Origin of the sequence: Nostoc sp. (assembly GCF_036919815.1) — a bacterium.
In the GTDB taxonomy this organism is placed as follows: Bacteria; Cyanobacteriota; Cyanobacteriia; order Cyanobacteriales; family Nostocaceae; genus Nostoc.
This window is the reverse complement of the sequence record NZ_JBALCE010000058.1, coordinates 1-57406: the sequence shown is the minus strand read 5'-3', so window position 1 is coordinate 57406 and position 57406 is coordinate 1. Positions and strand designations below refer to the sequence as shown.

The window sequence follows — 57406 nt, the reverse complement described above, 5'->3', positions numbered from 1 at the left end:
CTGGGTTAAGTTCGCCATACTTCCGCCCAATGAAGCGTTTCACTGCGAAAAAGGTATTTTGGGGATTGAGGACGGTTTGGCGCCGTGCCATTTGCCCAACCACCCTTTCACCTTCTTTGCTAAAGCCAACTACGGAGGGGGTTGTTCGCATTCCTTCTGCATTGGCAATCACCACCGGCTTGCCACCCTCCATAACGGCGACTACTGAGTTGGTTGTACCCAAGTCGATGCCGACTACCTTGCCCATGCGTTACTCTTCTCCTAAAGTGTCTTATATATTTATTATGATTGGGTGGAACTACCTCTAGCTTTGTGCCACAGGATAAAAACACCCCAATTGTATAATAGTCATCATTAAGGCAGTAAGCTCAGAAGTGCAGTTAGAGGAGATAGTTGCAAGACTAGGATAGCATTGAGATGGTTGGTGTGCCTAAGCTGCCTCAATTCTTGTTATGCTGCTACTTCTATTTATGGTATCTACAAGTTGGTAAATGCACCTTAATAATACTTGTTCTGCTTTTTTGAGTGCCTGAAAACTCTAACTCTCATATTCTCACTATTTTAAAAATTTGAATTTAACAGAGCGATTACAAACTTCCCTGAGTCAGGTAGCGCGAGAACGTGATCCTTACATGGCAACGGCTGGACATTTTTTTGTCCAAGAATACATCCGCCAGCAATTTTCCCAATGGGGGAGTGTGGAAATCCACACCTTTGAAGTCAGAGGTAAAGCTTGTAAGAACTTGATATTAAATTTACCCTCGCAAGCTAGAGGGAAAAAAAATGATTTGCCACCTATTTTAATTGGCGCTCATTATGATACCGTTCCGGGAACACCAGGAGCTGATGATAATGCTACAGGTGTGGCGGTGTTGCTGGAATTAGCCAGAAAGTTTGCTGCCCAAGCTGTAAGATATCCCTTAAGGCTGGTTGCTTTCGATATGGAAGAATACGGCTTACTGGGTAGTGCTGACTATGCAGCTTTGTTGCATCAACAAAAGCAACAGCTGCGCTTAATGATTTCGCTAGAAATGCTGGGCTATAAGGATTCTACAGCCGGCTCTCAAAGTTACCCCTCTCCTCTGGAACGCTTCTACCCAGACAGAGGTGATTTTATTGCTTTAATTGGGAATTTGCGGACATTGCCTGACTTAATTGGCATGAGCCGTAATATTCGGAAAGCTGGCGTATCTAGTCAATGGCTACCCGTACCAAATCGAGGCTTAATAGTTCCCCAAACCAGACGTAGTGATCATGCACCTTTTTGGGATTTGGGTTATCCGGCAATGATGGTTACAGATACGGCATTCTTGCGAAATCCACATTATCACAAATCTAGTGACACTGTTGCTACTTTGGATTTAGATTTTCTGAGCGGTGTATGTGAAGGGTTAGAAATTGCGATTCGGGGGTTGTGAAAAGTTAAGATAAATTAATAAGTTTATTTTTTGTCTTCTAAAGCATCATTCAACCTGTCGTTTCTTCCAATAATCTGGTCTGCGCTTTCCATGACCTCGCTTTCCATGACCTATTGCAACTACCCAAATAAACTCCTTGAATAGATAGCTGAGATAGTTCAAGCCTAAGTTTCTGTACTGTCTGGGTCATAGTCTGCGATCCTCTTGCGATTAATCAGCATAGAGTTAGTGTTGAATGTGGCAGATTAAGATCAAGGGTTTGCCATGAATTGAAGCGCCACATAATTTCAATATAAAGGTTTATAGTTCAATACGGTTCAGTTAGCGCCTGCCTTCCCAAGAATGACGCTAGGTGCTTCGACCTAGGAGTACAAGTCGGCGCAGCCGCCCAATGCCCAATTCAATTGTTACCGTTTACCACTTTATAACTCTGAAGATTGTACTAATTTACACGAAATAATCAGGCTAATGAATGCCAAGATCAAAAAAAGGATGCCCCAAGGATATTCAAAGTACTATGCCAGAATTACACGAATCAATTGCCCAGCATTATCACGAACGGACTAAATACAACCCTGATACTCTCGCCTCCAAAAATCAAGGGTTAGATTGGGCTAAACAGCCCATTCCCTTTAAAGAGTACAAAATTGGCTCTACTTTTGATCTCAAACCCTATATCCAAGAAAAACCAGAGGCTTATGCTAATAACCCAGATGCTCAATGGTGGCAAAGACTTTCACGGCTGCTGTTTCGCAGCTATGGATTGACAGCGAAAATACCTTCTATGGGTAGTGCGGGGTATTTACGTGCTGCTCCCAGTGCAGGCGGATTATACCCTGCCGAGGTGTATGTGGTTTCCCGTGGTACGTCGTTATTGCCACCTGGTCTGTATAACTACCAGTGTCGGGATCATTCCCTGATGCATTATTGGGAAAGTGATGTTTGGCAAACTCTCCAAGCTGCTTGTTTCTGGCATCCTTCCCTAGATAATACCCAACTAGCAATTATTGTGACTGCGGTATTTTATCGTTCTGCGTGGCGCTATGAAGATCGGGCTTACCGCCGGATTTTTCTAGATACGGGACACCTGTTGGGCAATATCGAATTGGCTGGTGCGATTACTGACTATCGCCCCCATTTAATCGGTGGTTTTGTGGATGAATCGGTAAACGATCTGCTTTATATCGATCCGCAACAAGAAGGTGCGATCGCTGTCTTACCTCTGGCAGACTTATTAGATGTCAATCAAAATTTACCATTGGGATGTACTGCTTTACCTTCGGCCACCGAAACCAGTTATCCTCAAATCCCCGATGGTGAACTGCTGGCATATTTCCATCGACACACCCAGATTCAATTAGGTATAACTGGCAATCTCAATCTCCCAACTATTAAACAAGAAAAATCTTTGGAGGATAAATACAACTTTCCTTTCTGTTTGAAAATTCCTACCACCACCGCGCCTATAGACTGGGGGCAAAATCTTTCAAAACTGGAAATCACAATGTACAAGCGACGCTCTACCCGCGCTTACAATGGTGATGATTTAACTTTCGATGAGTTGAAAAGTTTACTCGATTTCACTTACCAACCGCAAAATTACATCGACCAAAATTTAGATATTTCTCCAGACTACTTTGATTTGAATTTAATCGAAACATTCATTGCTGTTTCCGGAGTCCAAGGATTGGAGGCGGGTTGTTATTATTACGCACCTAAAGCCCAAGAATTGCGCCAAATTCGGTTTAAAAACTTTCGGCGAGAGTTACACTTTCTCTGTTTAGGACAAGAATTAGGGCGGGATGCAGGAGCGGTGTTATTTCATACAGCCGATTTGAAAGCTGCGATCGCACAATATGGCGATCGCGTTTACCGTTACTTACATCTGGATGCTGGTCATTTAGGACAACGCCTGAATTTAGCCGCAATCCACCTAAATCTCGGCGTCAGTGGCATCGCTGGATTTTTTGATGACCAAGTAAATGACGTTTTGGGTATTCCTGCTGATGAAGCTGTTCTATATATCACTACATTGGGACGCCCAAGATAAAACTAGGACTTACGCATTGACAGAAAACACAAAATATGTGTGATGGAAAAAACCGGATCTGTCGTCGGGGTTTAGCAATGCAAAATAAACCCTTAGATCCGATTTTTGTTAGCAACTTGGGTTTGGTAGTGACGCCATTTTTGCTGCTGACGCGCTCTTTTCTCCTCGGTGAGGCTATCAAAACAATACGGACAAGAGATACCTAGCTCATACTTTGGAGACAGCTTATCTTCTTCAGAAATCGGACGTCCACAACAGAAGCACCGCTCACAACTCCCTTCATCCAACCCATGACTGACAGTTACCCGCTCATCAAAGACAAAACATTCGCCTTCCCATAAACTTTCCTGTGCTGGAACTTCCTGCAAATACTTGAGAATGCCGCCTTTGAGATGATAAACTTCTGCAAAGCCTTGGGCAAGCATGAAAGATGAGGCTTTTTCACAGCGAATGCCGCCTGTACAAAACAGAGCAACCTTTTTGTGTTTAGTTGGGTCGAGGTGGTGTAGCACATAATTGGGAAATTCCCGGAATGAGCCAGTTTGGGGATTTTCCGCCCCTTGGAAAGTACCGATACTTACCTCATAATCATTGCGGGTGTCAATTACGGTTACTTCTGGATCACAAATCAAATCATTCCATTCCTGAGGATTGACATAAGTGCCAACTTGCTCACTTGGGTCAATTTCAGGCAACCCCAAAGTCACAATTTCCGGCTTTAATCGCACCTTCATCCGCTCAAAGGGCGGGGTTTCGGTATAGGATTCTTTGGATTCTAGGTCAGCTAAACGGGGGTCAGAACGCAGAAACCAGAGAACAGAGTCAATCGCCTGACGCGAACCCGCAATTGTACCGTTAATGCCTTCTTCTGCCAGCAAAATTGTCCCCTTGACACCTTGCGCTTGACAGTAAGACAGCAGAGGATCTCGTTTTTCGCCAAAATCTGGCAGCTTCACAAATTTATACAGTGCTGCAACAACTTGGATATTTTCTAGCTTCATCCTTTTGGTAATGGAACAATATCAGTTACAATAACAAGAGCAACCAAAGTTACCTACTATTTTAATTTTATGGGGGTTTGGCTCAGTTGGTAGAGCGCCTGCTTTGCAAGCAGGATGTCAGCGGTTCGAGTCCGCTAACCTCCATTGGATATGATTTATTTCAATGCGCGATGCCCTTGGCGGGCTATGCTTAAGCACATCCAATATCAATCAAAACCCCAGAATTGAGCAAAGTTGCAAGTTTCATCGGGTTATCCTTAACTAGAGCATCGATTCAGTAATCAAAAACCTAACCCCACAGCCCCGAAGCCTTGTAGGAGCGGGGGTAAAGTCCATTGGTGTCAACTGAAGCTAAAACCCTTTTAAAACCTCCCTCGTTTCTAGCCTCTGGCTGGAAATGCTCCTCATTGCGGTGCCGCAAGTCTTGAGGCCGAGCTTCCAATAAGCATTAAGAGTCAGAGACTGGGAACGAGAAATTGATAATTAATAATTCATAATTTAAATGAGTGTTAGCTTTGAACTCTCCACTTATCCAGAGCCAGTTAATCAGAGTTTCACTTATATATATTGAGGGGGTTGTTTGAAAAAGCGTCCATTGGGATTAGTGGCAATTGTTTTCTACAAAGCATTTACCGCCATGCTGCTTATGGTTACTTCGATCGCTTTATTATTGACATTAAAAAATTATCAAAGTCTAGAGGTGTTTTCAGACAATTATGTTTTAGAAGGTAAATCGATAATTATTGATTGGCTTTTAGATAAAGTTCTCAACTTAAATCCGCGAACCTTAGCATTTAGCGGCATTGGAGCAGGAGTCTATGCTATTGTTACTACTATTGAAGCCGTTGGTTTATGGTACGAAAAGCGTTGGGCACACGTCTTAGTGTTGGTACTTGTTGGTATCAGTATTGCCCCAGAAATTTATGAATTGATTCGGGGGTTCTCGGCGATAAAAATATTTGTTCTTGTGTTGAACTTAGCAGTGTTTGCCTATTTATTCCGAACTTTTCCTAAACATTCAAAATAATTTTTGATTTGATACTTAGGAATAAAAATTAAATAAGATACAGTATGTCCCTGGCTTACCTCACCCTCAATCCTTCTGCTGATAAAAGAGAGGGAAGCTAGAGACAGGATGAACTTTTGCATTTTATTTAATCCACGTTCCTGACGTTGTACAATCGCTAGAAATACAATCTGGAGAGCGACTTGCCTAGATCGATTCAGTCTACTCAACCACCACTAAAATTTATTACTCAACGGTTTAACCGGCTGGTACTCCAGATTGTTTGGTGGTTACTGCCGATCGCACTACGATTTCGCACTCGACCTTGGTTAACAGCTGGTATTGTTCGGATTGAAGCCAAAAATGTTGAGGTATTAGCTGAACTTTATCAACAATTTCAGGCTGGAAAAATTCGCTTTTTGTTGGCATTTCGACACCCAGAGGTAGAAGATCCTCTCTGTATGCTGTATTTGCTTTCCCGGATTGTGCCAAAGGTTGCGCGTCAGCAAGGTATTACACTACAATCTCTTGTTCACAGCTATTTTCTCTATGACCGGGGTATGACGGTTTGGGCTGGAGATTGGCTGGCTTGGTTGTTCTCTAGAATCGGAGGTGTGCCGGTTCATCGCGGTAGGCGACTAGATCGCCAAGCTATTCAAACTGCACGGGAGTTGTTTGCTAATGGCGAACTCCCGATCGCAGTCGCACCCGAAGGCGGTACGAATGGTCATAGTGGTATTGTTAGCCCACTGGAACCCGGTGTTGCTCAAATGGGCTTCTGGTGTGTAGAAGACTTGCAAAAAGCTAACCGTTCTGAGACTGTGATCATTGTGCCGATCGCTATCCAGTATCGCTACGTTGAGCCACCTTGGTCTAAACTGGATTTGCTGTTGAGTAAGTTGGAAGCTGATAGCGGCTTGCCGGTAATAGAAATTGATTCGGGCGATGGCGAAGAGTTTTACTATCAACGCCTCTGTCGGTTGGCTGAATATCTCATTACCGAGATGGAAGAGTTTTATCGTCGCTTTTATCATCAAGATATCCCAAAAAACATCTCAACTGATGAATCTGCTAGTCGGAATCAGGTGTTAATTGCCCGACTCCATCGCTTGTTGGATAAGGCTTTACAAGTTGCCGAACAATATTTTGGAGTTCAAGCGCAGGGTAATTTTATTGATCGTTGTCGCCGTTTGGAAGAGGCTGGCTGGAATTACATTTATCGGGAAGATTTATCAGATATCAATACTTTACCACCCTTTAAACGCGGTTTGGCAGACTGGATTGCCCAGGAAGCAGACTTGCGAATGCGACATATGCGGATAGTGGAAAGTTTTGTTGCCGTCACAGCTACTTATATTCAGGAACAACCGACGGCGGAACGGTTTGCAGAAACAGCTTTGCTTGTATTCGATATGTTTTCTCGAATACAGAATACCACACTTCCGGGACGACCTCGGTTAGGTTTGCGACAGGTACAAATCACCGTGGGAGAGCCAATTTCAGTTACCGAACGCTGGGGAAATTGTCAGGGCGATCGCCAGGCGGCTAGACAGGCTGTGAGCGATTTGACAAAAGATTTGCAAATCGCTTTAGAGAAGATGATTAGACCTCTTGCATAAATCAAAAATAAAGAACCCCACACCCCGCATTTGCTCACGCAAAGGCTCCAGGGGTTGGGGGTGGGGTGTTAGGGACTTTTGCAAGAGGTCTATTGTAGAATGAAAATTCTAAGATTTTTTCGCTCGAATTTTGTCAAATATTGCACCTTCATCAAAGAATTTCTTTTGAATTTCGTCCCATCCTCCTAAATCTTCAGCTTTGAAGATAGTTTTAATTTTGGGAAATTTGCCTTCCACTTCTTTAGTAATAGTCAGATCAACGGGACGAAATCCTAATTTGGTAAACTCTCGTTGCGAGTCTGGGGTGTAAAGAAATTTGATAAATGCTTCCGCAACAGAACGAGTGCCGTGTTTATCGACATTTTTATCTACAACAGCAACAGGATTATCGATGGAGATATTAATATCAGGCACAACATATGAGATTTTTTTGCCATTTTGTACTGATAAAATCATCTCGTTTTCATAGTTGAGCAGAACATCACCTTTATTATCGTTGAAGAACAGTTCAGTGGCATTTCGAGCCGTTTTAGGCAACAAAGGTGCATTATTATAGACTTTGGAGGTAAAGTCTATTGCTTGATTTTCATTTTTGCCAGTTTTTGTCACAGAACCCCACAGAGTAAGGAAGTTCCAGCGAGCGCCGCCAGAGGTTCTAGGATCAGGTGTCACCACATTTACGCCATCTCGTGCCAAATCTGCCCAAGTTTTGATATTTTTGGGATTACCTTCACGAATAGCGATCGCATTTACAGATTTGGTAACAATTGCATTATTAGGCGCTTCTTTTTCCCAACCCGGTTGAATAAAACCTGCCTGAACAAGTTTATTAATATCAAGGGCAAGTGACAGGTGTACCACATCAGCTTCTTTACCGTCAATCACGGCCAGAGTCTGGGAACCTGATCCATCATAGCTTTGATTGAAAGTGACGTTTTGGTTGTGTTCTTTCTTCCACTGTTCGATAAATTTGGGAATGATCTGCTGGTATGCTGCACTAGTAACCGAGTACGAAACAAACGTTAGGGTTACATTACTCTGGGAAGCTGCGCCAGGATTACTAGTATTATCGATATTACGTGGAGAGCAGGCAGCCATCACGATACTCAAGCTAACTCCGACTAAGAATAGGGACGCAACACCCCACGAAGAATACTTGTACAACCAATTTCGTATTAGTTGGACGCGCCACTGTCTTGCAGCGTGTAAAGCTTTAACAATATAAGTCTGAACTAATTCAGTCAAATATATCCTTGATTTAAGAGTACGTTGCCCCTGGTTCATCAAATTTTTCCCCTGAATCTGCGGTAACTTGAGCAAGATGCTGTAGTTAAGGGGCATTATAAAACAGTGGTTAAGGATAAATAACTTTTTATTAACCTAAATTTAAACAAGTTATTGAATTACAAATCAGGAGAACTAGTTTTGGAAACTTCTGGACTGCGAATGATGATATGTCCCTTCTCACTTTCTTGAATAGCTAACACCGATGGTAGCTCGTCAGGTTTTGCATTTGGGGGCAATGCTCGAAACAAATAAATCCAGCCGCCACGTTCTAGGAGTAAGCGCCAGACTCTTGGCTGCTTTGGATTGCTGATATCATTATCTTCCCTGCCTCGCAAGTCGTCGAATAGACCTCGATGCCTCCGGCGGGCTACGCCAACGCCAATAATGCGGTAGCCTTTCAAAGACGGATCAGCAAATATATCATCAAGTTTGCGTCCCACAGCAAACTTTTCTTCCGGTGTAATTAACGCTACAACGGGCAAGGTGGAGTTTTGACCAGCGTCTCGTTGTGCATCTGCAATACCTTGCCAACGCGCTAACCAAAATATCACAATTAATACCCAGGATACTATTACTATTTCATTGACTAGCGATCGCAGAAATTCCACTGAACGGAAATTTCCCAATAGTTTCTAGCCCTACGCCAATCATTGTTTGATTCTGCTAGGGTTGCGGCTTTTTCAGCTAAAGCAGCGTATTTCGTCGGATTACCGAGTTTATATTCTTGCAAAAGCTCCATAAGCTTTGCTGATAACCACATCGGATCTTCTCCATTGCAGCGATCAAGAACTGTCTCTATATGTGAAACAACATCTTCAAATTTATGATTAATTTTGCGTGCTAGCCAAATTGCCCTTTCAATCCTTTTGAAACACCAACTCCACTTCTCAGGATCTTCTAATTCTGTGGCAGATTGTAAGTAGGCTGCGCATTGCGGCAATGGAGAGCATTCCCCGGCAGAGCCAGGGAACGAGAAAATATTAACTTGCGGCTAAATTGCCCCAACTCACATAAGGTAATTTGGCAGCCGTTGCCCGAACTTGATCAGCATTCGCCACCAACTGACCGCAAGCGTCCCAAGTTCCAGAAATAAATGTGCTTCTTGTACCTTCACCGATCGCAACTGAAGCGGTGTAATCACCAATTTGCACTTGCAAAGTTTCCAAATTCACTGTCACGACAGCTTGGGGATTGGCAGCGATTAACTCTTGCAGTTGTTTAACACTAACAGCATCGGCTGTCACACAAGGTATGCCCATTGCCACACAGTTACCAAAAAAGATTTCGGCGAAGCTTTCACCGATTAAAGCTTGGATTCCCCATTTTGCGATCGCTTGGGGTGCGTGTTCCCGTGATGAACCACAGCCAAAGTTACGGTTAACTATTAAAACCTTCGCGCCTTGATATTGGGATTGGTCAAAGGGATGTTCACCTTTAAGTGCTGTCCGGTCATCGATAAACGCCCCTTCGCCTAACCCATCAAAGGTAATGGCTTTCAAATATCGCGCGGGAATGATGCGATCGGTATCGATATCATTGCCTACTAAGGGTATACCATGCCCTGAAACTGTTTTAACTTCACTTACCATATATTTTGAAAACGAACCGCAAAGGACGCAAAGGACGCAAAGGAAAGAAAGAAAAGTTTAAGAGACAAGTCTCTGCCATCAGATGGGGTTACAGCAACTCGCGTACATCAGAGACTTCACCTTTAATTGCAGCAGTGGCGACCATTGCTGGACTCATTAGCAATGTGCGCCCGGAAGAGGAACCTTGTCTTCCTTTAAAGTTGCGGTTGGAGGAGGAGGCGCTGATTTGTCTTCCTTCTAGCTTATCGGGGTTCATGGCCAAGCACATGGAACATCCCGGTTCCCGCCACTCAAATCCAGCTTCCTGAAAGATTTTATCCAATCCTTCAGCTTCCGCCTCTTGCTTCACCCTTTCAGAACCAGGGACAACGAAAGCTTTGATTCCTTCTGCAACGTGGCGACCTTTAGCGATTTTCGCCGCTTCCCGTAAATCAGTAATCCTGCCGTTGGTGCAACTACCAATAAAGCAGACATCTATTTTGGTGCCCTTGATCGGTTGACCAGGATATAAATCCATGTAGCGGTAAGCTTCTTCAGCAATGAATCGGTCTTCTTCTAACAGTTCTTCTGGCTGAGGTACTGACTGGTTGACACCGATACCTTGACCGGGAGTAATTCCCCAGGTAACGGTAGGAGAAATTTCCGCAGCGTCGAAAACCACTAGATCATCGTAGTGGGCATCAGCATCACTCTTGATGGATTCCCACCAAACTACTGCTTGATCCCAATCTGCATCTTTGGGAGCAAAATCTCTACCTTTGAGGTAATCGTAGGTGACTTGATCGGGATTGACGTAGCCGCATCTAGCACCGCCTTCGATCGCCATATTGCAGACAGTCATCCTTTCTTCCATGTTCATTTGCTCAAATGTCGTACCTGCAAATTCGTAGCCATAGCCCACACCACCTTTCACGCCAAGGGTGCGGATGATATGTAAAATTACATCTTTGGCGTAAACTCCGGGGTTGAGAGTACCGTTAACTTCAATTTTGCGGACTTTCAACTTAGAAAGGGCGAGGGTTTGAGAAGCGAGAATATCCCGGACTTGACTAGTACCAATCCCAAATGCGATCGCACCAAATGCCCCATGACTTGATGTGTGACTATCTCCACAAGCGATCGTCATTCCTGGTTGAGTCAGCCCAAGTTCTGGAGCGATGACATGAACTATACCTTGACTGCCAGAACCGATGTTGTAAAAAGTTATGTTATTTTCTTGACAGTTATGTTCGAGTGCCTGGATCATTTCTTCTGCCAAGCGATCGGCAAAGGGACGCGCCTGGTTTTCTGTCGGTACAATATGATCGACTGTGGCAACAGTACGCTCTGGAAACAGTACTTTTAAACCCCTCTCGCGTAACATCGCAAAGGCTTGGGGACTGGTGACTTCATGAATTAGGTGAAGCCCGATAAATAGTTGCGTCAGCCCTGAGGGAAGTGTACCAACGGTGTGTAAGTCCCAAACTTTATCAAACAGGGTACCTTTGCTCATACGTCAATCAATATTTAAAGAATCCGGCCTTAAATAGTATCAAAAAAGAGTCGAAGTTTTTGCAGATACTTAATATTAGTTACATCTTATTTCTCTGTGCCCTCTGCGTCTCTGTGGTTTTATTCTTTCTTAAGGAACCGCAGAGACCCAAAGAGAAGAGAGGTAATTCTGTAGTGGGAAGGGAGTAAAAAAGTTTATCCTTTTAATCAAGGATATCTAGGACAATACGAGCCTCGTGTAGACGCGGTTTCTAACCGCCCTTTTAACCATAGATTTACGTCACTTATGACAGACTCGCAACCACCAGAAAATGACTATGTAAACAGCGAGCGCTACGACGGGCTACGCCGGAACTCTGTGACACAATTAGCTTGGGCGATTGAGTCCTCTGTGGGACAGTTTAAGCTGATTTTGGCACGGTGTAATTATGCTAGAGAGCGCGATCGCTTAATCTCCAAATTGCAGGAAATTTGTCAAGTCGAAATTCGTGTTTTGGCGGTGCAGCAATCTCACAGGACTCTTTATACTGCGATTCAGTCAGAATTTGGCGAAGAAAAACCAGCCTGTGTGATGGTTGTGGGTTTGGAATCAGTGCAGAATTTGTCTGTGATGTTAACTTCTGCTAATCAGGTGCGGGAAGAGTTTCGCAAGAATTTTCCTTTTCCATTGGTGTTGTGGATTAACGATGAAATCTATAAGCAACTAATACAGTTTGCGCCTGATTTAGAGAGTTGGGCGACGACAAGGAATTTTGCGATCGCAACTGTTGAATTAATTGATTTTCTCCAACAAACAGCAGCGCACTTCTTTAATAATCATTTAAATATTAATTTAGAAATTTGTCCTGAAATCAAATCAGCATGGCAAGATTTACAATCCTCTGGACAAATTTTAGAAGGGGAATTAAAAGCAAATTGCCTGTTTTTGTTAGGATTAGTTGAAAATTTTCATAAAAACTTAGATTCGGCAATTGAATATTATCATCAAAGCTTAGTTTTTTGGCGGTCAACTAATAATTTAGAGCGACAAGGTGAAAGACTGAGACATATTACGATCAGTTATTACGACAAAGCTAGAAAATCTCAATTTTTCTTTGTTTACACCGAACCTGCACAAAGGAAGCAATTCTTTGAGTTTTTGGGAGAGTGTCTGAATGTTCTATCGGTGAAAGTTATCTTATCGCTGCGGGTGGATTACATTCATTACTTGCTAGAGTGCAATGATTTGCCCAGCCTGAAGATTATTGGCAATGACATTCTCAGTAATAATGTGCTTTACAAGTTGGGGAATTTCTCGCCTGCTGATGCCAAGTTAATTATTCAGCGTTTAACAGAGAATGCTAATTTCCACTTAGAACCTGCTTTAGTTGAAGAAATGGTGCTGGATTTAGCCGGAGAATTGGGTGAAGTTCGTCCCATTGAGTTGCAGGTTGTGGGGGCGCAACTGCAAACAGAGAATATTACAACTCTGGCAGAATATCAGCAGCGTGGCACTAAAGACGAATTGGTTAAGCGTTATTTGGATGAAGTTGTTAATGATTGCGGTGAAGAAAATCACCAAGCAGCAGATATATTACTGTATTTGCTGACCGATGACAAAGGAACTCGCCCGTTAAAAACTCGCGCTGAGTTGGAACGCGATTTGATCCCGTACTTGTCGCAGATCCCGCCAACCCCCCTTAAAAAGGGGGGCTTAGTTTCTTTAACCCCCTTTTTAAGGGGGTCGCCGCAGGCGGGGGGATCAAAAACCCCCTTTTTAAGGCGATCGCCGCAGGCGGGGGGATCAGAAGCTAGGGCGGAATAAGCTTCTGAAATCAGTAAATTAGATTTAGTGTTAGAAATTGTTGTCCAATCGGGCTTGGTGGTTTTGCTACCAGAAAACCCGGCTGACCGTTATCAACTGGTACATGACTACATCGCCGCTTTTATCCGTCAGCAACAGGAACCGAAGTTAAAACAGGTAATGGCGGAACTGGAAAAAGAACGAGAACAAAGAAAACTGAGTGACGCGAAACTAAATAACTTTCTCAAACGCGCCCTTTTTGGTTCAGTTGCAGCCGGATTAGTATTAGCTGGACTCACATTTACAGCCTGGGATTTAATAGATTACATTCCTTTAGCAACTGCAATTTCAACCGAAAAAGCAAGATCAGAGTTTTTAATTGCCCCAATCCTCGCAGAGGTCAGACGATTATTAAATAATCAAATCTCCCTGTTTTCTGGGAATGAGTTTAATGTTGATGCAACTCAAGGCTTGCAAGGTTTTTGCGATTACATTATCAGCAATTCTCAAGAGCAATTATTTCTTTCTGCTCCGGTAATGTTTATTTTTGAGGCGAAAAAAGAAGATATTATCGGCGGTCTTGGTCAATGTGTAGCGGCAATGATTGCAGCGCAGTTGTTCAATCAAAATCAAGGCAATGAAGTTGGGCGGATTTATGGCTCAGTTACTAGTGGAACTAACTGGAAGTTTTTATTTTTATAAGAAACGACTGTTTATATAGATTCGACTGAGTACTATATTAAAGAAGTTGATAAAATTTTGGGTATTTTATTGCAACCTTTTCAGCCTATTTTAACTGCTGTTTGAATATATAGCGGGCGATCGCCTGTAACCTCCGATAATCTTTTTCCCAAGTGGACTATCTTACTGGTGCGTTGGCGCAGCCCGCCGTAGGTCTTACCCTGAGCCTGTCGTTGGCGTAGCCTCTCGTAGAGAAGGGCATCGCTCATAATGGATCAAGCCCGATAAATATAATAGAGGTTAAAGATGCTAAATGCGGTTGAGTTTCAAGCAAAGATTCAAAATGGTATAATTCAGATTCCTGATGAGTACAAACAAGAACTTGGTGAAGGAGATGATATTAAAGTAATCGTTTTGGTGACGAAAAAATCATCTAAAAAAAGAGACATAATTGATGAATTAACAGAAAATCCTGTTCAAGTGGATGGTGTATTCAGCCGTGAGGAAATTTATAACCGATAATTATGAGTTCTGGTACATCTTTTATTGATACGAATGTTTGGCTTTATCGTTTATTTGACGATAACAAGATGGAGGTTACAGAAAGAACAAGAAAGCGTAATATTGCTATTGCAATTACAGAACCTGAAGGAATCATCATTAGTACACAGGTTGTGAATGAGGTTGTTGCCAATTTGCTGAAGAAAGCAGCCTTTAACGAAGGTCAATTAGAGATTATGAATCCATTTAAAAAAGGCTAGAAACAGCATCTAAGCTGTCTCTAGCCTTAATTTACTTAATGGGCAGTACCAGACTCGAACTGATGACGTCCTGCTTGTAAGGCAGGCGCTCTACCAACTGAGCTAACCGCCCAATCCTTAACTAATATAGCAAAACATTTCACATTGCGCTAGTAGTTTTAAGAAAATCTTTTTTTCTCTTATACTGACTCAGTATTCAGTTACTCAGCACTTAGGATTTAGGATGCCCTCTGGTCGGACGCACGATCGCATTACTATGTATACTCTGCCGTTCGTGGCGGGCGTTACTTTCTGGCAAACTCACAGTAGCAATGCGACTTTGTTGGTTGCAGGCGGGTTTCTTTTTGGTGGGCTGATGTTTGGCCCCGATTTGGATATTTACTCTGTGCAATTTCAACGCTGGGGTTTCTTGCGCTGGATTTGGCTACCTTATCAAAAAAGTCTCCGTCATCGTTCTTTTTTATCCCACGGGCCGATTATTGGCACGATTTTGCGGATACTTTATCTGGGATGTTTGCTGGCTATTTTGGCAATTTTCGTTTTGACGATCGCCCAAAAGCTGGGGAATCTGAGTTTTACTTGGCAGGATTTGGGGGGAACTGTCTGGCGATCGCTTGTGGATTACGATACTGAATATATCGCTTTGTTTTTGGGCTTAGAACTCGGTGCGATGAGTCATTCTCTGTGCGATTGGGGCGGTTCGGCATACAAGCGGTTTCAAAAACAGGGGGTTCGGGGGTTGCTTCCTAGTGGCAAAATTAAGAAACGGAAAGTGAGAAGGAGTGGTAGTCGGCCGAAGACTAAGAATTAAACGCAAAGGAACGCTGAGGGAAGCGCGGAGGGACGCTGAGGTATGGAAAATCAAGATGAGAGTTTGGTGGCTTTGCAGGAATTGATTGAGGTGGTGGCGAAGTTGCGATCGCCTGATGGTGGTTGTCCTTGGGATTTGGCGCAAACTGCCGAAACGCTGACGCCTTATGTGATTGAGGAAGCTTATGAGGTGGTGGACGCAATTAAGGGTGGGAATAAAGAAGCGATCGCTGAGGAGTTGGGAGATTTACTATTACAAGTGGTGCTGCAAGCCCAAATCGCTAGCGAATCTGGACAATTTTCTCTCAAAGAAATAACTCAGGGGATTTCCCAAAAGTTGATTCGCCGTCATCCCCATGTGTTTGGTGATGTATCGGTGGCAAGTGTGGATGAGGTGCGGCAAAATTGGGAACAAATTAAAGCTGCGGAAAAAGGTGAAGTATCTCCAGATGCACAAAAACTTAGTGCTAAACTCGCTCGTTATGGGCGTACTCTTCCCCCACTGACGGCGGCGATGAAGATTTCTCAAAAGGCGGCGGCGATCGGCTTTGAATGGGAAAATATTCAGGGCGTCTGGGATAAGTTTTATGAGGAGTTGGGGGAGTTTCAACAGGCTTTGGCTGAGGAAACACCAGAACGACAAGAAGCAGAATTAGGCGATTTACTATTTGCAGTTATTCAGCTAGCCCGTTGGCATAATCTTGACCCTAGCACCGCTTTGCAAGGCACAAATCAGCGATTCGTGCAACGTTTAGAAAAAATGGAGGCAGCTGTTGACCGTCCCCTTTCTGATTACAGTTTGGATGAGTTAGAAAATCTCTGGCAACAGGCAAAAGCCCAACTTGCTAAAGAAGGCTCATAAGTCAATAGATGCCGCGATCGCTAGGGAAATTTCGTAAAAGTTCAAATAATAGCAGTATAAATTATTTACTTAAAGAAAAGACTAGAGAAACATAAATTACTATGTCTCTCTAGTCTGGTTAACGCATAAATCATATTTAAGATTTGGGAAAATGCCTGTAATAATACTTAAAATACTTTTATTACTGTGAATTGACTACCTTTAATTTGCCTGTATTCGATAATCACAGAATAAATGTTTTGAACCCAGTCTTGCTTCACCCGATCAGAGTAATTGTTGATTACCCAGATGGTTCACCCGATTGGAGGAAGACGATAACCAATGATCAACTCACATTGATAAGATGACGAAAAGGTAAAGATTTGTACTATGACTATTCTTGATATTGCTTCTCCCCTAATTACGATCGCAGGACAAACCCGCCAAGCTGCAAGTAAGCTAGCGCTTCTCTCCACTGAGGCAAAAAATCAAGCACTTGTTGCGATCGCCCAAGCTTTAGAATCAGCTAAAGATAAAATTTTACAAGCAAATGTTGCTGATTGTGAAGCTGCTACTTCCGAAGGAATTCCCAAACCACTTTATAAACGCTTGCAATTAGATGAACATAAATTAAGAGATGCGATTGCTGGGGTACGAGATGTTGGTAAGCTAGCTGATCCAGTGGGTAAAATACAGATTCACCGCGAACTTGATAGTGGCTTAATTCTCAAGCGGATTACTTGTCCTTTAGGCGTTTTGGGGATTATTTTTGAAGCCCGTCCAGAAGCGGCGATTCAAATTGTTTCTTTGGCGATCAAATCGGGAAATGGTGTAATTCTCAAATGCGGAAAGGAAGCTGTGCGTTCTTGTGAAGCGATCGTTAAGGCAATTAAACAAGGATTATCTCATACTGCTGTTAACCCTGATGCGGTACAATTGCTAACAACTAGAGAAGAAACTCTGGAACTTTTGAAGTTAGATAAATATGTAGATTTAATTATTCCTAGAGGTTCTAATTCCTTTGTTAGGTTTGTGCAGGAAAATACACGCATTCCGGTACTAGGTCACGCCGAAGGTATCTGTCATCTTTATATAGATAAAACCGCCGATATTTCTAAAGCAGTTCCGATTACCGTCGATGCCAAAGCGCAATATCCTGCTGTTTGTAATGCCATTGAAACTTTGTTAGTTCACCAATCAATTGCTACAGAGTTTTTACCAAAAGTTGCTGAGGCTTTGCAAGAACGCCATGTGGAATTAAGAGGTGATAAACGCACCTTAGAAACTTTACCTAACATCAAAACGGCAACAGCAACAGACTGGGAAACAGAATACAGCGATTTTATTTTGTCGATAAAGATTGTAGACTCTATAGAAGATGCGATCGCACATATTAACGAATACGGTTCTCGTCATACCGATGCGATTATCTCTGAAGATTTAATATCTGTTGAAACTTTCTTTGGACTGGTAAATTCAGCCAATATATTCCACAATTGTTCTACCCGATTTGCTGATGGTTTCCGCTATGGTTTCGGTGCAGAAGTAGGAATTAGTACACAACAAATGCCTCCCCGCGGCCCCGTTGGGTTAGAAGGATTAGTCACATACAAATATCAAATGACTGGCGATGGTCATATTGTAGCTAGTTACACCGGGGCGAATGCTAAAGCTTTTACTCATCAGGATTTGGTGTAAAGTATTCTCACATATAGGACTCATGTCTGATTTCTGAACAAGATTTCAAATGAAACCCCGATCAAACAGGCTTTTAAGTCTCAGGATGTTTTCAAAAATCAAATCTGAGTCCTATAGTAGGTTATGGAAGCACCTTTTTCAACGTGTCAAACTTACGTTTATTTAGTTACAAGTGACTTGATTGCTGTTTTCAATCTAAAATCCAAAATTGCTTGACTCGAAAGGGTTAGTTGTGGAGTTAACATTAACCTATTGGGCTAGTTACAAAAAAGTAGATTTGGCATGAGTAGCAAAACATCTAAGGTCGGTATTATTGGTGCGGGGAATGTGGGTGCAGACGTAGCAAATGCTTTAGTGCTACTCCGTAAATGTGTAACAGTCGTCCTTTTTGATCGAACTTTATCAAAAGCTGAGGGGCAAGCATGGGATATTGAAGACAGCATTCCCCTACTTCAAGAAATGGAGATTATACCATCAAATCAGTATGAAGATTTAGCGGATTCTGATATCATTGTCGTGACTGTTGGGGTGCAGCAAAAACAAGGACAGACCCGATTAGATACCTTGAGCGACAATGCAGAGATTATGCGTTCGACGATGAAAGAATTGGATCGAGTTGCACCGAATTCAATCGTACTTATCGTTAGCAATCCAGTGGATGTACTAACGCGGATTGCGATCGCCAGTTCCACTAGAGCAAAAAACCTAATTTTCGGTTCGGGAACCGTTCTTGATACTGCTAGACTGAGATATCAACTTGGTAAGCGACTGAATGTTGCTCTTCGGGACGTTCATATTTATGTGATTGGAGAGCATGGAGACAGTGAATTTATCATTTGGTCTAGTGCATTTATTGGAGGAATTGCGTTAACTGAATTTTTCATTCCACAAGGAGCAACACTGGAACAAATTCAGCAAGAGTACGCAGAGTTAACCCGTAACCGAGGCTATAACATTTTTGAACGTAAAGGAAATACTAGCTATGGCATATCAACAGTAGTTTCTCAGTTAGTTGATACCATCTTGCGAGATGAAAAGCAGATATTTCCAGTCTCAGTGAGAGCAGATTCTAAGTATGGAGTTGACAGTAATATTGTTCTTGGACTTCCATGTATTATTAGCTCAATAGGTATTGAGCGCCAACTAGTGTTACCAAGAAATGCTCATGAACAACGCTTATTAGAAGAGTCAGCCACCAAACTGAATGAAGCCTACAATTCTTTGCATAATTGAAATCAACTCATATAGTCTATTTAAAAATGCCCTTTTTTGAATATGTATAAGGGCTTGCAGGATGACAAAAAGGTCTAGGATGAAGATTAAATAAGCCTCATCGCCCTTTATCCTTGTTGATAGTTGTCAATTAACACGACATTTGTCGTCGTTCCTCACGAGATATACAACGCGGTAAGGAAAAAAAAGTAAACATCTTATTTGTCGTCAATCGCCTGGATTTCAAGTATTACCCAAGCGAATCAAACAACCAAGTCAGCACTATAACAAATAGCTGCACGTAACCTAAGCAAATTTTAGTGATTGAGTGTTGCAAAATCATCGGTGGCTGAAAAATTAGCCATTAAACTAATGCCTTCAGTAAAGCCTGAAGCTTAAGTTGCACCTCTGCAAACTCTTTGTCAGGATCAGAGCCAGCTACGATCCCAGCACCAGCATACAATCTTGCGCGATCGCCATCAATTAATGCTGAACGAATTCCCACAATAAACTCGCAGTTACCCTCAGAATCTATCCAACCCAGAGGCGCAGCATACAAACCCCTTTCAAAGCTTTCATAACGACGAATTTCGGCACAAGCAACATCTCGTGATGCACCTGCAACGGCTGGTGTAGGATGCAATTGTGCAACAATCTTTAATGGATGTATGTTAGTAGGAACTGTAGCACTTATTGGTGTCCATAAATGCTGGATGTTAGATAATTGTCGCAGGCGGGGTGCTAATATTTGGGGGAATAAACCTAACTGGGATAAGCGTTGTGTAATGAAATCAAGTACCAGCGAATGTTCGTGCTTTTCTTTTTCACTATTGAGTAAGCGATTGGCATTAGCTGCATCTTCAGCAGGAGTTTTACCTCGTGGTGCAGAACCAGCTAAAGCATCAGTAATCAACTGTTGATTATTAATACTAATTAATCTTTCTGGACTTGCACCAATAAAGTTTTGTCCTTTGCCATTACTTATAGAAAAAATATAACAGTTAGGATGTATTTGCCTAAGATTATTTAAGGATTTAACTAAGTTAAACTGATTTCTTGATTTGACATCTAATATATCTGCTAATACAATCTTACTTAAATGACGAGAGCGAATTTTTTCCAAAGCAGATACTACTGAACCTTTAAATTGAGCAGCATTAATGACGGATTTTTGGGATAACTTTGCTGGAAAATAATCAATATTAACAGAGTAATATTCTAAAGATTGGAGAAATTCAATTTTGTTTTGTACATTTTCCAACAACCTTTCAATATTTACATTTGCATTGATAATTATATTTGTTACTAATATACAGCGCTGATTTTTTACAGCTACTTGCCAACGTGGAAGAAAGATGGTAGCAGATGGAAATGGATAATCTAGTTGGGTATTTTTATCAAAAAAACTGAAATAACAAAAAAAGTGAGGCCCAGAAAAAGGTAGGTTAGCGTTACCAAAATTAATTATTTTTTTTAGGCAAGATTTGATAAAATATTCTGCTTGAGTAAAACGGTCTGCGCCATCAATCTGTAATTTTGCTACAGCATCAATTGCCGCGATCGCTTCTCCTTTACCTTTGTCCTCAAAGTAAAAATTTATTTCATTTGCTTGTGTAAGTTTATCCAATACAAGTAAAGGGTCAACTAAATCGATCTCCTGAGAGATACTGACAATTTGCCTGCAATTATTTTTGACGCACTTTTCTTGCACTGCTACCAAAAATTGATATAAATCTTTGTGGTCTACAAAGAGGTTGCTACGACATGGTGAAACTGTCATGGATCTATAGTAAATTTTTTTTAAGTTAACTTCCTAAAGTGTAATTAATCGTGGTCGTATTTCTACAGGTAACATATTAAGTTGTCATTTCACCAGCGTAGAATTTGTCTTGTTTGTGGTGTTCATAGACCCTAACAAGCCAGTTCCAGCCTTGGGCTGTAACCGTGAGGGTGGAGTGTTAACAATGTAAGATTAACGAGCCACAGTAAAAGTGGCAGTTGTTTTTAGCTGATGAATATCTAGCGTCTCTTTACATCGTAAAATCTCAAGTGTGAGTAATATTCCGGCAATTTAATTAATCACAACTGATGACTACCAAGCAGATTTTATATCCCAACACTAAGTTATGGATGGCAGCGATTAAACCGCCAATGTACAGCGTTGCCATTATGCCCATTTGGGTAGGAACAGCAGTAGCATTTGCCGAAACTAAAATTTTTAATGGTGTAGTATTTTCTACTTTTGTAACTGCGGCAATCTTAATTCTTGCCTGGGAAAATATCACTAATGATGTCTTTGATTCCGAAACAGGTATTGATCAAAACAAGCACCATTCTTTGGTGAACTTAACAGGCAATAAGCCATTAATATTTTGGATAGGAAATTTGTGTTTAAGTTTGGGGTTGCTGGGCATAGTAGCGATCGCCTTTTGGCAACAAGACTTAACTGTTATCGGTATAATTTTGCTCTGCTGCGGTTTAGGTTATATGTACCAAGGGCCTCCCTTTCGCTTAGGATATCAGGGTTTAGGCGAGATTCTTTGCTTTTTTGCCTTTGGCCCCTTAGCAGTGGAGGCAGCATATTACAGCCAAACCCAAACTTCGTCAATGACAAGTTTAGCAGCTTCAGTGATTGTTGGGATTGCCACAACCTTAATTTTGTTTTGCTCACACTTTCACCAAGTTAAGGATGACATAGCCGCAGGCAAGCGATCGCCTATCGTCCGTCTAGGAACCCAAAAGGGTGCCCAACTCCTAGTTTGGTTTACTGGTAGCATTTATCCTCTCACCTTGCTGTTTGTGCTGTGGGGAATTTCTCCACTGTGGACAATGCTGAGTTGGGTGAGTTTACCCTTTGCGGTCAAATTATGCCGCCACGTCCAAGAAAATCACAACCAGCCGGACAAAGTTAGTAACTGTAAATTCATCGCCGTAGCCGTGCATTTCTGGGCTTGCTTACTGTTCGGTTTGGGATTTATGCTTTAGCAATTACTAATTGATGCGTTATCAATTTAAATTTCGTCCTTATCAGCGAAGATTTTTGCGATCGCTGACTACCAATCATGGTAAATGGGATATTCGTGAGGGCATTATCCTCCGTCTCACCGATGAATCAGGTAAAGTCGGCTGGGGAGAAATCGCGCCCATTAGCTGGTTTGGTTCCGAAACCCTAGAACAAGCCTTAGACTTTTGTTGCCAACTCTCAGGAGAAATCACAGACGAGATAATTTTCTCCATCCCAGATGAGTTACCGGCTTGTCAATTTGGCTTTGAGTCAGCGCAGGAGATGGGGAGAGACGCGATTAATCGCGTCTGTACTAAGGAGTGGGGAGTGGGGAGTGGGAACTGGAGGAATGAATTCTTTTCAATGCCCAATGCCCGATGCCCAATGCCCGATGCCCAATCTTTCAGTGCCTTATTACCAGCTGGGGAAGCGGCTTTAAATCAATGGGAAACCCTATGGCAGCAGGGATATCGGACGTTTAAGTGGAAAATTGGTGTGTATGCGATCGCTGATGAACTAGAAATTTTTGAGTCACTGATACACACCTTACCAGCTTCTACCAAACTGCGATTAGATGCCAACGGTGGACTTAGCTATGAGGAAGCTAACTTATGGCTGGGGACTTGCGACAATCTCAAGGTAAATGGAGAAATACCGCTAGAAATTGAATTTATCGAACAACCGCTACCCGTTGAGCAATTTCAGCAGATGTTGGAATTGAGTATGAGTTATGAAACTGCGATCGCTTTAGATGAATCTGTCGCCACACTTAGGCAACTCGCCGCCTGTCATCAACAAGGTTGGCGAGGAATTTTTGTGATTAAGCCTGGGATAGTCGGATCACCATCTCGTCTGAGAAATTTTTGCCAACAGCATAAAATTGATACTGTATTTTCATCAGTATTTGAAACTGCGATCGCAAGACAAGTAGCACTCCAGCTAGCAGCCGAATTATCCCAAAACAACAGAGCAATTGGTTTTGGTATCGACCATTTTTTTGAACAAGAAGATACGTGGCTTCAAAGTTTATGGAACGACCTTTAGACTATCTTAATAACCTAGCTCAAAATGATTGGCTTATCGGTTACAATAGCCATCAATTTAATCAAATAGCTCAAGAATTGTATTTAGAACTAACACAGATATCAGCGTATGGAACACCACCAAAAATCATCTTAGGTGAACGCGAACCATTACGATTTTTAGCAAGTTTTATTGCTGCTTGTGCAGCTAATTGTCCAGTTTTTTTGTGTAACCCCGACTGGGGAACACAAGAATTGCAACAAGTCTTTGATTTAGTACAGCCAGACATTATTTTGGGCATGGGGCATGGGGCATGGGGAATGGGGAATGGGAATAATACCCAATGCCCAATTCTCAATAGCATCATGATTCCCACAGGTGGTTCATCGGGGCAGATAAAATTCGTCATCCAGACTTGGGAAACTCTCATAGCATCTGTAAAAGGATTTACCGAATACTTTCAACTAAAGCAAGTTAATTCCTTTTGTGTATTACCGCTATATCACGTTAGCGGTTTAATGCAATTTATGCGCTCTTTCACTACTGGAGGTAAACTAGCTATTCAAGCATTTAAAGCAGTAGAATCTAATCAAATATTGAATATTAAACAATCAGAATTTTTCATATCTTTAGTACCGACACAGTTACAACGGCTCCTACAAAATCCAGAATTAATTGAATGGCTATCCCAATTTAATACTGTACTTTTGGGAGGTGCGCCAGCATGGAACGAACTACTAGAAAAAGCCAGATTTCATCGCATCCGGTTAGCACCTACCTATGGCATGACAGAAACCGCGTCTCAAATTGCCACCCTCAAACCAGATGATTTTCTCAGCGGTAAAATTAGCAGTGGTCAAATTCTTCCCCATGCAAAAGTAACTATTCGCAATCAGCAAGGCGAAATTTTAAATCCCAATCAAATCGGAAATATCACCATTCATGCTCAATCTTTATCTCTTGGTTATTATCCGATAACCAAAGAAAATCAAACTGATTTTCAAGTAGATGATTTGGGCTTTTTAGACGACCAAAATCATTTAAATATTGTCGGACGTAACAGCGACAAAATTATTACAGGTGGAGAAAATATTTACCCAGCAGAGATTGAATCAGCTATACAAGCAACTCAAATGGTTGCTGATATTTGTGTCATCGGCATCCCAGATAAACACTGGGGACAAGCCTTAACAGCAATTTACATTCCCAAACAATCAGATACCTCTACCTTAAAAATCCAAACCCAACTCAAAGACAAACTTAGCAAATTTAAAATCCCAAAATATTGGATTCCCCAGCAAAACTTATTCCGTAACTCACAAGGTAAAATTAACCGCCAACAGTTACAGCAAATAGCGATAGAATTCCTCCAAAATCGGATCACATAATCTCTCTAGACCTTCTTCTCTCTACGCTCTCTGCGTCTCTGTGGTTCGTTTCCAACCACAGAATAATCTCATCAGGTAATTCTTGCTTACTTCTACTACTTGCATCAATACAAACATGGCGAGTAATAGCCTTAGCAACTATCACCTCAGCCACAGTAATTTCATAAGTAATTTCAAACTTATCAACACCTATTTTTTGTGGTATTAAACTAATCAGCAACTTGTCCCCAACAAACATAGGTTGCAAAAAATCAACATTAGCATGAACAATGGGAAACCCCACAGACGGATTAGTAAAAAAATCTTTGATATTAATACTTGATGCCTCTAAAGATTCTTCATAAGCTTCATGGCAAATATTCAAAACATTCGCAAAATAAACTACCCCAGCAGCATCAGTATCTTGAAAGCGAACCGTGCGGTTATAAGTAAAAGACATTTTTGATAATTGAATTACGAATTACGAATTACGAATTAGCAATTATGTTGACTCCAACGGCGGAACCTCGAAGTCATTAAACGAGGAAACATTGTAAGACGAAGCTGCTAGAGCTTTCACCAGCTTACCGTCGAGAGTCAGCAAAGTAGCATTAACCTGCTGGGAAAGCGCAACATAAGAGCCATCATAGGCGGAGATTCCATAATTTAATGCGATCGCAACTGCATCCGCCATCAAGTCAGCTGTGGAGACGACACGCAAGGGCAAAGCTTTGAGGGTGGCTAAATCTGTTTGAACCTCAGCAGCAGTGTACATTCTTGCACGGACGTACTTCAATAAGCCGTTAGCACACTCAATGTAAAAGAGGTCTGGAACAAATATTTCCGTCTGTGGATTGGCAAAATGGTCGAAAAGTTGATTAACTTTGGGAGTTAGTGGATCAGCAATAAAATACTTGATACACACACTGGTATCTAACACGCATCTGAGATGATTGGTCATCTGTCGCGGTCTTCTCGAATCAGTTCAGTACTATCAGGTAATCCGAAGTCTGCTGGATTCACACGGCGACGCTGGCGGCTTTCTTCTAAAACTTTAAGTATATTCTGTCGTTTCTGGTCTTCTATTTCCTGTGCTTCAGTCTTTAAAACTTGTTCTAACAGAGTTATAACTTGGGCGTTAATGGAACGGTGTTCAGATGCTGCTAAATTTTGCAGTTTTGCATACAAATCATCGGGTAAATTTCTTACATAAAGGGTGGCCATCGCTTTACCTCGAAGCAGGATTTATCTTGATGCTAGCACAATGCAAGCAAAAAAGGGAGCGATCGCCTTTGGTTTGTGAATGCGATCGCTTTTTCCATTGCACCGATTCGCAAAGTAAAAATACTCACAAGTCAAACTACTTGTACTTTACTTCGCAATTTGCTAAGATTGTCTTAACCTTATTATTAAGGTTTTCAATTTTTTTGGATTATACAACAGAAGGAAAAGCTCATGTATCTCATCAAAAATAAAGGACAACCTTATAATATATGCGGATTATTACAGAAACCAGACTTAATAAAGCTTGTGAAAAGCACCCCGATGCTGAACCTAGCATACGAGCCTGGAAGAAGCTTGTAAAAGCGCAAGACTGGAATAGTTTTACTGATGTCAAAGCTACTTGTATTTTTGCGCCTGACCAAGTAAAAAACTTCGTCATTTTTGATATTGGAGGGAATAAATATAGGCTAATAACCTGCATTAACTATAAAATCAAAGTTATATATATTCGTGAGTTTCTTACTCATGCATAATACGATAGAGACAACTGCAAGAATGACGAATGGTTTGATAGCAACCCCTAATTAGAAGCTATCAATTAGCTAAAACTAAGATTTGTAAGACACCAATCTTAGTCATAATAATTAAGCAACTAATCCTATAATGAAGAAATGTTATATCATCACACTAGTTACACAGAATTACTTACATATTTCCCCCCTCGCCCCATAAAAAATGAAGAAGATTTAGAAAAAACTCAAGCAGTTGTCGATAGTATACTTGATAAAAGGGAACTAAGTGAGTCAGAAGAAGACTATTTAAATTTACTGGGAATTTTGATTTATGAATACGAATCAAAACAGGATTTGGTTCCAGATATTTATGGAGTAGAACTTCTCAAAGTTTTAATTGCGGAATTGAATCTTAAACAAAAGGATTTAGTTCCTATTTTTAAAACGGAGTCAATTGTTTCTGATGTGCTAAAAGGCAAGCGTAAATTAACGGTTGAACACATTCAAAAGCTTGCAGAATTTTTCAATCTTTCACCTGCTGTATTCTTCCCAGAGAATCCATTAGACAGAGATTTTTTAGAAGTAGCTTAGTCGCTAGGGCTAGTAATAAATTAGACTTGTTCATTCATCCTCTAAGCGGAGATTCCATAATTTAAGGCGATCGCAACTGCATCCGCCATCAAGTCAGCCGTAGAGACAACACGCAAAGGGAAGTTTTTGAGAGTTGCTAAATCTGCTGGCACATCAGCAACAGCATAAAGTCTGGCGCGGACATACTTCCAAATGATGTTGCCACACTCAATGTAAAACAGGTCTGGGACAAAGATCGCAGTTTGAGGATTTGCAAGATGAGCAAACAGTTGATTAACTTTCGGAGTTAGTGGATCGTCTGGTATAAATTGCTTAATAGCTACACTTGCGTCTACAACACACCTGAGAGGGATAGTCATCTGTCTCGGTCTTCTCGGATTAACGCAGTACTATCAGGCCATTCGCCATCAGTCTGGCGACTCTCACGGCGAAGGCGGATTTCCTCTAGAAGTTTTGGGACATTTTTTCGCCTTTCGTCTTCCGTTTGCTGTGTTTCCGTCTTCAAAGCTAGCTCTAACAGAGTTATAACTTGGGCGTTAATGGAACGGTGTTCAGATGCCGCTAAATCTTGCAGCTTTGCATACAAATTATCGGGTAGATTTCTTACATCAAGGGTAGCCATCACTTTACCTCCAAGCAGGATTTATCTTTATGCTAGCACGATGCAAGCATAGGGAGAGAGGGAGGAAACAAGAGGGAGCGATCGCCTATAGTCTGAGTTACCCTTTAACAAATTCCTATACATTTTGGATAACTTGGCTTCTGAGATTTCTATAATTCTCTATGTATCTTAAAATTATAAAAGATAACAGTCGTGCAACATTTCTGTGAGTAAGCATAACCATCAGTGTGAATCCTGATCGAGTGATTTGCCAATCAGACTGTAAATTTCTCGTAATTGCTCAGAGTCTAAAGCTTGAATTAGCTGCTCTGCGGCTTTCTTGGAGTTATGACGAGCTATATTAAGCCGTAATCCGCCTTTTAAAGTAGCAGATGGTGCTTTTTCTAGCCAGTCTTTGGCTACTTTTCGTCCCTTCTCTGTTATTTGATAATAGCCACGTTTGTTACTTGGTAATGCTTCAATCCAACCCAGGTCATACCAGCGTTTCCGCCAACGGTCTGCTTTGCTGAGTGCAAGGCGCAATACTTCCCTAATTTTTCCTACATTGATTGGCTGATTATCTGGACAAGCTTGAACTACCTGAGAAAACCTTTGTAAATACCCTTTTAAATTTGCCTCTTGCTTGAGTGGTAATTTTTGTATTTCAAAAGTATTTTCATTAGCTAATTCCAATTCATTAATAATTTTGTCAATATCTGATGATTCATAACCCAATCCAAAAGGTGGCTGTGTTTTGCACAATTCCTCATAGCTTTTGAAAGGCTTTCCACGCTCATCAACAAGTTGCTGATAACCATTGTATTCCTTCATCAAGTCACGCCATGCTTTTAACTGTTGAGCATTAAACACGGCATCATGTAGAACTGCTTGTATCTCTAATTTGACAGCAATTGCCCAAGGTCGTGAACCAGGTGGTGCTGTTAGATCACCAGCATTTCCTAAAGTTTTTATGTGAGCTTTTAATCTGTCACTGGATAGTTCTTTTGTAGCCATGCCCAAACTTTCCTCAATTCTTCTAGTGCCATTTCCTTGCGATACTTGCCAAAGTAATTGAAAATTTCACCATTGAGTAATTTGGGTTCTTTTCCATTCTTAATTCCATATCTGCGGACATAATTCTCAATTTTTTCACGCATAATATTTAATTCTTCACTTGGAGTTAAAGATTCTCGTGGAAAATTTTCTATATTAATAATCTCTTTCTGTTCTAACCTTAAATTGCACGTTTCTAGAATCTGTCCCGTTTCATCAATCCACTCAGCCTCTCCATCTCCCCACTCAAAATGAAGAGGAACTATAGCACGTTCTCTAAGAGCTTGACTACGTGTATATTCCAGAACTATTGTATTCTCAGTGTTAGACAGATTAGGGGTAACACCAGCAGGAGTTTGTTTGTAAGGCATAAAAGCAATTTGCTGGCAATCTCCACGCACATGAGTTCCTGTTACGAGAATTAGTAAAACTGCTTGATCTACCAAAGGTTGTAAGAATCGATGCCAAACTCCCCCCTCTTTAACATGATGAAACTCATCCAACACGAGAATGTAGCGCTTACGCCGAAACTCTTGAGCATGAAGATCGGGGTTAGCTGCTATTGCTTGGTAGGTTGCTACATAGCCTGACATTCCCTTACATGGGTTAGGCTCATTATTATTCGCCATCACTCTGTGTTGATGCGCTAAGTGTTGTTTAAAAAAAGCATCATCAAAATTTTCTTCTCCTTGCTTTTGTAAATTTAGTTTTGGGACTATCCAACATATTGCATCAGCAATACTTCCATATAAGCCTCGCTGAAAAGGCTGATTTGGAATTAGTTGCGCGGCACCAATTACTGGAATTAAGCTTTTACCACCTCCTGGTGTAACCAACATGAGAATTTTTTTGATAGGCTGCCCTGCCTTGATAAGTTTACATATCTCTAGAAACTCGGCTTGGTGTTTTCTTAGATTTATTTGCTGACTTAGATTTAGCTGCTGATGGGAAGGTTCTGAAAATAAGTTGAGTTGCTTGGCAGTTGTCATTTTTCTATTCTCTTGTGCGGTTTTTGTGTAATGGCATTGAGGACATAATCCCTGCATTTCATGAACATTAGTTCGGTGAGTTTCTGCCCACCGAACAATATGATCTGCATGCCAATTTGAAGGCATATCGCACCCGCACAGTTGACACTTTCCATCAGCCGCATACCAGAGGCTGGCGCGTAGTCGTTTCGACCGGAGGAAACGACTCTCTTTTACCATCTAAAAATTCCTCCAGTAGTTAACTTATATAGGCTATAATAGTACAAATGTTCTGCAAATGTTTCTATTCTGAGCCAGTTACTTCTGAAAAGTCCAATTAGGGGACGATTACCAACTAGCTGATAATTTAGCAGAATATTGCTCAGTATGTTTACTGTGCAATCAATATTTCAGATATTACTGAGCAAGGAAGAATTTACTTTTAACTTCCAACGGAGAGGGGGAGATTCGAACTCCCGGAGGTTTTAGCCTCATCCGATTTCAAGTCGGACGCAATCGACCACTCTGCCACCTCTCCAGTAAATCTGTCAAACTTATGCTCTACCCTACTTTCAGACGTTATTCAGGCGCTTTTGTTGGTTAGCACTAAAGCTGACAGATAATACTATATCGTATCATCTACGCAGATTGCACTACTGGATGCGATCGCTCGTACAAAATTTCCTCCTCCGCCACCTGGAAGTCATTGCCAACCCAAACTAGGGAAACTTGCGAAACCACACCTGCCTCTAGGGTGACAATGGAAAAATTACGCAACTTCTCGCTGTCATTTTCCACAATCCTCGGCACAGTGGCTGCATTCAAGTAAATTATCCCCTCTGGACTTCTAAAGATGGGCTTGCGCTGCACCTTTTTGGTATGGCGTAAATCTCGGTGCATGTGACCAAATGTCACTAGAGGAATGGTTTTACCAGCAGTCATGGCTTGAGAAATCGCTTCGCCAAAATCTGGATCACCAAAATCGCCGCCAATTGGGTGCCAGTCTTTCCCACATGGGTCTTCGGGGCGATCGCCTAGCCCACTAGGCCCATTGTGACCCAAAAATATAATCGTCTCGTAAGCGGCGCTTTTAACTGCTTTCACAATGCGATCGGCAGATTCTTCCAAACTTGTCACACCGTAACGTTCTTTACAGATTTCCGCGAATTTCCACTCTGGGCCACCCCAGGTAAAGGGACGACCCCCCACTACAGTTAAATTCCAAGCGGGAAAATCTAGCTTACCGTAACCGACATGGGACGCGCCTAATAAATCGAGTTGTTCCTGTACCCAGTCTTCCTTAGAGCGGTCATAAGGAGCCTTTTTGCGTCCCCATTCGGTGGCGGTGTACCAGGCATCGTGGTTGCCCATCACGGCTGCTTTGGGAATATCGAGGGAGGCGATCGCTCTCACCACTTCCACCGATTCATTGCCAAAATCCCCGACAAACAGCGCTAAGTCAACACCCAGATGCTTGAGTGCAATACCATCTTCCACTTCCCATTGGTCGTGAACATCTCCAATTACAGCAATTTTGAGGTTTATCGATTGAGTTTTCTGACTGGTCATGCCACTTTCCTTGCCGTCTATCTCCAGGATATGAAACTCAGCCCGATTTGGACACAACCCCAAAATATCAACCGTCCACTATTTTTGGTAAAAACTACTATAATTGATTCCACAGGACATAAATTTGCAACTTAAAGCACCCCCTAACTGTGTTTACCACTGCACTAGCTCAACGAGAAAAAACCCAACTGGGTGAACTACCACTAGATTTGTTTGCCGCCATTGAGAGTCTCAAAAAAGAACTCAACGCAGTTATCCTGGCACACTATTATCAAGAGCCAGATATTCAGGATATTGCCGACTTTATTGGGGATTCATTACAACTGGCGAAAGCCGCCGAAAAAACCAATGCGGATGTGATCGTTTTTGCTGGTGTTCACTTCATGGCAGAAACAGCAAAGATACTTAATCCTGATAAATTAGTACTTTTACCAGATTTGAATGCTGGTTGTTCTTTAGCCGACAGTTGTCCACCAGAGGCGTTTGCAGCTTTTAAAGCAGCGCATCCAAATCATCTCGTGGTGTCTTACATCAACTGCTCTGCTGATATTAAGGCGATGAGCGATATTATTTGTACTAGTTCCAACGCTGTAAAGATTGTACAGCAGATACCGAAGGAACAGCCGATTATTTTTGCTCCAGATCGGAATTTGGGTCGGTATGTGATGGAACAAACTGGACGAGATTTGGTGCTATGGCAAGGTAGCTGTGTTGTCCATGAAACCTTTTCGGAAAAGAAAATTGTCCAGTTAAAAATTGCCCATCCCGAAGCAGAGGCGATCGCACACCCAGAATGTGAAAGTAGTGTATTGCGCCACGCCAGCTTTATTGGCTCCACAGCCGCCCTACTCAAGTATTGTCAAAATAGCCCCACTAAAGAATTTATCGTTGCTACGGAGCCGGGAATCATTCACCAAATGCAAAAGCTAGCTCCTGACAAGCATTTTATTCCTGCCCCGCCGATGAATAATTGCGCTTGTAACGAATGTCCGTTTATGCGGTTAAACACGCTAGAAAAGCTCTACTGGGCAATGAAAAATCGTACTCCCGAAATTACCATGTCAGAGGATATCCGCCTTGCTGCACTGCGACCAATGCAACGAATGCTGGAGATGAGCGTGTAACTAGTATTTTTTATCTAGATGGTAGAGACGCAGTTTTGTGGCGATCTCTACCCACAAGTTATTTTTTCTAAGCACTTGCTATTTATAAAACATGGTGCTAAGATTTTGAATCGTGAGACAAATCGGGTCGGTGTCCGAGTGGTTAATGGAGACGGACTGTAAATCCGTTGGCTAGCGCCTACGCTGGTTCAAATCCAGCCCGGCCCACCACTTGCGAAGTTATAGGTTATAATGACTGGGTAAAGAGCAAAGCTCCCAGCATTGTAACTTACAACTAAAAAATCGAAGTTATATTTTGCCCGTGTGGCTCAGTGGTAGAGCACACCCTTGGTAAGGGTGAGGTCACGAGTTCAATCCTCGTCACGGGCTTTTAAAATTTATAAAATAATCAACATAAGATTAAGGGTTTCAGCCTTTTTAAAGAATCTTGATGTTGAAAAGCTAGCTCTTTTACTTGCATTTATGACTATTTTGACTATGATTTGGCTATGCAGGACAGAATTTTGGCTATGAGCTTGTTTTTTGACTATGATTTGACTATGATTCTTATAGAGTAAATTATTTTCATAGTCAAAATGAATGGACAGAACACAAAAAGCGTCTAAAGGATCAGTAAGTGTTGAATCATTTCAAAGTCGATTACGTCTGAGACTTCCAAGGCAACTTTACGAGGGTACACAAAAGTATCTGACGCTGAATTTAGCTGATACACCAGAAAATCGTCAGCTAGCAGAACAAAAAGCACATCAGATAGAGTTAGACATTGCATCTGGTAGCTTCGATGAAACACTAGTTAAGTACAAGCCACAGAGACATTTATCTATAGTTACTCCTGGCGAACAGCAGAAGGTATTAACAATTTCAGACCTATGGCATAGGTACATTGATTACAAACGTCAATCTCTAAAACCTAGAACACTGGATAAACTGGCTGTACTAGAAAAACATATTAAACGCTGTCCATATCAAAATTTGGATGAAGGTATCAAAATCAGACTTGCATTGTTGCAAGAAACAACTACCTCACAAGCTAAAGATGTACTCATGTATCTTTCAGCAGCTTGTAAATGGGGAATGAAATATGGTTTAGTAACTTTTAATCCTTTTGAAGGGATGTATAACGAGCTTCCCAAGCATAAATGGCAGGATAATTCACAACCTAACGCCTTTAGTGAAGAAGAAAAAGAAAAAATAATTCAGGCTTTTAAAAATCACAAACCATCTAAAGGTATAGGCTACAGTTATTACTCACCATTTGTGGAGTTTTTGTTTTTAACAGGATGCCGACCATCAGAAGCTATCGGTCTGGAATGGAAGCATATTACACCTGATTGTTCTCAAATTACCTTTGAAGGCGCATTAGTTCAGGTGGGAAATGGTGAAAGGGTGAGGGTTAATGGCTCTAAGAACAATAAAAAGCGGGTTTTTAACTGTAACCAACGACTACAAGAATTAATTTTAAAAATCAAACCAGAACATCTTGAGCCGGAATCTTTAATATTTCCATCACCAGAAGGATTATCAATACATTACAGAAACTTCTCACGTCGAGCTTGGGATAAAATTGTAGACCCATTAGTAGAACGTCAAACCACACCATATTCGTGTCGTGATACTTTCATATCTGAGCAAATTGCAAAAGGTGTTCCTACTGCTGTAGTTGCAAAATGGTGCGATAATTCGGTGGATGTTATAGAACAAAAATATCTTGATGCTAAACTTTTAGAGCAACTTAAACCGCTTTAGTATATTCACTGTTCATGAACTCATATCCTTACTCAAGATATTACACGAGTTAAATCTTCGTCATGGGTTGTTAACTGTTCTTCTACTTTTCCATAAGCTTTCTTCACCCAATACCCTCTAGGTGGCTTTTCTAACCCATAAGCCTTACACCACTTTTCCACAGCCTTGTCAGACACGCCAAAATCTCTCCCAATTTGTGCTGTTGGCTTTTCCCAAACTAGTTTTTCTAGTTCTTCTTTTGATGGTCTTTCAACTTTTCTGGTATGAATTCTAGAGTCTGGGTTAACCTTTCTGGTTGTTAAATCAACGCCAAACTCCTTGTAGGTTCGCTTAGACGCTGCTTCAGTAAAATTTGTAAAATCTTCCCACCAGTAAAACGGTGTAGCTGAATTAGGTATCTGGGTAGTTATGTAGCAACCATTAAAGTTAATTGATGGATAAACAACTTTATCTATATCAGGCAGATAAATAGCATAAAAGTCAAAGTCATTTACTTTGTACTTCTTTTGGTGAGTAGCATTTTTATCTACCCAAATAGTTTTATTTACTACCCTGTTGTCTCCCGCGTATTTAGCTTGTATTTTGTAAAATTTATCGTCTTTGTAAGCAACAAAATCAAAAGGTAAATGCTCACAAACAACTGGCGTGAAGACTAAATACCCTTTAAGAGTTAGATCGGCGATCGCTTTTGTAGCGGCAATATCACCTTTGTTCTTGGTATGATGCAGCAATAACGAACCCTCAATCAATTACATCATCATATCACTTCACAGTGCTTGAGGGTTCATATTGAGTTAAAACGAGCGCGGCAGGGTTTGAACCTGCGACCGATTGCTTAGAAGGCAATTGCTCTATCCACTGAGCTACGCGCCCAAAACAAAATAATGGCTCCCAAAGGAGTCACCTACATTATTATATCGTTCTCACCTACCAAGAAGCAATCGAAAATTGCAGATTTACCACTAGCAAGGCTAAGATGCTAGTCGCTAGTTAGTCAATCTACACCGAAAACGAAACAGATGGGATATTGGTTTAGATATAATATTGTGTTTTCAAGGGGTTATTTGCCCGTTAGCGCCAACGCCCTCTGGGCGGCTACCTTCGGGAAGTATTTGGCGATCGCAAGGTTCATTTCCACAGTAAGCTAGGTAATTTCAACCTTGGCGATGCTGCCAAATGCCATTATATATTCCATATTAAGAGTGCCCCTGTGAGGAGTTATTTGCTAGTGCCATGTTTATTCTCAAACGGCAGGATGTTGAAATATCAAGCATTCAGCACCCAAAAAAGGATCAGCAGGTGCCGATTCTCAGTTATCAAGGGCAGACTTTTCGCTTGATTAGTATCTTCAAAGCTAGTCAAGAGGAAGAAGCTAAAGCCTTATGGAGAGAATTAACGGATAACCGGGGTAAAGCCTGTGTTTTACTGGAGGAACCGGAACGCTTTAGCGTCTGGGGTAAAATCCGTTTAGAGCATCTGGGTAATGACACAGGTGGTCATGGGAAAACAGGAATTTTAATCCAAGCCAGTATTTTGCTGTTGCAAGGTGTTTATCTCGACATTGAAGACTTTTTAGGTGCTAAACAAGCGGCATTATTTGAGAAAGATATTGCCGAAGTATTACAGCAGAAGCAATTTCCCCAAGTATCTTCCCTAGAAGCGGTTAAATATTTGGTATCTACGAATCCTTTGCCGAGTGCCAAAATGCCTAACTGGCAAGAAAATCATGTAGTTATCCTGTTACAAGAACTGCACCGACTAGGAAAGGCATATTTTGGCAATGCTAATTTTACCAAACAAGTGATTTATAAGTTAGAAGATATGCCAGAAGCAGAGCGATCGCTGTTTGTCAGTTGGCTAAATCAATCGCCACTGGGTAAACTATGGCAGTAGCATGGAAATTTTTAATCAAAGTTCCTGCCACTGGCACTTGCTTTTAATGTCAGATTGTGTATTACTTGGCAGACAATCTACTAGCCACACAGTCTTTTAACTCAAAATACTGCCAGAGTGCATCTACATAAGTCTTGCCCTATGAATAACTCTTACGAGAATTCGTTCCTTTCTAAATCAATTTTCACCACTCAGAACATTGTCTTAGCTAATATTGGCTGGGGCGTACTGGCACTGTTATACTTTTTGTTATTTAGTGCCAAAGTTCCCGGAGCAGATGGCATAGAAAGCCGCGCCGAGTGGTATGTGATTGGCACAAACATTTTTGAAGCTTTAGCTTATTTGAGTGCCAGTATCTTATGCTTGAGGAACTGGCTAAGTCCGCAAATCGTCAGTGGACGGAATGTTTGGCTCTTAATTAGCTTAGGTATGCTTTCCTATTTCATTGGAGGGATAATTTTTGGCTATACCGAAATAGTTTTAAAAGATGAACCGGATGTGTCTTTAGGGGATATATTTTTTGTACTGACTTATCTATTACTTGGCGCAGGCATGATTTTAGCTGTGGCTTCCAGGCGAATCAACCTGGAAAAATGGCAGTGGCTAATTGTGTTAGCAATTGCAGTGTTCGGTAGTTTTTTGGCATGGTGGATTTCTATGCAACAGGAAACACCCTCAGTATTGCTAATCGCTATTTTGAACTGGTTTTACGTAGTTAGCGATGTGGTTTTGTTAATTATTGCTACCATTTTGCTGTTAGCCTTTTGGGGGGGAAGAGTTTCCCAATCCTGGCGAATGATTGCAGCAGCGGCCTTTTCGCTCTACATTGCAGATATGTGGTTTAAATACGCCCAAGGCCCCAATTATCAAAGTGGGGAGATATTAGAAGTGTTTTGGGTGTTTAGTGGAGTGTTATTTGGCATGGGCGCTGTCTTAGAATATGACGCATCACTAAGACGAACGCGGCGTACCGGCGGACGAAAACGAGCTTAGTAAAGATTTTTGGTATCTACCGTGAGAAAATTAACAGACCCTGACAAGCAAGAAATTCTGAAGTTATATCGAGAGACTGCCGAAACAACCTCAACTTTGGCAGACCGCTATGGTGTGAGTAACTCGACAATTAGTCGCCTGCTCAAAAGTACTTTGCCAGAAGATGAGTATGAATACTTAGTCTCTTTAAAACGGGCTGCGAGAACTCCTGAAGGAAGGGCGCAGGTAAGTTACGAGCAGTTACCCCTGCTGAGTGAACCAGAGCCGGAGATAGAAGTTCCACCCACCCAAAGCCAACCCTTGGAAGTGCCAAAGGTTGAGCCACAGAGGCGTCGGGTAATTCATGTAGAGCAGGAACTTTACTCAGACGAAACGGCGGAATCAATCGCCGCTAGTAGACGGGTGCGGCGACGCCCCTCGGCGTCGGAAAAACCGAAGCTGCGAGTCACAGAGAAATTAGAAACTCCAGAGCCAAAGCCACTGGAAATAGTCAGCATCCCCATCCCCGCCCTAAAGGATGAACATCCAGCAGCGGCCGTCCTCGCGCACCTGCTGGGCGAAGATTTGCTGGATGAATCAGAGGATTTGGACGATTTAGAAGATGATGATTTAGAAGATGACGACTTTGAGGAAGAAGACTTTGATGATGATGACCTGGATGAGCAAAGACCTTTAGTCACAAAACGCAGACCAGGTGAAGCATCAGTTCAAGTTTTACCTCTGTCGGTAGCGAATTTGCCCAAAACTTGCTATTTGGTAATTGACCGTTCCTCAGAATTAATTACGCGACCTCTGAAGGACTTTGGTGACTTGGGGCAAATTCCTAGCCTCGAAACCCAGCAAAAAACTTTGCCGGTCTTTGATAACCATCGCGTCGCCAAGCGTTTTTCTACCAAGCGCGATCGCGTGATTAAAGTTCCTGATAGTAAAATGCTCCATAAGGCTCGCACTCATCTGCAAGCTAAGGGCATCACGCGACTGTTGATTGATGGTCAGGTCTATTCTTTGTCTACACTTTGAGATTGGGCATGGGGCATTGGGCATGGGGCATTGGTTATTCCCTTGTTTCCCCACTCCCTACTCCCCACTCCCTTCAACTATAAACAGCCCTTGCAAAACGCTCTGCCAAATAGATAATGTCCTGCCTACGAGCAATTTGGTTCATCCATTTTTGAGGAATATTTTCTACACCATAATAAATTCCCGCTAACCCACCAGTGACGGCGGCGGTAGTATCAGTATCTCCGCCTAAGTTGACAGCTTTCAGTACTGCTTCAGAATAAGACGAGCTATTTAATAAACACCACAGGGATGATTCTAAGGTATCAATCACATAGCCACCAGAATTAATCTCTTCTACTGGTAACTTGGCAATCTCACCACTGAAAATTCTGCCAAAATGCGGCTTCTCTAACAAAAATTCCCTAACAGAATAAATTTGTTGGATATCCTGCAATGCTTGTAAATAAGCTGTTTGCAGGTCAGCCCCTTCCAAGAGCGCCACTGCAATACTAATATAAATCCCGCAGGCCATCTGCGATCGCGCATGAGCATGCGTAATCGCCGAAACATCATGCACCCGCGCCAGCAATTCAGCTAAAGTTAAGTTTCTGTGACAATAAGCTATCGGCAAGATTCTCATCAACGAACCATTGCCATTACTATTTTCAACCTTCCCACCCGCCTGATGGGGAACAACTCCCTGTTTCAGGCGCATAATTGCTGTATGGGTAGTTTGACCAATATCAAAGACATCGCCACGGGGAGTCCAGTAAGCCTCCTTGTACCAGCGCCAAAAGGAATTGGCTATAGCATCCAACGAATACCCCCGACAAAGACATTCTGCCAAGCAAAAGCTTAACGAACTGTCATCTGACCAAGTTCCTGGTGGTTGATTCCATGTACCATAACCCAACATCGTTGTCACTGGAGATTTCACTCGTTCAGCGCGGCTAGTAAACTCCACTGGCACACCCAATGCATCACCGACACATAAACCCATCAAACCAGATAACGTTTTTGCAGCGGTTAGCATTATTCAATCTCCACAATAATTGCTCAAAATTAACTTTATAGATTTCCTCTATAGCTTGTTGCAACAGATGCTACAGCCTACTCTTTCATTCTGTGTGAAAAGCTTGGCAAAATTGTTAATCATGTATTTTATTTCCCATCTCTCGACTTAGTTTTAGTTAGAAATATTGTGCCAGCTTTAAAAGTGTCTGCGACTTTTTTACTGATACTAGTTATGTTAGTGCTGGCGTTATCAGTGGCAGACAAGGCATCAACGATAATGCTACATTTGGTGGTAATGTCACAGGTAGGATGAAATTGGGAAATACGCCATTTTCTGCACGCGCTAATGTCCTCTGGAGTGATAACACGAGTGCCATTCTCGCTGAAATTTGCGTGGATGTGCCCATCGCTAATAGAACTCATGCTTATTTAACCGTTGGTTATTCTTTTGTAGAAAAAATGGCTCACTAATTCCTATAGGTAACAGAGATCCAGTAGTTTTAGGTACTGGTATTGAATCAGAAGTTGCTAACAACTTGCTCGTCTATACTAATGCCAAAGTCGGACTTAGTGCCTACCAAAATACCGATGCTTCTGCTGTTAGCATTAATGGTGGTATTGGCGATCGCTTCAAATAAAAAATTATTCAGTCCTCAGTCATTCTATACTTTACTTAAGTACTCAGGACTCAACATTTCTTCACTCACCACACCAAAAAGCTGGTTTTGTTAAGTGTTACATTACTGACAAAGCCGGCTTTTGCCGTGGTAAAATTAGAATATTCCTCATTATTCCGGCCGGATTACCGGGGATCAAGTAGCCGAAGGGTGCTGATTCGGCGTCTACGTAATGCTTTATTGAGAACACTATACAAGTCTAATGGTTAATTCTGCTCCTTCCCCCATCGCTAGCCGTAAGCCTTCCAAAGTAGAAGGAATCAAGGAAAATAGTAATTTTTTGCGTGAACCTGTAGCAACTGAGATCCTTCAAGATACTACCCATTTTACCGAAGACGCGGTGCAGCTTTTGAAGTTTCACGGTTCTTACCAACAGGATAACCGCGACAACCGCCTCAAGGGACAGGAAAAAGATTACCAGTTTATGCTGCGGACAAAAAATCCGGGTGGTTTAGTGCCGCAGCAACTGTATCTGGCTTTAGATAAACTAGCTGATGAGTATGGCAACCACACCTTACGAGTAACTACCCGTCAAGGTTTCCAAATGCACGGAATTTTAAAGAAGAACCTTAAATCATCAATTGCCACAATTGTCAAGAATCTGGGTTCGACTTTGGGAGCTTGCGGTGATGTCAACCGGAATGTGATGGCACCACCAGCCCCCTTTAAGAATCGCCCTGAGTATCAGTATGCTTGGGAGTATGCCCAGAATATTGCTGACTTGCTCTCAGCGCAAACAGGCGCTTATTACGAAATTTGGTTGGATGGGGAAAAAGCAATTAGTGCAGAAGAAGACCCAGAGGTGAAGGCGGCGCGACAGCGCAATGGGAATGGCACAATTATCCATGACAATGAAGAACCGATTTATGGCACGCACTATATGCCCCGCAAGTTTAAAATTTGCGTGACGGTGCCAGGGGATAATTCGATTGATTTGTATTCGCAAGACCTGACGTTGGTAGTGATTACCAATAAGAAGAAGCAATTAGAAGGATTTAATATTTTTGCTGGTGGTGGTTTAGGTAGAACACACGGTAAAGAAGAAACTTTCGCTAGGTTAGCAGACCCCATCGGTTATGTGGCGAAGGATGACGTTTACGACATAGTAAAAGCGATTGTTGCTACCCAAAGAGATTATGGCGATCGCACTGATCGTCGTCATGCTAGATTAAAATATCTAATCAACGATTGGGGTGTAGATAAATTCCGCACTCAAGTTGAGGAATATTTCGGGAAACCAGTTGAAGCCTTCAAACCACTGCCAGAGTTTAAATATTACGACTTCCTCGGCTGGAATGAACAAGGTGATGGCAAGCTATTCTTAGGAATTTCCATTGACAATGGCCGAATCAAGGATGAAGGTTCGTTTCAACTGAAAACCGCTTTGCGGGAAATTGTCAAGCAGTTCAACTTGCCCATCCGTCTGACAGCCAACCACAACCTGATTTTTTACGATATCGAACCAGATAGCAAGCAAGCTATTCAAGACATTCTCAGCCGTTACGGTGTCGGAGACGACCCTAGTAAAATCGAACCTTTAGTGCGCTATGCAATGGCTTGTCCGGCTTTGCCGACTTGCGGCTTGGCAATCACGGAATCAGAACGAGCAATACCGGGGATTTTGGAGCGGGTTCGCGCCCTATTAGATAAAATAGGTTTACAAAATGAACATTTTGTGGTAAGGATGACAGGATGCCCCAACGGTTGCGCTCGTCCCTACTTGGCAGAATTAGCCTTTGTCGGTAGCGCTCCAGAATCTTACCAATTATGGTTAGGGGGTTCGCCAAATCAAACGCGACTGGCGCAACCTTACACAGAAAAGCTGCACCATAATGACTTGGAAAGCTTCCTAGAACCGATTTTTGTTTACTTTAAGAAATCTCGGAAATCGAAAGAAAGCTTTGGTGATTTTTGCGATCGCATTGGTTTTGATGCCATCCGCGAATTTACTGCCACCTACGACCCGGAAACAGCCAATGCTGGAAGCAAATCGCGTCATCGGGTGAATTTGAAAGCTGAGGCTTATACTAAGTTAAAGGAAGTCGCAGAAAGTCAAGGTAAACCGATGACTGAGTTGGTGAGTGAGGCGCTAGAGGCTTACTTCCAAAATCTTTCGTAAGCCGAAGAATTGAAGATATTGAAATCATAGATGGACACAGATGGATTTATTTGTGTCCATCTGCGTCTATCTTGCATAAGTTTTATTTCTGGAAGAAGCTAATTTTTTTAACGAACCGCCTTCGCGCAGCGTCTCGCAGAGAAGGACGCATTCGCGTAGCGTCTCGTAGAGAAGAACGCATTCGCGCAGCGTCTCGCAGAGAAGGAAGAGAAGGAAAAAATGTTTAACTCAACTGTATTGGAATTAGGACTTACGTAAAATATCTCCCAAACTCTGATTTCTCCGTGTCGCGCCAGTTGCTACAACTCTTGGAACCCCCGCAACGCACTGGCCTGCGCCTCTGCGGTAGCCTGCGGCAAGCCGAAGCGTCTACGTTATTCCCTAATTCGTTGTCTAGAGCAGGGCAATAATTTATTAAGAAAAATGTCTCAACTGCAAAGAATTGCGATCGCACCTGACCAACTCCAACAAGGGCAAATTTTGCTCACAAAAGAACAACAGCATTATTTGGGGCGGGTGTTGCGCTTGCGTGAAGGCGATCGCTTTATTGCAATGGATGGTAAAGGAAAATGGTGGTTAGCGCAGCTAGCAGGGGAACAAGCAGAGGTTTTAGAAGCACTGACAGTAGAAACCGAATTACCTGTATCGATTACGCTGATGGTGGCGTTGCCCAAAGGCAATGGATTTGATGAAGTGGTGCGGTGCTGTACGGAGTTGGGAGTAACTTGTATTGCACCAGTATTGAGCGATCGCACTTTGCTTCATCCTAGTTATCAAAAACTCGAACGCTGGCGGCGCATCGCAGCCGAAGCCGCCGAGCAATCAGAGCGCTCTTTTGTGCCGACAATTTTAGAACCTGTTGCTTTTAGTACTGCTGTCACTGCGAATCAGACAAGTCACAGTTACATTTGTGAGGCTCGTGGAGAGTATCCCCATTTAAACAAGGTGCTGAGTAGCATCTCTGACGAGATTATCATTGCTACTGGCCCAGAGGGAGGATGGACAACAAAAGAAATTGAGAATGCTTTAGCATCTGGATTCCAACCTGTTTCCCTTGGTCGCCGCATCCTGAGAGCAGTTACAGCCCCAGTAGTAGCATTATCCTTGATTACCGCAGCTTGTGAAGTATAAATGATTTATAGCTCACGCAAAATAACTTTTGCGCGAGACATCACTCCAGCGTATATTTAAAGTTAAGTGATGATTGAGCAAGTTGCGATCGCTTTTGAGCATAAAGACTATCAAACAGCTGCTAAATTACTCAAACAGCTGCAAAAAGAATCGCCCGAAAATCCTTGGGTACAATATTATCTCGGTCGGCTATATGAAGTATCTGAAAAGCGCCAAGATGCAGAAAAAATTTACCGGCAACTGCTGCGAGATACAACGAATAGCAAAATAGTGTCACTCGCACGTCAAGGTTTGCGACGGCTACAAGAAATAGAGCAAGAAGAAAGACAAAGAGCCATTTCCCAAGCAACAGCCCAACCGAATAACACTGAACTTGGCGTACTAGTCTTAGAGCCACTCAGTACCGAGATGAAAACAGAAGCGTCTCGAAAATTCGCTCAGATTATGCAATTAGACCCCTACACTGCACGATTAATACTGCCAAGTCGTGGCTGGAGATTGTACCGCACTGGCCAAGTAGGAGAACTAAAATTTTATGGCGAACAGCTACAGCAGGCTGGTATTCCCTGCTTTTGGGCAACAATAGCTCAAATTCAGCAAATTCAAGTTTATCAAGTCAAATATTTCCAAGCATCTACCCCACAAGCAACTATTGTTTGCTGCAATCAGGCAAATCAACTCGGTTCTCTGACCTTTGACTGGTCAGAAGTCACAGCAAGAGTAGTAGGACTTTTGCCCATTTTTGAACAAGTTCTAGATGTTGATGCCCGCCGTAAACTGGAATGGAAAACTCAAACACAAGACTATGCTCAGTTTTGTGATTTACACCTACTTGGTAGACGTTGCATTCTGCGACTTTATGATAACGGCTATCAATTTCAGCAAGGTTTAGAAATCATTCCCCAAGCTAGCCAAAATACAATCAGAATTAATTGGAATAGTTTATCGACTTGGATTGACCAGCAACTACCTCAAGTCAAAATTTGGTCAGATTTCACGCCCTTTGCAGATACAGCATTAGACCAAACAGAAATGCTGAATCATATCAAGTCTCACATTCATCTGTTTCGTAGGGAACAGACTAATTGGGACTCAGCTTTTCATTTATATAGTGGATTGGTGTTGGTTAAATAATTCGTAGACAAGTATAAAATGACGCGCTTTATACATGATAAATTCGCCAATGACTATCTGGAAGAATTACTAAAAGATTACGGAGAAGTCAAGCCATCAGAAAAAGTTTCAGGAGAGATTAAAGAAATAGATGTTTTGTTTACTCCTTCTAAACAGCAAAGCTCTAATTTACAAGTACTAGGATTGCTAGGAAGATTTGCTGAACATCCTGCAATAATAGAACCATTCCGCAATCCAGCTTCTATCGATGAAATATGCGACTGTATTCTAAAATTATTAGAAATAAAGGCTCTCGTGCGACGAGAAGCTAAAGTAAATAAAACCAAACTTCAAGACTCAGAAATTCCCAAGTTGTGGGTTATTACACCTACCGTATCTGAAGCTAGATTGTCTAGCTTTGGAACTATTCAAAAAGAAGGTTGGTTATCGGGAGTACATTTTCTGCCAGATGCCTTGCGGACAGCAATTGTGGCGATACATCAACTACCGCAAACACAGGAGACTTTGTGGTTGAGGCTTTTGGGAAGGGGAAGTGTGCAATCACAAGCAATTGTCGAGTTGCAAGCGTTACCATTAAATTATCCATATCAGAAAGCAACACTTGAATTAGTTTACAACTTGCGCGAAAACTTGAGAGTAAATCAAGAATTAGAAGAAGATGATCGGGAGTTAATTATGCGACTAGAACCACTTTATCAAAGAGACAGAGAACAAGCTGTACAGTCAGGAGAACAACGTTTAGTTCTACGCTTACTCAATCGCCGTATTGGGGAAATTAATGCATCATTAATCGAGAGAATTAAAGGATTGTCGATTGAACAATTAGAGAATCTAGGAGAAGCATTACTAGACTTTTCTATTGTTGCTGATTTAGAAACTTGGTTAAACCAACAATAAAATAAATCATCATCAGTAGATTAATTAATTTATAGCAATCCGATTTGATTTTTGAAAAAATCTAAGTATGGTTAGCCTAGCTTTATATTCCACACAAAAGAAGCTATCAAATCTATGAATACAGTAAGTGCTAAAAACCAACAGTTAGGGGGTTTGCACGTTCAATCCCCTCAAGGAAAACAGCAACTTTTTTCGCTCAAGCATACGGAAGTTCTAGCAAAAATTGCAGGTAACTTGTCACGAGTTGAGGTGATTCAAAGCTTTGAAAATCCCTTCACGCAGCCTTTAGAAGCAGTGTATATCTTTCCGTTACCCTGTCCGGTCGTAGTTAATTTCCAGGGTGAGACCATCCGTGACAGGTTAAGAGAATATGCCTGAAGCAGTTAGTTACCAAGGAGTGTTTGGCAGTCCTCCTGCTGGTGGTTTTGCGGGTCAAATATCACTCTCAATGCCATCAGCACCAACCTTAGCAGAAGCTCCAGATAAAAGCGATCGCCACAATCGCCAGTAACCAAAGAAGTCGATATCTCTTTGAGCTTTAATAGCTTTGATTCCCAGGACATGCAAGAAGGTGAAATATCAGATGCAGGCATCAACCATCAATTAAAACTAATTAGCGTCACTGGCTTAGATGAAACAGGAATTGCTGATCTAACCCAACACCTTCAATAACTAAACTTTCCTTCAGGCTTCAGTGGTGAAATCGTCTTTGAGTTCACCGTCAAGAAAGGTCGGATAGAACGGGTAGTTTTGGATGAAAAAGCCTCAACCCTAAAAGATGCAGTTGTAGTGGAGAAAATTAAGCGATCGCTCCTACTTTGGAGAGTTTCCCCATCTACAACTGGCAAAGTTATCTTAACCTTGCATATTCACGTTTAATCTCTAGAAACCGTAAATTTAGGATTTCTATCAATTACTTAGGCGTTTTAATCTGACGAGCCATGTCTAAGTAAGCACTCATATTTGCCCCTGGACGCCGACGACCATTAGAGCTAGTAGTCGAAGGAGCGAGATATTTAGGCGCAAAGGTGGTTTCAGTTGGCTGCTCTTTGAGTACTTTGGCTGCTGCGGCTTTTGCATTTTTGCCCGGTTCAACTCTAAGACCCTCAGCAGTCTGGACTAGCTGAACATCAGCTGGTTTAGGATTTTTAGCTGATTTTGCCTGAGCCTTATCTGCGGCGGTTTTTGTTCCGTTCAATGAATCTGGCTTCGATGGAGATAGTGTTTCTGATGCTTGTGATGTAATTGTTGCCGTTGCTTTCTTAGCATTCGATGTAACTGTTTCTGCTACTTTCTTGGCGTTCGATGCTAACTCTTTAGCAGCATCTTTGGCAGCATCTTTGGCTTCGTCCAATTCTAAGAAATAGCCGTTGCCTTTCTTCTTCCCTCGTAACAGTCCAGTAAAGAAATCCAGAATACCTGAAATTAACTTTTTGATAAAATCCATTACAATTACTCCTGCCTGTTATATTTGGAACTCAACCGTAATTGTTAAAAATTACGACAAAATGTTACATTTTCTGCTTTGTGTCACCTCGTTCTGGTGACAACCTTTATAGGCTTGTGCTTAATCAACATTGTAGTAAAACTACAGGGCAAATGTTTTCTTGCAGGCACTTGTAACCTGTATAAACCGAGAATTAATTATTAAATTTTACTGTACCTAAGAGCAAGATTCTGAAAGCAAGCTTTACAAAAATTAACATTTCTTTGTTTACTAAATAGTTAATTGAAGTGAAGCAAGCAGTTAGCTCTCAACCAGCTGGAGGAGCGTCATACCCGAATGGCAGATGGCGAGATTAATTAGTTAGATTTTATACATCCTATCTTGAGCAACATTTCAGTTCTGCAAAAATATCTTTTAAAGAATCCCAAAAGCAACAGCTTCAGTTTGTAGAGCAGTATTTAGCTATAAAAGTGAAATACATCCCTTAATTCAGCCAGATTTTGTCAATGAACATTGAAAATCAACAATCCAATCCCGTTTTGTTAATACACGGCATTGACGACACAGAGGCAGTTTTCCATCAAATGAGGAACTACCTAATACAACGAGGTTTGTCTGTACATGCCCTAAATTTAGTGCCAAATAATGGTGATGTCGGTCTTGATGAGTTGGCAAAGCAGGTATCTGATTATGTTACAGCTACCTTTGCATCAGAACAACGCCTAGATTTAGTAGGCTTCAGCATGGGAGGAATTGTCAGCCGTTACTATGTTCAGCGACTAGGAGGAATTAACCGCGTGCAGAGGTTTATCACGATCTCTTCGCCCCATCATGGAACTGTGGTTGCTTATGCTTCCCGGCGTCCTGGTTGCGTACAAATGCGTCCCGACAGCATTTTTCTCAAGGATTTAAATTCTGATGCTGTAATATTAGGGCAGCTAGATTTTACATCTATCTGGACACCTTATGATTTGATGATTGTCCCAGCGAATAGTTCACAAATGTCCGTAGGAAGCCAAGTAATAGTGCCAGTTCCTCTACACCCTTGGATGCTGACAGACTCCAGGAGTTTAGCAGTAGTGAAAATACTTTTAGAGCGTATTAAGATTAAGCTACCCTTGCTGGAGAAAGCATCCAGTTAGTAGCCATGATGCTTGTTAAGCTTGCATTTCTTTATTTTGAATTTCTTAAGTCCGATCGCCAATTTGTGTATGTTCGTAACTCCCAAAAACCGCCTCTGGGTGACGATAATACTTGAACTCCATTAGGTTATAAAAGGGATCTTCTAAAAAGAAAGTGCGATGCTCAAGAGGAAAACCAACAAAGCGATTTTTGGTTTCTTCACGAAAAAGTAGCTGTTGTTGTTGTGCCCTTTCTAGTAAGTCTTGCCAATCACGTTCTTGAGTAAAAATTAGCCCAAAGTGTCTGGGATAGATAGTGTTTTGCGGTATTAAGGGTTCTTTGGTGACGTGAGCGACTAGTTGATGACCATAGAGATTGAGAATCAGGGCGTGCTGGTTTTCACGACCAGGAATGCAGCCCAAGCCATCCACGTAATATGCTTTTGTTTGGGCAATATCAGTCACAGGGAAAGCCAGATGGAATAAAGTTTGGCTCATAGCTTGTGTGGAAAAGATTAGTAGTTGATGCTATTTACAATTGATGCTGTTAAGTCTTAATTGCAATACGCTTGGGTTAAGCCTAAAAACTAAAACTGGTGTAGGTTGGTTTGAGAACCGTAGCTTGCTTAGGGCAGGTTAATCTAACCTTATCAACCATTTGTTGGGTTGAGCAATAGCGAAACCCAACAACCCAACCTACTATTTTTCTTAACCCAAGCGTATTGGTCTTGATTGTGGTTAACTTGAACACAGTTTTAATAGTTAATAATACAAAAATATTACTTTAGCTGGGGAGGTGTCAGAAATTCAGTACTAAGTGTGAGAAATTCGTTATTCTGTTGATATTCAGACAAAATTACTCATAATTAATTGCTGATGTCATCCTTAATTGATTCTGTTAATCCCTCGTTGGTAGCTGTAGGATTAAACACAATTCTATTGGGTTTAGCTGCGATTGCTCCGAAAAAGCTGCTTACCCCTGCTGGATTATTCCACGCTTGGTTCTTAGCCATCCTAATTTGGGTAACTCTAGGTTGGCAAGGATATGCAGTAGTAATGTTCTATTTTCTGGTTGGTTCTGGCGTTACCCGCATCGGTATGGCGCAGAAGGAGGCAGAAGGAATTGCTGAAAAGCGTTCTGGGGCAAGAGGCCCAGAAAATGTTTGGGGTTCGGCTTTGATTGGGGCGCTGTGTGCCTTGGGAGTCGGGTTGCTCAATTCGGGATTTTTTGTACCTAGTCCGCAATACTTCGACTTCGCTCAGTACAAGTTTCTAGTTCTCAATACTTCAGCAACGCTCAGTACAAGTCTCCAGTCCCTATTATTGTTAGGCTATGTAGCAAGTTTCAGTACCAAACTGGCTGATACCACTGCTAGCGAAGTTGGTAAAGCTTATGGTAAAAGCACCTTTCTAATTACCACATTCCAACCAGTGCCTCGCGGTACAGAAGGAGCGGTAAGCTTGGAGGGAACTTTAGCTGGGATTGTGGCTTCTGTGGCGATCGCATTTGTTGGTTGGGCAGTTGGTTTAATTGATCTATTGGGAGTGGCTTGGTGTGTGCTGGCAGCATTTATTGCCACCAACATCGAAAGCGTCATTGGAGCAACACTGCAATCTAAGTATACTTGGCTGACCAATGAAGTGGTAAATATTTTCAATACTTTAATTGGTGCGATCGCGGCTGTCCTACTTGCCTGGACATGGATAAGTATCATTAAGTAGACCGATGAGAGTAAACAATTACTCGTTAAAATCGCGTCTGAGACAATTTTTCTACGTCAGTTCCTACAACTTGAGTAACAAAAGCAACGCAGTGGCTCGACTTTTAGTAACTGGCGTAGAAAACTCGCAAGAAACAATACTTAATAAATTTTGGTTTATTTTCGCCTATCTACCTACCTGATTATTTCTCTGAATCTATAAAGATTTGGTTACAAAACTTGCTTTGCCTTACAACTGAGATTTTCAATCCTGTTTTCTCCCCGCCAGACTGTAAAAGTGATCAGGGGAAATTATATTATTTACTAGCTAGATAATTTTTTAAGCATCTAGATGTAATCAGTTCATGGAATCTTTATCATATTTATCGATCAATACCAGATGATTTCTATATGATCTAATTTAAAAGTCCTATAAGTGTTTAACCATTTTCACATAATTAGTTCATGGAATCTTTACCATTTTTGACAATTAATGACCAAGTAATTTCTATTGAGTCAGCAGTAAAGTATCTGCAAGCTTCTGGAAAATTGGGACAGTTCATTGGGGATATTCTCCGCCAGTACGTAATTGAGTCAGAAATCCGAACACGAGACGATGTGGAGATTGGTACAGCAATAACTGAACAGGCAATTATTGACTTTCGGCTGAAAAATCAACTGACTGACCCTGAAAGTTTTCAAGAATGGTTAAAGACCAATAATACAGATTACGCTACCTTTCATACATCGGTTAATTTTGGTTACAAGTTAGAAAAGCTGAAAGCTGTAGTAACGGAACCAAAACTTCAAGAATATTTTATTGAACGCAAAATTTTTTTGGATCGGTTAGTACTGTGCCGAATTGTTGTTGATAATCGAGAATTGGCAGACGAACTCCAAACCCAAATTGAAGAAGGAGGTAGTTTTGAGCAACTAGCTAAAGAATATTCACTTGCAGATGACCGAATTGTGAACGGGATGATGGGAATCATCAGCCGCGGAAGTATGCCGGATATATTACGGGCAGCTATTGATGTGGCGAGTCCTGGACAATTGATTGGACCCATAGAAATCGTTGGCAAAGACTCTCCCCAAGGAGAAGGACCTTATGGTTTGTTTCGAGTAGAACAATTTCTGCCAGCGTCTTTAGAAGATACTCAACTAAAGCAAGCACTACAAAATGAGTTGTTTGAGAAATGGCTAGCAGAGAAAATTCAAAACCTGACAGTCAAGCTACAAGTGAGTTAAAAATTCTGGATAATGAATCTTTACGATTAAAAGTGCTAGCTTCTTTGCCTTGGAATCAGCCACCGTTATGCTGGCTGACTCCCGAACAACAATCCCAGTTGCAAAATGAGTTCCAAACCCGTCAGTATCGTCTTGGAGAAAAAATCTGGTCAAATGATGTCGGCGGTTATCAATTCTTAATTGTGTCCGGGAAAGTCCGCTTGCGAGAAGAGGGGGTTAGCAAACCAATAGCCGCCCTAGATGCGGGGGATTGGTTTGGTGACTTACAAAAGCTGTCTGCGGATTTTAAAGCTGTAGCTGCTAGTAAAGAAGTGATATTAGTGTGTTGGGATAGTGCGCTGTGGGCAGAATTCTCTCACCCACAGATTCAGGAGTTCTGGCAAATCTTACCAGTGGGCATTGAGAGAGACAAAGAGACATTTTCCTTCTCTTCGACTCCTTCACTAGCGCCAGCCTCAGTGGGGACTTCCAGCCCCCACAGCCTCCAACCCCAAAGAGGACTCCCAACCGCCAATATAATCATCTCAAATTATCCGTTTGTTGCTAGCTGGAACACAGCAGCTGCCTGTTTAACAATGGTGGCGCAACAGTTAGAAAATTCTGTGCAACTGGAATGGGTGCAGCGCCAACTCAGAGGACAACGCCCAAAACAGGTTGTGGAAGCAGCAGAAAAGTTAGGGTTAGTGTTGCGGCGGTTACAAATGAGTTGGGGTGAGTTGCGACAACTGTCATTTCCAGCGTTATTGCTGTGGAATTCTGAATCACCCCAGAGTCCATCCTGGGTGGTAGCCTATGGAGTTAAAGGCGATCGCTTAATTATCGCTAATCCTCTAAATCCCGAACGGACTTGTGAAAGCTTGCCGCAGTCCATAGTTGAAGGGTCTTGGGATGGACAATTGTGGCAAGTAGAACTGATATCCCAGCAAGAAAAATTTAACCTGAGTTGGTTCATCCCCGCAGTTTTGAAGTATAAGGGATTGCTCACAGAAGTATTGTTAGCATCTTTTACCTTACAGCTTTTAGGGTTAACAACACCGCTAATTACCCAAGTCGTCATTGATAAAGTGATGGTGCAGGCGAGTTTGCCGACTCTCGATGTGATGGCGATCGCACTTTTATTCGTAGCCATATTTGAGTCGATACTTGGCATTCTGCGCCTATTCATCTTTACCCATACAGCTCGTCGTCTGGATTTGAGTTTATCAGCACAGCTATTTCGCCATCTGATGCGTCTGCCTTTGGCTTATTTTGAGTCGCGGCGCGTCGGCGACACAATAGCACGAGTCCAGGAACTCGAACAAATTCGTCAGTTTCTCACAGGTACAGCCTTAACTGTGATTCTAGATAGCATCTTTGCAGTGGTGTACCTGGCATTGATGTTTTATTATAACATCCCCCTCACCTTTGTCGCTTTAGCAGTACTGCCGCTATTTGCCACATTGACGATAGTTGCAACCCCAATTCTACGTAACTGGCTCAACGAAACCTTTAACCGGAGTGCCGATAGTCAATCGTTTCTAGTGGAGACAATCACCGGGATTCACTCCGTTAAAGCCCATGCAGCAGAACCAGTAGCCCGCGATCGCTGGGAAGGTTTATTTGCTCGCTTCATTCGCACAGGTTTTAAAGCTTCTACTACCTCCAATATCAGCAGCAACATTGGCGACTTTCTTACCAATTTGTCCACCATGCTGATTCTCTGGTTTGGAGCCAAGTTAGTCATCGACCAAAAGCTGACAATCGGGCAGCTAGTTGCCTTTCAAATGCTATCTGGTAGAGTCACAGGCCCACTTTTGCGCTTAGTACAGTTGTGGCAAAACCTCCAACAAGTGCTACTTTCTGTAGATCGGATTGGTGATATTCTCAACGTCTCCCCAGAAGCTGAACTGGGAACTGGCCTAGTTTTACCAGCGCTTAAAGGACAAGTCACATTTGAGCAAGTCTTTTTCCGCTACCGGCCGAACTTTGAAGCAATTCTGCGGGGAATCTCTTTCAGTGTCGAACCAGGGCAATTTGTTGGCATTGTTGGACGTAGCGGTTCTGGTAAAAGTACCCTGTCTAAGCTATTGCAACGCCTCTATCAAATTGAATCAGGGCGCATCCTGATTGATGGTTTTGATATTAAAAGTGCCGATTTAGCCTCACTGCGGCAACAAGTTAGTGTAGTTCTCCAAGAAGACTTTTTATTCAACGGTTCCATTTTGGAAAATATCACTCTCGGTACTCCCGACATTACCGCAGAGCAAGTAGTAGAGGCGGCAAGATTAGCAGTAGCCCACGACTTCATCAGTCAATTACCCTACGGTTACGAAACCAATGTTGGTGAACGCGGTACCGCTTTATCTGGCGGACAGAGACAACGTATTGCCCTAGCAAGGCTATTTCTTTCCCAAGCGCCGATTTTAGTTTTGGATGAAGCTACCAGCGCTTTGGATAGTGAAACTGAACAACAAGTACTGCAAAACCTCCAAAAAATTTCCGCTAATCGTACCGTGTTCTTGATTGCTCACCGCTTTGCCCCCCTCAAACGTGCTGATTTGATCTTGGTATTGGAGCAAGGTGTGATTGCCGAACGGGGTACTCACTCAGAGTTGTTGCAACAAAAAGGTTTGTATTGGTCATTATATCAAAGGCAGCAAGCAAATGTTTAGTAGATTTAAGTAGATTTTAGGTTGTGTCTACTTGATATTTGGCGAATGGAGCATAACTCTATTCGCCATTTGATTTGGTTGCAAACTTGTTATCTAACAGGATGATAAATATTAGACATCTCCAGAAATTAAATATGCGTTACCCAGAACCCTTGTAGAGACGTAGCATCGGTACATCTCTACATTCTTTTTCTTTTCCTTTGTCTATTGCGATCGCAATGTTTTGGAATCAGGTATTTGTCGTCTTTGTCTTGCACCACCAGAAAAGGAACTAGTACCGCTATGCAAAAATCAAAAGGCTTTTATTTTGCGCTTTCTGGCTCTTGTGAATGGTAGCTTTATTTCCGCCGTGATTTACTGGGAATAATTATTTTTAACCTCAGGATTCAGGTTGTTAAGCGCGTAATTAACTCAGGTCGCTAATAAACCGCCATCCACAACCAAAGACTGGCCAGTTATGTAAGCAGCTGCGTCAGAACACAAAAACAATACTGTAGACGCAATTTCTTCTGAACTGCCCATGCGTCCCATTGGAACAGAATTTATTAGTTGTTGCGTGGCAGCATCGGCATCTTCTCCTAAGTTCGCTGCGAAACGCTCAACCATACCAGTAGTAATGAAGCCAGGATTGACGGCATTAATCCGAATGCCCTGTTTAGCGTAATCCAGCGCCGCAGATTTGGTTAAGCCCATGACAGCATGTTTACTAGCATGGTACGGAGCAACACCCGGAAAAGCGATCAGCCCGGCGATGGATGAGGTGTTGACGATTACGCCACTTCCTTGTTGAAGCATTTGAATGATTTCGTACTTCATTGAGAGAAACACGCCGCGAACGTTGATTGCCATCAGTTCATCAAATTTATCAAGCGATTGCTCGTGCAGTGGAGTTACCGGTGACTCAATTCCTGCATTGTTAAAAGCGTAATCAAGTCTTCCATAAGTCTCAATTGTCTTTTCAATAGTTACCTTAATATCCTCTTCCTGCGAGACATCGGCTCTCAAAAAAGTTGCTTCTCCCCCTGTTTGTTTAATAACCTCAACGACCTTTTGTCCTTCTTCCTCTCGGCGACCTGTGAAGACTACCTTTGCGCCTTCGTTAGCAAAGGCGATCGCAGTAGCCCGACCAATGCCTGAAGTCCCACCTGTTACAAGTGACACTTTGCCATCAAATTTACCTGCCATAATTTTCTCTCAGTAAAGTTTTTATAGTATTAGGTTGAGCTAACAACTGATGCTCTCCCATCATGTTACTTCTGTCAACTACCACTGACCTGAATTATTACTTTTTAACGTATAAAAATAGGTGCGTTAACGGAGTCTAACGCACACTACTGCTGTGACACATCTAAGCTCGACTTTATCCAAAATTAAGAACTCGGTTTTCTTTATCCAGCAAAACGCCTGGTTTTTGACAAATACTTTTTCTACCTCATAAATTATCGATAAATATCAAAAAGTAAAACTGCCATCAGACAAAGGTTTCAGTTTATGTGTTCGCCTAAGCGTAAAAATGGATAAAGTCGAGCTAAGAAGATGTTTGAAAAGTATTGTTGGTAACAGCAAAACCTCCCAACCCTTTGGAATTTATAAGTTTAGAAGCAGAAGGCAATTAATTTTTTATCTCACTAATTTATACTTATACTACTAAAAACTTAATATTTATTTTATCACTTAATATGTTAACAATAACTCCACTATTAATTCTGCTTTTTGGTAATAGAATTAGCATTTTGTTATCAAATTCCATAGTAATTATTGACAATGGAGCTAATTCACACCTGAAAATCTTTTTATATTAAAGATTTTAATGCTTCAAACTGTCAAAAAACGATTGATATCTTTGAGAATAAAACACTTATGCTCCATGATGATGTTAATAACAATATGTTGTCAAATAAACAGCTAAATGTCTCTTCAATCTCCTCATTAGATACCTTTAATACAAAGGATGACTATAGCCTCAACATCAGTAGACGTAGTAGCTATAACTCAGCCGATGCTGATGTGCGATCGCAAAATAGCAGTAACGCTACTGCTAATGCTTTAAGCACTAAGAATTATAACTCCACCAATGGCTATGGCTTAATTAATGCAGCAGCAGCAGTGGCTAGAGCTGCTGGTCAGAATACCTTTGCTGATGTTCCTGACCTTGGTGGCAATAATTGGGGAGCAGACCTTGTTAAAGCACCGGAAGCTTGGGCACACGGATACACAGGTAAAGGTGTTGTTGTTGCTGTTGTAGATACTGGAGTTGACTACAACCACGAGGATTTAAAAAATAATATCTGGACAAATAGCAAGGAAATTCCAGGTAACGGTATAGATGATGATGGCAATGGCTATGTTGATGATAATTACGGCTGGAACTTTGCTGATAGTAACAACAACACCCTAGACAACAACGGTCATGGCACTCATGTTTCTGGGACGATCGCAGGAGAGAATAATAACTACGGTGTCACTGGTATTGCTTATGATGCCAAGATTATGCCCGTGAAAGTTTTAGATGAGTCTGGCTCCGGTTCCTACACTTCCATCGCTAAGGGCATTCGTTACGCTGTGAACAATGGAGCTAACGTAATTAACCTCAGTTTAGGAGGTCCTTATTCCAATCCTACTTTAGAGTCAGCCATTGACTATGCTAGCAGCAAAGGAGTGATTGTCGTCATGGCAGCAGGTAATGATGGTGGCTCATCACCAGACTATCCCGCCAGCTATGCATCCAAGTCGGGAATTGCTGTTGGGGCAGTAGATAGAAATAATAAGCTAGCTGACTTCTCTAACCGCTCTGGAACAAATGAAATTTCCTACGTCACAGCCCCAGGAGTCAAAGTCTACTCTTCAGTTCCCAATAATCAGTATGCTACTTATAGCGGTACGTCGATGGCTGCTCCCCACGTTGCTGGTGTAGTTGCCCTGATGCTTAGTGCTAACTCCAAGCTGACTGATGCCCAAGTCCGTGAGATTGTCGCAGACACCGCCGGAAATAGTACACAAACTACAACCTCTAGTTTGAATATTTCTAATACCAATTCTCTGGCAAGTCAGGTGATTGCAGACACCGTAGGAAATAAGACACAAACTACAATCTCTAATTTGAATCTTTCTAATACCAGTTCTCTGGCAAAGCAGGCGATATCTGACGACAACTTGCTACACATCAATGCACAAACTACAAATTATCTCACATCACAGACAATTTCTAGTTTTAATAATTCTAATTTTAGTTCTCTAATGGGTCAGCCAATTACAGAAACGACAAAATATCTGACATCAGCCGAAGATAATAACGGATTAGCGAATCCCGAATTATGGTCGCAATTCCAAAACAATGAGAAGGTTTTGGGCAATACCAATGTGGATAGCAATGAAGATGAGAATAATCCTGATTTTGGCAAATTACTAGAGGGAATGCAAAAACAAATAGAACAGTATAGAAAATATTTTGGTATTGCTTGAAAATTATATAGCGATTTGCAGTTGAGTCCAATACAGAGCTAATACTGCTCGATGAAGAAAATCAAGCAACCTAAAAACCTTGTAGAGATACGAATTTTCGCGTCTCTACATTTTTATAATTATCGCTAACAATCCTTAACCGAGTAGTATGGAATACAGACCTAACTCCCAAGCATTGTATTTCCTTTTCCAACAGGTGAGCTGGTTTAACACACTCTAGTCGGATTGGCTGACGAAGATTTGACTGTGATTGTCTATACGGCAATCCGAAATTCACACAACAGGAGAAATATATGAGTCAACATTTCGTCCTCATTCATGGTGCATGGCATGGGGGTTGGTGTTGGGACGGCGTGATTCGAGAACTCGAAAATGCAGGTCACACAGCGGTCGCTCCAACGCTCCCTGGAAACAATCCTGATGATGACTTCGCATCGGTAACGTTTGCTGACTACCTAGACGCGATCGCGGCTGTGCTAGAGCAACAACAAGAACCTGTTATTCTCGTCGGTCATTCAAGTGCGGGTTTTCTTCTGCAAGCAGTTGCACCCAAAGCAGCCAAGAAGATTGCTCATCTCGTCTTTCACAATGCCTTTATCTTGCCAAATGATGCTTCGCAATTAGATATGCTTCTCCCCGAAGTCGCCAAAATTTTGATTGATGCTGCGATGGCTTCTCCTCATAAAAGCGTACCTGTTCTGGAAGATTTAGTTCGCAATGCTTTAATGAAAGATGACTCAACAGAAGTACAAAATGCACTGCTGAGTCGTCTGGTACCACAACCATTCGTTCTCATTAAACTCAACGAGGTTGTCACCAACCCCGTTGGTCTTCAAAACCGTGCATGAGAGTTTCCAACTCACACGGCTCCTCAATGATTTGGTGCTT

At 41.9% G+C, this 57406-nt stretch carries 54 protein-coding genes, 6 tRNA genes and 5 pseudogenes (1 of these 65 cut by a window edge); 40 read left to right on the top strand and 25 right to left on the bottom strand.

Going from position 1 to position 57406, the window contains the following annotated elements:
• On the bottom strand, nt 1-247 hold the 5' portion of the coding sequence (dnaK, locus tag V7K15_RS14150) for a molecular chaperone DnaK (protein WP_334906119.1). It extends 1838 nt beyond the left edge of the window; 247 of the gene's 2085 nt are visible here — the first part of the coding sequence; it begins with the start codon at nt 245-247; its stop codon lies off the left edge, out of view.
• Nucleotides 248-569: 322 nt separating this feature from the next.
• Between dnaK and V7K15_RS14145 the strand changes: the two genes are divergently transcribed.
• The gene (locus V7K15_RS14145) at nt 570-1418 is read left to right on the top strand and encodes a M28 family peptidase (RefSeq protein ID WP_334906118.1); all 849 of its coding nucleotides are present in this window, start codon (nt 570-572) and stop codon (nt 1416-1418) included.
• A 517-nt stretch (nt 1419-1935) separates the two neighbouring features.
• Nucleotides 1936-3468 carry a SagB/ThcOx family dehydrogenase gene (locus V7K15_RS14140; RefSeq protein WP_334906153.1) on the top strand — a complete coding sequence of 511 codons (1533 nt, stop codon included), beginning with the start codon at nt 1936-1938 and terminating at the stop codon, nt 3466-3468.
• A gap of 92 nt (nt 3469-3560) precedes the next feature.
• On the opposite strand, the gene trhO is transcribed toward V7K15_RS14140, so the two are convergent.
• On the bottom strand, nt 3561-4469 hold the full coding sequence (gene trhO / locus V7K15_RS14135; protein WP_334906117.1) for an oxygen-dependent tRNA uridine(34) hydroxylase TrhO: 909 nt from the start codon (nt 4467-4469) through the stop codon (nt 3561-3563).
• Nucleotides 4470-4540: 71 nt separating this feature from the next.
• Here trhO and V7K15_RS14130 point away from each other — a divergent pair.
• The 3 genes from V7K15_RS14130 to V7K15_RS14120 all read left to right on the top strand — a co-directional run bounded on the left by V7K15_RS14130 (nt 4541) and on the right by V7K15_RS14120 (nt 7094).
• A tRNA-Ala gene (locus V7K15_RS14130) sits at nt 4541-4613 on the top strand.
• A gap of 436 nt (nt 4614-5049) precedes the next feature.
• A complete protein-coding gene (locus V7K15_RS14125; RefSeq protein WP_334906116.1) occupies nt 5050-5496 on the top strand; it encodes a DUF2127 domain-containing protein in 447 nt (148 codons plus the stop codon).
• Nucleotides 5497-5678: 182 nt separating this feature from the next.
• A complete protein-coding gene (locus V7K15_RS14120) occupies nt 5679-7094 on the top strand; it encodes a lysophospholipid acyltransferase family protein (protein WP_334906115.1) in 1416 nt (471 codons plus the stop codon).
• A 108-nt stretch (nt 7095-7202) separates the two neighbouring features.
• Here the strand turns inward: V7K15_RS14120 and V7K15_RS14115 are convergent, their stop codons facing one another.
• The 5 genes from V7K15_RS14115 to leuC form a co-directional block, all read right to left on the bottom strand.
• The gene (locus V7K15_RS14115; RefSeq protein ID WP_442949673.1) at nt 7203-8378 is read right to left on the bottom strand and encodes a sulfate ABC transporter substrate-binding protein; all 1176 of its coding nucleotides are present in this window, start codon (nt 8376-8378) and stop codon (nt 7203-7205) included.
• A 119-nt stretch (nt 8379-8497) separates the two neighbouring features.
• Entirely contained in the window at nt 8498-9007 is a 510-nt protein-coding gene (locus V7K15_RS14110; RefSeq protein ID WP_334906113.1) for a hypothetical protein, read from the bottom strand.
• A complete protein-coding gene (locus V7K15_RS14105; RefSeq protein ID WP_334906112.1) occupies nt 8968-9321 on the bottom strand; it encodes a DUF7380 domain-containing protein in 354 nt (117 codons plus the stop codon). The genes V7K15_RS14110 and V7K15_RS14105 overlap by 40 nt, the downstream gene beginning before the upstream one ends.
• A gap of 40 nt (nt 9322-9361) precedes the next feature.
• Nucleotides 9362-9970 (bottom strand): 3-isopropylmalate dehydratase small subunit, encoded by a 609-nt coding sequence (leuD, locus tag V7K15_RS14100; protein WP_334906111.1) that lies wholly within the window; start codon nt 9968-9970, stop codon nt 9362-9364.
• An 88-nt stretch (nt 9971-10058) separates the two neighbouring features.
• Nucleotides 10059-11462, bottom strand: a complete 1404-nt coding sequence (gene leuC / locus V7K15_RS14095) for a 3-isopropylmalate dehydratase large subunit (protein WP_334906110.1) — start codon at nt 11460-11462, stop codon at nt 10059-10061.
• A 285-nt stretch (nt 11463-11747) separates the two neighbouring features.
• Here leuC and V7K15_RS14090 point away from each other — a divergent pair, with 285 nt between their 5' ends.
• From V7K15_RS14090 to V7K15_RS14085, 3 genes and pseudogenes are all read left to right on the top strand, one after another.
• Nucleotides 11748-13265 carry an nSTAND1 domain-containing NTPase gene (locus tag V7K15_RS14090; protein WP_442949672.1) on the top strand — a complete coding sequence of 506 codons (1518 nt, stop codon included), beginning with the start codon at nt 11748-11750 and terminating at the stop codon, nt 13263-13265.
• A 12-nt stretch (nt 13266-13277) separates the two neighbouring features.
• Nucleotides 13278-13553 (top strand): annotated as a pseudogene (locus V7K15_RS29990) (hypothetical protein); the annotation flags it as partial.
• A 6-nt stretch (nt 13554-13559) separates the two neighbouring features.
• A pseudogene (locus V7K15_RS14085) lies at nt 13560-14051 on the top strand (hypothetical protein); the annotation flags it as partial.
• Here V7K15_RS14085 and V7K15_RS14080 read toward each other — a convergent pair.
• Nucleotides 14027-14194: a hypothetical protein gene (locus V7K15_RS14080; protein WP_334906109.1), complete on the bottom strand. Its 168-nt coding sequence runs from the start codon at nt 14192-14194 to the stop codon at nt 14027-14029. The pseudogene V7K15_RS14085 and the gene V7K15_RS14080 overlap by 25 nt on opposite strands.
• Nucleotides 14195-14231: 37 nt before the next feature.
• On the opposite strand from V7K15_RS14080, the gene V7K15_RS14075 reads away from it, so the two are divergent.
• Nucleotides 14232-14447, top strand: coding sequence for a hypothetical protein (locus tag V7K15_RS14075; protein ID WP_334906108.1), 216 nt, complete (start codon nt 14232-14234; stop codon nt 14445-14447).
• Between the two features lie 2 nt (nt 14448-14449).
• Nucleotides 14450-14686, top strand: coding sequence for a hypothetical protein (locus tag V7K15_RS14070; protein WP_334906107.1), 237 nt, complete (start codon nt 14450-14452; stop codon nt 14684-14686).
• 39 nt (nt 14687-14725) lie between these two features.
• On the opposite strand, the gene V7K15_RS14065 is transcribed toward V7K15_RS14070, so the two are convergent.
• Nucleotides 14726-14798: transfer RNA gene (locus tag V7K15_RS14065), tRNA-Val, on the bottom strand.
• A gap of 111 nt (nt 14799-14909) precedes the next feature.
• Here V7K15_RS14065 and V7K15_RS14060 point away from each other — a divergent pair.
• From V7K15_RS14060 to V7K15_RS14045, 4 genes and pseudogenes are all read left to right on the top strand, one after another.
• Nucleotides 14910-15497, top strand: coding sequence for a metal-binding protein (locus V7K15_RS14060; protein WP_334906106.1), 588 nt, complete (start codon nt 14910-14912; stop codon nt 15495-15497).
• A 42-nt stretch (nt 15498-15539) separates the two neighbouring features.
• Entirely contained in the window at nt 15540-16358 is an 819-nt protein-coding gene (gene mazG, locus V7K15_RS14055; RefSeq protein WP_334906105.1) for a nucleoside triphosphate pyrophosphohydrolase, read from the top strand.
• Nucleotides 16359-16727: 369 nt separating this feature from the next.
• Nucleotides 16728-18035 carry a glutamate-5-semialdehyde dehydrogenase gene (locus V7K15_RS14050; RefSeq protein WP_334906104.1) on the top strand — a complete coding sequence of 436 codons (1308 nt, stop codon included), beginning with the start codon at nt 16728-16730 and terminating at the stop codon, nt 18033-18035.
• Nucleotides 18036-18314: 279 nt separating this feature from the next.
• Nucleotides 18315-19268, top strand: a pseudogene (locus V7K15_RS14045) (L-lactate dehydrogenase); the annotation flags it as partial.
• Between the two features lie 343 nt (nt 19269-19611).
• Here the strand turns inward: V7K15_RS14045 and V7K15_RS14040 are convergent.
• On the bottom strand, nt 19612-21027 hold the full coding sequence (locus tag V7K15_RS14040) for an isochorismate synthase (protein ID WP_334906103.1): 1416 nt from the start codon (nt 21025-21027) through the stop codon (nt 19612-19614).
• A 308-nt stretch (nt 21028-21335) separates the two neighbouring features.
• Here V7K15_RS14040 and menA point away from each other — a divergent pair, with 308 nt between their 5' ends.
• From menA to V7K15_RS14025, 3 genes are read left to right on the top strand one after another with little or no spacing between them, the layout of a single operon-like run.
• Nucleotides 21336-22232, top strand: a complete 897-nt coding sequence (menA, locus tag V7K15_RS14035; protein ID WP_334906102.1) for a 2-carboxy-1,4-naphthoquinone phytyltransferase — start codon at nt 21336-21338, stop codon at nt 22230-22232.
• A gap of 13 nt (nt 22233-22245) precedes the next feature.
• Nucleotides 22246-23295 carry an o-succinylbenzoate synthase gene (locus V7K15_RS14030; RefSeq protein ID WP_334906101.1) on the top strand — a complete coding sequence of 350 codons (1050 nt, stop codon included), beginning with the start codon at nt 22246-22248 and terminating at the stop codon, nt 23293-23295.
• Nucleotides 23280-24662 (top strand): 2-succinylbenzoate--CoA ligase, encoded by a 1383-nt coding sequence (locus V7K15_RS14025; protein WP_334906100.1) that lies wholly within the window; start codon nt 23280-23282, stop codon nt 24660-24662. Before V7K15_RS14030 ends, V7K15_RS14025 begins: the two co-directional genes overlap by 16 nt.
• Here the strand turns inward: V7K15_RS14025 and V7K15_RS14020 are convergent.
• The 3 genes from V7K15_RS14020 to V7K15_RS14010 are packed head-to-tail and all read right to left on the bottom strand — an operon-like array spanning nt 24655 to nt 25865.
• A complete protein-coding gene (locus V7K15_RS14020; protein ID WP_334906099.1) occupies nt 24655-25101 on the bottom strand; it encodes an acyl-CoA thioesterase in 447 nt (148 codons plus the stop codon). The genes V7K15_RS14025 and V7K15_RS14020 overlap by 8 nt on opposite strands.
• Nucleotides 25102-25143: 42 nt before the next feature.
• Complete coding sequence (locus V7K15_RS14015) at nt 25144-25602, bottom strand: type II toxin-antitoxin system VapC family toxin (RefSeq protein WP_334906098.1); 459 nt, start codon at nt 25600-25602, stop codon at nt 25144-25146.
• Nucleotides 25599-25865, bottom strand: coding sequence for a FitA-like ribbon-helix-helix domain-containing protein (locus V7K15_RS14010; protein WP_334906097.1), 267 nt, complete (start codon nt 25863-25865; stop codon nt 25599-25601). The genes V7K15_RS14015 and V7K15_RS14010 overlap by 4 nt, the downstream gene beginning before the upstream one ends.
• Nucleotides 25866-26134: 269 nt before the next feature.
• Between V7K15_RS14010 and V7K15_RS14005 the strand changes: the two genes are divergently transcribed.
• Nucleotides 26135-26398 carry a type II toxin-antitoxin system HigB family toxin gene (locus V7K15_RS14005; protein ID WP_334906096.1) on the top strand — a complete coding sequence of 88 codons (264 nt, stop codon included), beginning with the start codon at nt 26135-26137 and terminating at the stop codon, nt 26396-26398.
• A gap of 138 nt (nt 26399-26536) precedes the next feature.
• Entirely contained in the window at nt 26537-26968 is a 432-nt protein-coding gene (locus V7K15_RS14000; protein WP_334906095.1) for a helix-turn-helix domain-containing protein, read from the top strand.
• Between the two features lie 41 nt (nt 26969-27009).
• Here V7K15_RS14000 and V7K15_RS13995 read toward each other — a convergent pair whose 3' ends face one another.
• The 6 genes from V7K15_RS13995 to V7K15_RS13970 all read right to left on the bottom strand — a co-directional run bounded on the left by V7K15_RS13995 (nt 27010) and on the right by V7K15_RS13970 (nt 31159).
• Entirely contained in the window at nt 27010-27327 is a 318-nt protein-coding gene (locus V7K15_RS13995) for a type II toxin-antitoxin system VapC family toxin (protein WP_334906094.1), read from the bottom strand.
• Nucleotides 27324-27590, bottom strand: coding sequence for a FitA-like ribbon-helix-helix domain-containing protein (locus tag V7K15_RS13990; RefSeq protein WP_334906093.1), 267 nt, complete (start codon nt 27588-27590; stop codon nt 27324-27326). Before V7K15_RS13990 ends, V7K15_RS13995 begins: the two co-directional genes overlap by 4 nt.
• Nucleotides 27591-27812: 222 nt before the next feature.
• Nucleotides 27813-28583 (bottom strand): hypothetical protein, encoded by a 771-nt coding sequence (locus tag V7K15_RS13985; RefSeq protein WP_334906092.1) that lies wholly within the window; start codon nt 28581-28583, stop codon nt 27813-27815.
• Complete coding sequence (locus V7K15_RS13980; protein ID WP_334906091.1) at nt 28550-29830, bottom strand: DEAD/DEAH box helicase family protein; 1281 nt, start codon at nt 29828-29830, stop codon at nt 28550-28552. The genes V7K15_RS13985 and V7K15_RS13980 overlap by 34 nt, the downstream gene beginning before the upstream one ends.
• A gap of 213 nt (nt 29831-30043) precedes the next feature.
• Nucleotides 30044-30128 (bottom strand) — tRNA-Ser (locus V7K15_RS13975).
• A 101-nt stretch (nt 30129-30229) separates the two neighbouring features.
• Entirely contained in the window at nt 30230-31159 is a 930-nt protein-coding gene (locus V7K15_RS13970) for a TIGR04168 family protein (RefSeq protein ID WP_334906090.1), read from the bottom strand.
• A 149-nt stretch (nt 31160-31308) separates the two neighbouring features.
• On the opposite strand from V7K15_RS13970, the gene nadA reads away from it, so the two are divergent.
• The 4 genes from nadA to V7K15_RS13950 all read left to right on the top strand — a co-directional run bounded on the left by nadA (nt 31309) and on the right by V7K15_RS13950 (nt 34029).
• Complete coding sequence (gene nadA, locus V7K15_RS13965) at nt 31309-32283, top strand: quinolinate synthase NadA (protein WP_334906089.1); 975 nt, start codon at nt 31309-31311, stop codon at nt 32281-32283.
• 124 nt (nt 32284-32407) lie between these two features.
• Nucleotides 32408-32493, top strand: a tRNA-Tyr gene (locus V7K15_RS13960).
• Nucleotides 32494-32580: 87 nt separating this feature from the next.
• Nucleotides 32581-32652 (top strand) — tRNA-Thr (locus tag V7K15_RS13955).
• A gap of 210 nt (nt 32653-32862) precedes the next feature.
• Complete coding sequence (locus V7K15_RS13950) at nt 32863-34029, top strand: Arm DNA-binding domain-containing protein (RefSeq protein ID WP_334906088.1); 1167 nt, start codon at nt 32863-32865, stop codon at nt 34027-34029.
• A gap of 32 nt (nt 34030-34061) precedes the next feature.
• Here the strand turns inward: V7K15_RS13950 and V7K15_RS13945 are convergent, their stop codons facing one another.
• Both V7K15_RS13945 and V7K15_RS13940 read right to left on the bottom strand, forming a co-directional pair.
• The gene (locus V7K15_RS13945; RefSeq protein WP_334906152.1) at nt 34062-34760 is read right to left on the bottom strand and encodes a group I intron-associated PD-(D/E)XK endonuclease; all 699 of its coding nucleotides are present in this window, start codon (nt 34758-34760) and stop codon (nt 34062-34064) included.
• A gap of 69 nt (nt 34761-34829) precedes the next feature.
• Nucleotides 34830-34902, bottom strand: a tRNA-Arg gene (locus V7K15_RS13940).
• A gap of 360 nt (nt 34903-35262) precedes the next feature.
• Between V7K15_RS13940 and V7K15_RS13935 the strand changes: the two genes are divergently transcribed.
• From V7K15_RS13935 to V7K15_RS13925, 3 genes are all read left to right on the top strand, one after another.
• Nucleotides 35263-35922, top strand: a complete 660-nt coding sequence (locus tag V7K15_RS13935) for an Npun_F0813 family protein (RefSeq protein ID WP_334906087.1) — start codon at nt 35263-35265, stop codon at nt 35920-35922.
• A gap of 141 nt (nt 35923-36063) precedes the next feature.
• The gene (locus V7K15_RS13930) at nt 36064-36915 is read left to right on the top strand and encodes a hypothetical protein (protein ID WP_334906086.1); all 852 of its coding nucleotides are present in this window, start codon (nt 36064-36066) and stop codon (nt 36913-36915) included.
• 21 nt (nt 36916-36936) lie between these two features.
• Nucleotides 36937-37935, top strand: a complete 999-nt coding sequence (locus V7K15_RS13925; protein ID WP_334906085.1) for a transposase — start codon at nt 36937-36939, stop codon at nt 37933-37935.
• 73 nt (nt 37936-38008) lie between these two features.
• Here the strand turns inward: V7K15_RS13925 and V7K15_RS13920 are convergent, their stop codons facing one another.
• Complete coding sequence (locus tag V7K15_RS13920) at nt 38009-38950, bottom strand: ADP-ribosylglycohydrolase family protein (RefSeq protein WP_334906084.1); 942 nt, start codon at nt 38948-38950, stop codon at nt 38009-38011.
• Between the two features lie 200 nt (nt 38951-39150).
• Here V7K15_RS13920 and V7K15_RS13915 point away from each other — a divergent pair.
• From V7K15_RS13915 to V7K15_RS29985, 8 genes and pseudogenes are all read left to right on the top strand, one after another.
• Nucleotides 39151-39569 (top strand): annotated as a pseudogene (locus V7K15_RS13915) (hypothetical protein); the annotation flags it as partial.
• 241 nt (nt 39570-39810) lie between these two features.
• Nucleotides 39811-41727 (top strand): sulfite reductase, ferredoxin dependent, encoded by a 1917-nt coding sequence (gene sir / locus V7K15_RS13910; protein WP_334906083.1) that lies wholly within the window; start codon nt 39811-39813, stop codon nt 41725-41727.
• 423 nt (nt 41728-42150) lie between these two features.
• Entirely contained in the window at nt 42151-42858 is a 708-nt protein-coding gene (locus V7K15_RS13905) for a 16S rRNA (uracil(1498)-N(3))-methyltransferase (protein ID WP_334906082.1), read from the top strand.
• Between the two features lie 69 nt (nt 42859-42927).
• Nucleotides 42928-43992, top strand: coding sequence for a tetratricopeptide repeat protein (locus V7K15_RS13900; protein ID WP_334906081.1), 1065 nt, complete (start codon nt 42928-42930; stop codon nt 43990-43992).
• An 18-nt stretch (nt 43993-44010) separates the two neighbouring features.
• Complete coding sequence (locus tag V7K15_RS13895) at nt 44011-44889, top strand: DUF4351 domain-containing protein (RefSeq protein ID WP_334906080.1); 879 nt, start codon at nt 44011-44013, stop codon at nt 44887-44889.
• 114 nt (nt 44890-45003) lie between these two features.
• Nucleotides 45004-45267: a VIT domain-containing protein gene (locus tag V7K15_RS13890; RefSeq protein ID WP_334906079.1), complete on the top strand. Its 264-nt coding sequence runs from the start codon at nt 45004-45006 to the stop codon at nt 45265-45267.
• Nucleotides 45260-45400, top strand: coding sequence for a hypothetical protein (locus V7K15_RS13885; RefSeq protein ID WP_334906078.1), 141 nt, complete (start codon nt 45260-45262; stop codon nt 45398-45400). The genes V7K15_RS13890 and V7K15_RS13885 overlap by 8 nt, the downstream gene beginning before the upstream one ends.
• Before the next feature lie 173 nt (nt 45401-45573).
• Nucleotides 45574-45768, top strand: a pseudogene (locus tag V7K15_RS29985) (after-VIT domain-containing protein); the annotation flags it as partial.
• A 34-nt stretch (nt 45769-45802) separates the two neighbouring features.
• Here the strand turns inward: V7K15_RS29985 and V7K15_RS13880 are convergent.
• Nucleotides 45803-46336: a hypothetical protein gene (locus tag V7K15_RS13880; RefSeq protein WP_334906077.1), complete on the bottom strand. Its 534-nt coding sequence runs from the start codon at nt 46334-46336 to the stop codon at nt 45803-45805.
• Nucleotides 46337-46842: 506 nt separating this feature from the next.
• Here V7K15_RS13880 and V7K15_RS13875 point away from each other — a divergent pair.
• Nucleotides 46843-47478: an esterase/lipase family protein gene (locus tag V7K15_RS13875; protein ID WP_334906076.1), complete on the top strand. Its 636-nt coding sequence runs from the start codon at nt 46843-46845 to the stop codon at nt 47476-47478.
• A gap of 45 nt (nt 47479-47523) precedes the next feature.
• On the opposite strand, the gene V7K15_RS13870 is transcribed toward V7K15_RS13875, so the two are convergent.
• Nucleotides 47524-47955 carry a VOC family protein gene (locus tag V7K15_RS13870; RefSeq protein ID WP_334906075.1) on the bottom strand — a complete coding sequence of 144 codons (432 nt, stop codon included), beginning with the start codon at nt 47953-47955 and terminating at the stop codon, nt 47524-47526.
• A 378-nt stretch (nt 47956-48333) separates the two neighbouring features.
• On the opposite strand from V7K15_RS13870, the gene V7K15_RS13865 reads away from it, so the two are divergent.
• The 3 genes from V7K15_RS13865 (at nt 48334) to V7K15_RS13855 (ending at nt 53056) form a co-directional block, all read left to right on the top strand.
• A complete protein-coding gene (locus V7K15_RS13865; protein WP_334906074.1) occupies nt 48334-49179 on the top strand; it encodes a DUF92 domain-containing protein in 846 nt (281 codons plus the stop codon).
• Between the two features lie 443 nt (nt 49180-49622).
• Nucleotides 49623-50405 (top strand): foldase protein PrsA, encoded by a 783-nt coding sequence (locus V7K15_RS13860; protein ID WP_334906073.1) that lies wholly within the window; start codon nt 49623-49625, stop codon nt 50403-50405.
• Entirely contained in the window at nt 50354-53056 is a 2703-nt protein-coding gene (locus V7K15_RS13855) for a type I secretion system permease/ATPase (protein WP_334906072.1), read from the top strand. The genes V7K15_RS13860 and V7K15_RS13855 overlap by 52 nt, the downstream gene beginning before the upstream one ends.
• A gap of 411 nt (nt 53057-53467) precedes the next feature.
• Here V7K15_RS13855 and V7K15_RS13850 read toward each other — a convergent pair whose 3' ends face one another.
• Nucleotides 53468-54241 (bottom strand): SDR family oxidoreductase, encoded by a 774-nt coding sequence (locus tag V7K15_RS13850; protein ID WP_334906071.1) that lies wholly within the window; start codon nt 54239-54241, stop codon nt 53468-53470.
• Between the two features lie 675 nt (nt 54242-54916).
• On the opposite strand from V7K15_RS13850, the gene V7K15_RS13845 reads away from it, so the two are divergent.
• Both V7K15_RS13845 and V7K15_RS13840 read left to right on the top strand, forming a co-directional pair.
• Nucleotides 54917-56518, top strand: a complete 1602-nt coding sequence (locus V7K15_RS13845; RefSeq protein WP_334906070.1) for a S8 family peptidase — start codon at nt 54917-54919, stop codon at nt 56516-56518.
• A gap of 293 nt (nt 56519-56811) precedes the next feature.
• Complete coding sequence (locus V7K15_RS13840) at nt 56812-57366, top strand: alpha/beta hydrolase (RefSeq protein ID WP_334906069.1); 555 nt, start codon at nt 56812-56814, stop codon at nt 57364-57366.
• The last annotated feature ends 40 nt before the right edge of the window (nt 57367-57406 follow it).

Excerpts from the sequence above, each read along its gene's own strand:
- V7K15_RS13935 (WP_334906087.1), top strand. The coding sequence starts at position 35,263 with ATGTTTATTCTCAAACGGCAGGATGTTGAAATATCAAGCATTCAGCAC.
- V7K15_RS13970 (WP_334906090.1), bottom strand. The coding sequence starts at position 31,159 with ATGACCAGTCAGAAAACTCAATCGATAAACCTCAAAATTGCTGTAATT.
- V7K15_RS13920 (WP_334906084.1), bottom strand. The coding sequence starts at position 38,950 with ATGCTAACCGCTGCAAAAACGTTATCTGGTTTGATGGGTTTATGTGTC.
- V7K15_RS13880 (WP_334906077.1), bottom strand. The coding sequence starts at position 46,336 with ATGGATTTTATCAAAAAGTTAATTTCAGGTATTCTGGATTTCTTTACT.
- V7K15_RS13895 (WP_334906080.1), top strand. The coding sequence starts at position 44,011 with ATGACGCGCTTTATACATGATAAATTCGCCAATGACTATCTGGAAGAA.
- sir (WP_334906083.1), top strand. The coding sequence starts at position 39,811 with ATGGTTAATTCTGCTCCTTCCCCCATCGCTAGCCGTAAGCCTTCCAAA.
- V7K15_RS13985 (WP_334906092.1), bottom strand. The coding sequence starts at position 28,583 with ATGGCTACAAAAGAACTATCCAGTGACAGATTAAAAGCTCACATAAAA.
- menA (WP_334906102.1), top strand. The coding sequence starts at position 21,336 with ATGACTACCAAGCAGATTTTATATCCCAACACTAAGTTATGGATGGCA.
- V7K15_RS14075 (WP_334906108.1), top strand. The coding sequence starts at position 14,232 with ATGCTAAATGCGGTTGAGTTTCAAGCAAAGATTCAAAATGGTATAATT.
- V7K15_RS13850 (WP_334906071.1), bottom strand. The coding sequence starts at position 54,241 with ATGGCAGGTAAATTTGATGGCAAAGTGTCACTTGTAACAGGTGGGACT.
- V7K15_RS13870 (WP_334906075.1), bottom strand. The coding sequence starts at position 47,955 with ATGAGCCAAACTTTATTCCATCTGGCTTTCCCTGTGACTGATATTGCC.
- V7K15_RS13860 (WP_334906073.1), top strand. The coding sequence starts at position 49,623 with ATGGAATCTTTACCATTTTTGACAATTAATGACCAAGTAATTTCTATT.
- V7K15_RS13845 (WP_334906070.1), top strand. The coding sequence starts at position 54,917 with ATGCTCCATGATGATGTTAATAACAATATGTTGTCAAATAAACAGCTA.
- V7K15_RS13900 (WP_334906081.1), top strand. The coding sequence starts at position 42,928 with ATGATTGAGCAAGTTGCGATCGCTTTTGAGCATAAAGACTATCAAACA.
- V7K15_RS14140 (WP_334906153.1), top strand. The coding sequence starts at position 1,936 with ATGCCAGAATTACACGAATCAATTGCCCAGCATTATCACGAACGGACT.
- V7K15_RS14020 (WP_334906099.1), bottom strand. The coding sequence starts at position 25,101 with ATGTCTTTTACTTATAACCGCACGGTTCGCTTTCAAGATACTGATGCT.
- V7K15_RS13885 (WP_334906078.1), top strand. The coding sequence starts at position 45,260 with ATGCCTGAAGCAGTTAGTTACCAAGGAGTGTTTGGCAGTCCTCCTGCT.
- leuD (WP_334906111.1), bottom strand. The coding sequence starts at position 9,970 with ATGGTAAGTGAAGTTAAAACAGTTTCAGGGCATGGTATACCCTTAGTA.
- V7K15_RS13840 (WP_334906069.1), top strand. The coding sequence starts at position 56,812 with ATGAGTCAACATTTCGTCCTCATTCATGGTGCATGGCATGGGGGTTGG.
- V7K15_RS13980 (WP_334906091.1), bottom strand. The coding sequence starts at position 29,830 with ATGGTAAAAGAGAGTCGTTTCCTCCGGTCGAAACGACTACGCGCCAGC.
- V7K15_RS14000 (WP_334906095.1), top strand. The coding sequence starts at position 26,537 with ATGTTATATCATCACACTAGTTACACAGAATTACTTACATATTTCCCC.
- V7K15_RS14070 (WP_334906107.1), top strand. The coding sequence starts at position 14,450 with ATGAGTTCTGGTACATCTTTTATTGATACGAATGTTTGGCTTTATCGT.
- V7K15_RS13890 (WP_334906079.1), top strand. The coding sequence starts at position 45,004 with ATGAATACAGTAAGTGCTAAAAACCAACAGTTAGGGGGTTTGCACGTT.
- V7K15_RS14060 (WP_334906106.1), top strand. The coding sequence starts at position 14,910 with ATGCCCTCTGGTCGGACGCACGATCGCATTACTATGTATACTCTGCCG.
- V7K15_RS13930 (WP_334906086.1), top strand. The coding sequence starts at position 36,064 with ATGAATAACTCTTACGAGAATTCGTTCCTTTCTAAATCAATTTTCACC.
- V7K15_RS14040 (WP_334906103.1), bottom strand. The coding sequence starts at position 21,027 with ATGACAGTTTCACCATGTCGTAGCAACCTCTTTGTAGACCACAAAGAT.
- V7K15_RS13950 (WP_334906088.1), top strand. The coding sequence starts at position 32,863 with ATGGACAGAACACAAAAAGCGTCTAAAGGATCAGTAAGTGTTGAATCA.
- V7K15_RS14015 (WP_334906098.1), bottom strand. The coding sequence starts at position 25,602 with ATGACCAATCATCTCAGATGCGTGTTAGATACCAGTGTGTGTATCAAG.
- mazG (WP_334906105.1), top strand. The coding sequence starts at position 15,540 with ATGGAAAATCAAGATGAGAGTTTGGTGGCTTTGCAGGAATTGATTGAG.
- V7K15_RS13865 (WP_334906074.1), top strand. The coding sequence starts at position 48,334 with ATGTCATCCTTAATTGATTCTGTTAATCCCTCGTTGGTAGCTGTAGGA.
- leuC (WP_334906110.1), bottom strand. The coding sequence starts at position 11,462 with ATGAGCAAAGGTACCCTGTTTGATAAAGTTTGGGACTTACACACCGTT.
- V7K15_RS14090 (WP_442949672.1), top strand. The coding sequence starts at position 11,748 with ATGACAGACTCGCAACCACCAGAAAATGACTATGTAAACAGCGAGCGC.
- V7K15_RS13905 (WP_334906082.1), top strand. The coding sequence starts at position 42,151 with ATGTCTCAACTGCAAAGAATTGCGATCGCACCTGACCAACTCCAACAA.
- V7K15_RS14115 (WP_442949673.1), bottom strand. The coding sequence starts at position 8,378 with ATGAACCAGGGGCAACGTACTCTTAAATCAAGGATATATTTGACTGAA.
- V7K15_RS13875 (WP_334906076.1), top strand. The coding sequence starts at position 46,843 with ATGAACATTGAAAATCAACAATCCAATCCCGTTTTGTTAATACACGGC.
- V7K15_RS14025 (WP_334906100.1), top strand. The coding sequence starts at position 23,280 with ATGGAACGACCTTTAGACTATCTTAATAACCTAGCTCAAAATGATTGG.
- V7K15_RS13990 (WP_334906093.1), bottom strand. The coding sequence starts at position 27,590 with ATGGCTACCCTTGATGTAAGAAATCTACCCGATAATTTGTATGCAAAG.
- V7K15_RS13855 (WP_334906072.1), top strand. The coding sequence starts at position 50,354 with ATGGCTAGCAGAGAAAATTCAAAACCTGACAGTCAAGCTACAAGTGAG.
- trhO (WP_334906117.1), bottom strand. The coding sequence starts at position 4,469 with ATGAAGCTAGAAAATATCCAAGTTGTTGCAGCACTGTATAAATTTGTG.
- V7K15_RS14005 (WP_334906096.1), top strand. The coding sequence starts at position 26,135 with ATGCGGATTATTACAGAAACCAGACTTAATAAAGCTTGTGAAAAGCAC.
- V7K15_RS14080 (WP_334906109.1), bottom strand. The coding sequence starts at position 14,194 with ATGAGCGATGCCCTTCTCTACGAGAGGCTACGCCAACGACAGGCTCAG.
- V7K15_RS14010 (WP_334906097.1), bottom strand. The coding sequence starts at position 25,865 with ATGGCCACCCTTTATGTAAGAAATTTACCCGATGATTTGTATGCAAAA.
- V7K15_RS14050 (WP_334906104.1), top strand. The coding sequence starts at position 16,728 with ATGACTATTCTTGATATTGCTTCTCCCCTAATTACGATCGCAGGACAA.
- V7K15_RS13995 (WP_334906094.1), bottom strand. The coding sequence starts at position 27,327 with ATGACTATCCCTCTCAGGTGTGTTGTAGACGCAAGTGTAGCTATTAAG.
- V7K15_RS14030 (WP_334906101.1), top strand. The coding sequence starts at position 22,246 with ATGCGTTATCAATTTAAATTTCGTCCTTATCAGCGAAGATTTTTGCGA.